Here is a 57,671-nt window from a genome sequence, read left to right on the forward strand (position 1 = left end):
AGCACGTCGCCGCGGCGCACGTGCAGGAACAGGTTGCTGCCCAGCGCGTCGTGGTAGCCCAGCGATTCGCGCGCGGTCAGTTCCCACGGACGCGCCTTGAACTGGAACACTTTATTGGTCAGCGCGCCGACCGGGCACACGTCGATGACGTTGCCCGACAGCTCGGTGGTCAGCGGCTTGCCGTCGAAGGTGCCGATCTGCAGGTTCTCGCCGCGGTACATGCCGCCGAGCTCGTAGGTGCCGGCGATCTCCGCGGTGAAGCGCACGCAGCGCGTGCACTGGATGCAGCGGGTCATCTCGGTGGCGACCAGCGGACCGATGTCCTCGTCCGGCACCACGCGCTTGCGTTCGGCGTAACGGCTGACCGAACGGCCGTAACCCATCGATACGTCCTGCAGCTCGCACTCGCCGCCCTGATCGCAGATCGGGCAATCCAGCGGGTGGTTGGCGAGCAGGAACTCCATCACGTTGCGCTGCGACTTGAGCGCGCGCTCGTTGCGGGTGAACACCTTCAGGCCGTCCATCACCGGCGTGGCGCAGGCCGGCGACGGCTTCGGCGCGGCGCGGCCGCCGACCTCGGTGTCGACCAGGCACATGCGGCAGTTGGCGGCGATCGCCAGCTTGTCGTGGTAGCAAAAACGCGGGATCGGAATGCCGGCCTTGTCGGCGGCATGGATGATCATCGAGTTCTTCGGCGCGGCCAGCTCGACGCCGTCGATGAAGACGGTGACGTGGTCGGGCGGCAGATTCGGATTCACGGGCTGCGCGCTCATGCGGCCACCTTCTTCTCAACCACGGTGCCAGCGCGCTGGTCGTCGACCAGGAAACGCTTGTTGACGATCGCGTACTCGAACTCGTCCCAGAAGTGGTGCAGGAAGCCCTGCACCGGCCACGCGGCGGCTTCGCCGAACGCGCAGATGGTGTGGCCTTCGATCTGGCCGGCGGCGGCGCGCAGCATCTGCAGGTCTTCCAGCGTCGCCTGCTGTTCGGCGATGCGGGTCAGCATGCGGTACATCCAGCCGGTGCCTTCGCGGCACGGCGTGCACTGGCCGCAGCTTTCCTTGAAATAGAACCGGGCGATGCGCTGGCAGGCGCGGACCATGCAGGTGGTCTCGTCCATCACGATGACCGCGCCCGAGCCGAGGCCGGAGCCGGCCTTCTGCAGCGAGTCGTAGTCCATCGTGCATTCCATGATCGTCGCCGCCGGCAGCACCTTCATCGAGGAACCGCCGGGGATCACGGCCTTGAGCTTGCGGCCTTCGCGCATGCCGCCGGCGAGGCGCAGCAGTTCGGAGAACGGCGTGCCCAGACGGATCTCGAAGTTGCCCGGGTTGGCGACGTGGCCGGACACCGAGAAGATCTTCGGGCCGCCGTTGTTCGGCTTGCCCAAGCCGGCGAACCATTCGGCGCCGTTGCGCAGGATCGCCGGCACCGAGGCGTAGGTCTCGGTGTTGTTGATCGTGGTCGGCTTGCCGAACAGGCCGAAGTTGGCCGGGAACGGCGGCTTGAAGCGCGGCTGGCCCTTCTTGCCTTCCAGCGATTCCATCAGCGCGGTCTCTTCGCCGCAGATGTAGGCGCCGGCGCCGAGCGCGCCGTAGATGTCGATGTCCACGCCGCTGCCGAGCACGTTCTTGCCCAGCCAGCCGTGTTCGTAGGCTTCCTTCAGCGCCTGCTCGAAATGCTCGAACGGCTCGTGATGGAACTCGCCGCGCAGGTAGTTGTAGGCCACGGTCGAACCGGTGGCGTAGCAGGCGATCGCCATGCCCTCCACCACCGAGTGCGGGTTGAAGCGCAGGATGTCGCGGTCCTTGGCCGTGCCCGGCTCGGATTCGTCCGAGTTGCACAGGATGTACTTCTGGGTGCCGCTGCCCTTGGGCATGAAGCTCCACTTCAGGCCGGTCGGGAAGCCCGCGCCGCCGCGGCCGCGCAGGCCCGAGGCCTTGACCGCGTCGATGATCTGCGCGGGGTCGGTCTTCTCGCTGAGGATCTTGCGCAACGCGCTGTAACCGCCGGTCTTGAGATAGTTCTCGTACGACCAGGGGGTTTCGTAATGCAGCGTCGTGTAGACGACCTGATGCTCCTGCGGAGCCGGGCCGACCGGGCCGTAGCCCTTGGAATAATCGTGGTGACCGTGCGCCATCTCGCCCGACCTCACTTCAGACCGTCGAGCAGCTCGTCGACTTTCGCCGTGTCGAGCTTCTCGTGGTAATGACCGTTGACGACGACCACCGGCGCGCCGCAGCACGCGGCCAGGCACTCTTCCTCGCGCTTGAGGAAGACCCGGCCGTCGGCGGTGGATTCGCCGAGCTTGCAGCCCAGCTTCTTCTCGGCGTGCGCGACCAAATCTTGCGCGCCGTTGAGCCAGCAGCTGATGTTGGTGCAGAAGGCGACGTTGTTGCGGCCGACCTTCTCGGTCTCGAACATCGAGTAGAAGCTCGCCACCTCGTACGCCCACACCGGCGGCAGGCTCAAGTACTTGGCCACCGCGGCGATCAGCTCGTCGGTCAGCCAACCGCCGTTCTGCTCCTGCGCCGCGTGCAAGCCCTGCAGCACCGCCGAACGCTTGCGCTCCGGCGGGAACTTGGTCAGCCAGTGGTCGATGTGCGCGCGCGTCGCATCCGACAACGCCACCATCGGATCCACGTGCTGTGCGGCCTCGAAATTGCCTGTCGCCTTCATTTCTTCTTTCCTCTGCGACCGCGCGCCCCCGGCGCCCGGTCTGGGACAAACCCTTAGTGCGGCAAGATCAGCGATCGATCTCGCCGAACACGATGTCGTAGGTGCCGATCATCGCCACCACGTCGGCCAGCATGTGGCCCTTGACGACCTCGTCCATCGACGAGAGGTGGGCGAAGCCCGGCGCGCGCAGCTTCACGCGGAACGGCTTGTTGGCGCCGTCGGAGACCAGATAGCAGCCGAATTCGCCCTTCGGGGCTTCCACGGCGCAGTAGGTCTCGCCGGCCGGCACGCAATAGCCTTCCGAGAACAGCTTGAAGTGGTGGATCAGCGCTTCCATGTCGTCCTTCATCTCCTCGCGCTTGGGCGGGGCGACCTTGAAGTTGTCGACGATCACGGGGCCGGGGTTGGCGCGCAGCCACTTCACGCACTGCTTGACGATGCGGGTGGATTCGCGCATTTCGGCGACGCGGACCAGGTAGCGGTCGTAGCAGTCGCCGTTGACGCCGACGGGGATGTCGAAATCGACTTCCGCGTACTTGGCGTAGGGCTGCTTCTTGCGCAGGTCCCAGGCGATGCCGGAGCCGCGGATCATCGGGCCGGTCATGCCCCAGGCCAGGGCCTGTTCGGGCGAGACCACGCCGATGCCGACGGTGCGCTGCTTCCAGATGCGGTTTTCGGTCAGCAGCGTCTCGTACTCGTCGACGCGCTTGGGGAAGTCGTCGGCGAACGCGTCGAGGTAGTCGAGCATCGAGCCTTCGCGCCACTCGTTGAAGCGCTTGAGGCCGGCGCCCTTCTTCCAGGGCGATTCCTTGTACTTCGGCATCCGGTCCGGCAGGTCGCGGTAGACGCCGCCGGGACGGTAGTAGGCCGCGTGCATGCGCGCGCCGGAGACCGCCTCGTAGCAGTCCATCAGCTCTTCGCGCTCGCGGAAGGCGTACAGGAACACCGCCATCGCGCCCAGGTCGAGCGCGTTGGAACCGACCCACATCAGGTGGTTCAGGATGCGGGTGATTTCGTCGAACATCGTGCGGATGTACTGCGCGCGCACCGGCGCCTCGATCCCCAGCAGGGTTTCGATCGCGCGCACGTACGCGTGCTCGTTGCACATCATCGACACGTAATCCAGGCGATCCATGTAGCCGATCGACTGGTTGAACGGCTTGGACTCGGCGAGCTTCTCGGTGCCGCGGTGAAGCAGGCCGATGTGCGGATCGGCGCGCTGCACGACTTCGCCGTCCATCTCCAGGATCAGGCGCAGCACGCCGTGCGCGGCCGGATGCTGGGGACCGAAGTTGAAGGTGTAGTTGCGGATCTCGGCGTTGTTGAGGCCGGAGGTGTTGAGGTTCACCAAGGGCATGTCGCTGGCGGGGTTGCTCATGTCACTTCACCTCGCGCTGCGAGAGTTCGCCCTGCGCGGTCTGGTAGCGCGCATCCTCGCGGATCACGCGCGGCACGCCGACGCGCGGCTCGATCGAGACCGGCTCGTACACCACGCGGCGCTTGTCGGCGTCGTAACGCACTTCGACGTTGCCGATCAGCGGGAAATCCTTGCGGAACGGATGGCCGACGAAACCGTAGTCGGTGAGGATGCGGCGCAGGTCCGGATGGCCCTCGAACACGATGCCGTACAGATCGAAGGCTTCGCGCTCGAACCAGTTCACGCCCGGGTGCACCGAGGTCAGCGAATCGACCACCGGCAGATCGTCGTTCGGCGCGAACGTCTTCAGCCGCACGCGCGCGTTGTGCTGGTACGACAGCAGATGCGCGACCGCGGCGAAGCGGCGCGCCGGCTTGGCGTCCTCGGCGCCGTTGGGTTCTTCGCCCCAACGGAAACGGCCGGCGCTCTTGCCTTCCACGCCGCGCGAGAAGCCTTCCGAGGAGACGTCGGTGTCCCACTCGTCGCTGCCGTAGGTGAGGTAATCGACGCCGCTGACGTCCACGCACTGCTCGAAGCCGAGTTCGTCGCGCAGGATGCGCGCTGCCTCGAGCCACTGGTCGTGGGCGACCTCCAAAGTAATTTCGCCGCGCGGTTGCGCGACGACGATGGCGGCTTGCGGGAAACGCGCGTCCAGGCGCTGGGCGAGATCGGACGGGCTCATTCGCGCACACCCTGCTTGGCGTCGCCGAAGTTGGTGCCGCGGCGGATCTTGCGCTGCAGCTGCAGGATGCCGTAGACCAGCGCTTCGGCGGTCGGCGGGCAGCCCGGGACGTAGACGTCGACCGGCACCACGCGGTCGCAACCGCGCACCACCGAGTAGGAATAGTGGTAGTAGCCGCCGCCGTTGGCGCAGCTGCCCATCGAGATGACCCACTTCGGGTCCGGCATCTGGTCGTAGACCTTGCGCAGCGCCGGGGCCATCTTGTTGACCAGGGTGCCGGCGACGATCATCACGTCGGACTGGCGCGGCGAGGGGCGGAACACCACGCCGTAGCGGTCCAGGTCCAGGCGCGCGGCGCCGGCGTGCATCATCTCGACCGCGCAGCAGGCCAGACCGAAGGTCATCGGCCACATCGAGCCGGTGCGCGCCCAGTTCCACAGCGTGTCGAGGTTGGTGGTGACGAAGCCCTGCTGCAACAGCGGGTTCTCGCCCTCGGGGCGCAGGATGTCGTCCAGGCGGCCTTCCGGCAACGGGTTGTGCATCAACCCGGACACGGTTTGGATCACTCCCATTCGAGCGCTCCCTTCTTCCAGACGTAAACGAAGCCGAGCAGGAGCATGCTGGCGAAAATGCCCATCTCGATCAGGCCGACCACGCCGAGATCTCGGAACACGGTGGCCCAGGGCACGATGAAGATGATTTCCAGATCGAAGATGATGAACTGGATGGCGATGAGGTAGTAGCGCACGTCGAATTGCATGCGCGCGTCTTCGAAGGCCTCGAAGCCGCATTCGTACGGAGACAGTTTCTCCGCGGTCGGGCGCTTGGGCCCGAGCACATTGCCTACCACCAACAGGGCGACGCCGATACCGCTGGCGACGATCAGGAACAACAGAGTCGGCAGGTATTCGGCCAGCACGCGGTGTTCTCTCGGCTACTTGTTCGGCTACATGGACGCGAAGTTCGCGTTCCTTGGCTTGGCGCCGCGGCGCCCAGTCGTTCGGACGCGCGGAGCGGCCCGCCGTGCGTGCCGCACCTGCGTACCGTGGTGCGAATTGCTGAAACAGCTTGCTATTTCGGCATCGGTTGGATGTGGTGCCCAAAGGGGGACTCGAACCCCCACGACCTAAGTCGCTACCACCTCAAGGTAGTGCGTCTACCAATTCCGCCATCTGGGCACTGCCAACCTACTGTCGCCATCCTGGCCGAGCGTTGCGGGGAACCCGCTCCGCTTAGGTCATCGCTGACCTGCCCTGCCGTCCGGGCGGGGCTGAAACTCTATTTTAACCTGTTTATTCAGCCGCCGTTAGCCGGCTGTTTTGCCGGGGCTGCCGGCTGCATCGTCGCCGGCGGCTGCGCCGGCTTTTCGGCGGCCGGAGCCGGCGCCGCGCCGGCGGGCGCGTTGCCGGCCGGAGCCGAAGCCGGGGCGGCCGGAGCCGTCGTCGCCGGAGCCTGCGGCACGCCGCTGGCCGGAGCTTGCGGAACCGCGGCCGGGGTAGCGGCCGGAGCCGGCGCCGGCTGTTCCTTGACCTGGCCCATCAGGCCCAGATCCGGCTTGCCCGCCTGCACCGGAGCGGTGCGGCTGGCCTGCCAAGCCATGAACAGGCTGATCGTGAAGAACGCGACCGCCAGCCACTTGGTCGACTTGGACAGGAAGTTCGACGAACCGCGGGCGCCGAACACGGTCGCCGAGGCGCCGCCGCCGAAGCCCGAGCCGGCCTGCGCACCCGCGCCGCGCTGCATCAGGATCAGGGCGATCATCGCGATCGCGATCAACACATAGATGACGTTGAGGAACAACAGCATCGTTCGGATTCTTCGCTCAGTGACAGCTCGTTACGACCGTCGGCGGGCGGCGGAGTTCGCCGCTCGTCGCGATCAGGGCGCCGCCGCGGCAGCGATGGCGTTGAAGTCGGCCGCGACCAGAGAGGCGCCGCCGACCAGTCCGCCATCGACGTCGGGCTGGGAAAACAGCGCGGCGGCGTTGTCGGCTTTCACGCTTCCGCCGTAAAGGATCGGAAGCGAGCCAGCGATTCTAGCATCGTGCGAAGCGATTTCGCTACGGATGAATGCGTGAACTTCCTGCGCCTGCTCCGGAGAGGCGGTCCGGCCGGTGCCGATGGCCCACACCGGCTCGTAGGCGACGATGGCGCCGTCGAGCGCCGCGACGCCCAGCAGTTCCAGCACCGGGGTGAGCTGTTCCTGCAGGCGCCACTGGGTCTTGCCGTCTTCGCGCTCTTCCAGGGTCTCGCCGACGCACAGGATCGGCACCAATCCGGCGTCGCGGGCGGCCGCGAATTTGCGCGCGACCAGCTCGCTGGTTTCGCGGTGGTACTGGCGGCGCTCGGAATGGCCGACCAGCCCGTAGACCGCGCCGACTTCCTTGAGCATCTGCGCCGAGACTTCGCCGGTGTAGGCGCCCTTGACGTTGCTGCTGACGTCCTGCGCGCCGAAGGCCAGGCCGCGTTCGCCGTAGTGTTCGACCAGCTCGCCCAGGTACGGCAGCGGCGGCAGGATCACCCGCTCCACGCCGGCCGGCGGGGTCTGCGCGGCGACTTCGTCGAGCAAAGCGAAAGCGAATTCGCGGGTGCCGTGCAGCTTCCAGTTTCCGGCGACGATTCTGCGGCGCATGGCCTCTCCCTTGGTACGTGGACGGGGCGCAGTCTAACGGCTGCAGGAGATAGCGGATAGGAGTTAGGAAATAGCCGAGTACGCCCACACCTAAGCTATCTCCTATCTCCTATCCGCTACCTCCCAGCTCCATGACCCTGCACAGCTTCCCGCCGCTCGAAGCCCCCGACGCCCGCGTGCTGGTGCTCGGCAGCATGCCCGGCGCGGCGTCGCTCGCCGCCGGGCGCTACTACGCGCATCCGCAGAACCGGTTCTGGCCGATCATGGGCGCGCTGGTCGGGGCCGGGCCGGACCTCGACTATCCGGCGCGGGTGGCGGCGCTGGGCGCGGCCGGGATCGCGCTGTGGGACGTGCTGGCGCAATGCGAGCGCGAGGGCAGCCTGGATTCGGCGATCCGCGACGACACCGCGGTGGCCAACGATCTGGCCGGCCTGCTGGCGCGCCATCCGCGCATCGGCACGCTGTTGTTCAACGGCGCCAAGGCCGAGCAGAGCTTTCGCCGCTTCGTCGCGCCGGGCTTGGCGCGGCCGGAGTTGCGGCTGGTGCGGTTGCCGTCGACCAGCCCGGCCAATGCCTCGCAGCGCGCGGAGATGAAGCTGGAGGCGTGGCGGGAGGCGTTGCGCGCGGCGGGGGCGCGGGTGCGCTAGGGCTGACAAGGGGGCGTCGCGATCTGACGCCGCGCGGTCGCGGCTCGCGCCGCTCCTACAGGCAGATCGCGCAGCGGCCGAAGCCCCTGTAGGAGCGGCGCGAGCCGCGACCACGACAAAACAACCACGACGAAACCTCAGCTCCCGCAAATCGCCCCGCCCCGGCGCCAAGCGCCCTGCGAAAACCGCCGATCCCCGGCCCTCCCGCACCCCGCGCACGTTGCACCCGCGCAACACTTTCTCTCCGCCCCGCCCCGCGCCTTCCGCCCGAAACCCTTGCCGCGCCTGCCCCGCGCCCGTCCCAGGCCACTCTGCGACGACACCGCCGCCGCACCTGTCCACCGCCCCGGCCTGTCCTGCCCGCCCCGACCCCGGCGTTTCCTGGGGTGGCCGCCCGTCCTGGGCGTCCGCCACCGACGAACGCCGCCCGGCCCCACCGCGGCGCGCAACGGGTCCGGCGCGCCTGCACGCGCCGCCCCAGCGTTCGCCGGTGCCGTCCGCGCCGCACGGATCGAGGCGCGCGGCGGCGCAACGCCGACGATCCACCCGTCGCCCATGGAGCGATATCTCAAGGAGCTTGGACATGAAGTCGCATCGCAACGCCCCGCAGCACCTCCCCCGCCGCCTCGCCGCCCTCGCCGGCCTGGCCCTGCTGTCGCTGGCCGGCGCCGCCAGCGCCGGCGAAACCGTGATCCACACCGCCCACGGCGACGTCGCCGCGCTCGACGCGCCCAAGCCCGGCAGCGTCGCCGCGGCCAAGGCCGCGCACGCCGCGCCGTTCGCCACCGCGCGCCAGCGCGCGGCGGCCCAGCCGCTGGTGTGGGAAACCCGCGGCGAGCCGTCCGCCGCCGCGCTCAAGGCGATCGACGCGCCGACCGGCCCGGCCGGCAGCGTCGCCGGCGGCGCCGCGCCGGCGTTCAACAACTACCTCGCCCGCCAGCACTTCCCGCAGGTGTGGAACAAGCTCGACGCGCTGGACGCGCGCCAGGGCGCCGCGCCGGCGTCGGCGCTGAGCGGCGAGAAGGACGGCGCGCATTACGCCTACACCCGCTTCCCCGGCAACTACTACACCACCCAGTGGAAGACAGCGCCGTGGAACAAGATCGGCAAGCTGTACTTCAACACGCCCGGCGGCGGCAGCTCGTACTGCACCGCGCAGGTCTCCAGCAACACCAACGTGCTGACCACCGCCGCGCACTGCGTCTACACCTTCGGTTCGGGCTGGAACTCGAACTTCGTGTTCGTGCCGGCCGAGCGCTACGGCGAGGCGCCGTACGGCCGCTTCGGCTGGAGCACCGCGCGGGTGCCGACCAACTGGATCAGCCAAGGCACCCGGCGCTGGGACGTGGCGGTGATCAAGCTCGCCGGCGAACAGACCACCGGCATGCCGGTGATCAACTACGTCGGCTGGCTCGGCCGCGCCTGGAACCAGCCGTATTCGCTGTACACCCAGTCGCACGGCTACGCCAGCAACCTGAGCACGCAGTACACCAACGTCTGCGCCGGCCAGACCTACGACTCGCCGAGCGAAGGCACCAACGTCCTCGTGCAAGGCTGCGACATGACCTACGGCGCCAGCGGCGGCGCGTGGCTGATCAACTCCTCGAGCGACCCCCAGGTCAACAGCGTCGTCAGCGGCCCGCACATCGGTGCGTTCGGCACGGCGTGGGTCGGCGCGCGGTTCAACGACGATAATATTGTGGCGTTGTGCACGGCGATCGGGTGTTGAGTCGAAGCGGGGTTAGGGGTTAGGGAACTGTGGGTCGGTCCCTGCTTCCTGCCATTCGCTGGAGCTCCTCGTTTCGAACGAGCAAAGAAAAAGCCGGCGCAAGCCGGCTTTTTCTTTGGCGGGGAATCGGAATCCGAGCTCAGGGTCGTCGCCATCGACCGGAAAGACACGGAACCATCGAACACCCGCGCCCCACAGTTCCCTAACCCCGCTTCTCCGTTCCCGCTTTCGCTTCATCCCGCCTTTGCCTTACTTCAACTTGATCTCGCGCAAGCGCTCTTCCAAATAGCCCTGCGCCGTGATCGGCTCGGGATAGCGCTTCGGATTCTCGGCGGTGATCGTCGAAGGCAGCACGTCGATCAGGAAATCCGGATTCGGGTGCAGGAAGAACGGAGTCGAGTAGCGCGGCTGGCGCGCCTGTTCGCCCGGCGGGTTGACCACGCGGTGGGTCGTCGACGGATACACGTGGTTGGTCAGGCGCTGCAGCATGTCGCCGATGTTGACCACGATGGTGTCGGCGTCGGCGGTGAACGGCACCCACTCGCCCTGGCGCGACTTCACTTCCAGGCCGGCGGCGCTGGCGCCGACCAGCAAGGTGATCAGGTTGATGTCCTCGTGCGCGCCGGCGCGCACGTTCGGGATGTCGTCGGCGGTGATCGGCGGGTAGTGGATCGGGCGCAGGATCGAGTTGCCGAAGTCGGTCTTGTCGGCGAAGTAGTTCTCCGGCAGGCCGATGTGCAGGGCCAGCGCGCTGAGCACGCGCGAGCCGAGGTCGTCGAGCGTGGTGTAGAGGCCGTAGGCGACTTCCTTGAACTCGGCGATTTCGCTCGGCCACAGGTTGGCCGGCATGTCCGCGGCGTACTTGGAGTCGCGCGCGATCTCGCGGCCGACGTGCCAGAACTCCTTCAGATCGAAATGCTTGGAGTCCTTGGCGGTCTCCACGCCGAACGGGGTGTAGCCGCGCGCGCCGCCGCCGCCGGGCACGTGGTACTGGCGCTTGGTGGCTTCGGGCAGGGCGAAGAAGCGCTTGAACACGTCGTAGGCGCGGTCGATCTGCGCGTCGCTGATGCCGTGGCCGCGGATGCCCGCGAAGCCCCATTCGCGGTAGGCCGCGCCGAGTTCGGCGACGAAGGCCTCGCGGTCGGTGTCGAAGCGGCGAATGTCGAGGGTGGGAATCTGACTCACTGTGCGTTCCTGTCTGGTCTGATGTCTTCCGGGTAAGCCGCTATCTTCGCTCAAAGCCGGCCCGGACGCGCGACCGGCGCCCCGCCGCGACCGCGCGGGCACGCTCGCCGGCCTCGCCCGGCACAGCCGCCGGCGGCGCCGGCTGAACGGCCGCCCGCGCCGTTCACCCGCCCTGGCGGCCGCCCGCCGTCCGGCGGTGTTGCACGGCTTTGTTACACGTTAAAGTCGCCGCCCGACCCGGCCCCGATCCCCAGGCCGCCCTCCCCGAGCGCCGTACCGAATGGACGTTCCCGCCGCAGGCTCCGCCTTCCAGACGCGTCGCGCCCTGGCCTGGCTGACCGGCTTCACCCTGACCAACGCCGCCGCCGCGATCCTCATCGCCGCGCTCAACATCCCCTTCGCCCATCTGGCCGAGCATTGGAAGGCGGCGCTGTTCCTGACCCTGGCCCTGCCCGGCCACTTCGTGTTCTTCGGCGCCCTGCTCGGCCTGCTGCCGCTGCTGCTGGGCCGGCTGACCCGGCGCTACAGCGTGCTGACCGTGTCCGCGGTGATCCTGCAGGCGGCGTGGATCTGTCTGGTCGCCACCGACGCCAAGGTGTTCGCGCTGTACCGCTTCCACCTCAACGCGATGGTCGCCAACATGGTGTTCGGCGGCGCGATGCAGGACCAAGTGGTGCTGTCGGGCTCGGTGTGGGCGCTGATCGCGCTCGCGGTGACGCTGGTGCTGGCGCTGGAAATCGCCGCGGCGTGGCTGTGGTGGCGCGCGCTGCGCCGCCGCCCCGGCCTGACCGGCATCGTGCGCGCGTGGTGGCTGGCCGCGGCGGTGATGCTGTTCGGCCAGTTGATGGTCGCCTACTACGATGCGCGCGGCGACCGGGTGATCCTGTCGCAGCTGCCGTACATCCCGTGGGCGCAGCCGATCACGCTGAAGGATTCGCTGCGCCGCTTCGGCGTGGAGAGCGACCCGAACGCGCGCATGCCCAGCGCCGGCGAAGGCCTGCTGCGCTATCCGCGCAAGCCGCTGGACTGCGAGACCGCGCCCAAGCTCAACGTGGTGGTGATCGTGCTCGAATCGCTGCGCCACGACGCGCTCGACCCGCGCATCATGCCCAACACCTGGAAGCTGGCGCAGCGCTCGCAGTGGTACGACGACCACTACAGCACCGGCAACGCCACCCGCTTCGGCCTGTTCGGCCTGCTCTACGGCCTGCCCGGCGGCTATTGGCATCCGATGCTGGCCGAGCAGCGCGGCTCGGCCTTCATCGGCCAGATGAAGAAAGACGGCTACGCCATGCATCTGTACGGCAGCGCGCCGCTGTACAACCCCGAGTTCGACCGCACCGTGTTCTCGGAAGTGCGCGACCGTTTGGTCAACGGCCCGCGCGAGCGCAAGAGCGCCGAGCGCGACATGGCGATCCTGCGCGATTTGCAGCGCGACATCGCCGCGACCGCGCCGCAGCAGCGGTTCTTCGGCTTCGTGTTCCTGGATTCGACCCACCAGCCCTACTACATGCCCAAGGGCTACCCGCCGCTGTTCACGCCGATGGCCGAATCGATCAACCCGATCGACTTCAGCCCCAGCCACGACCCGGTGCCGGACTTCAACCGCTACCGCACCGCCGCGCACTACGCCGATTCGCTGATCGGCCCGTTCGTCGACGCGCTGGAATCCGGGCCGTTCGCGCAGGACACCGTGGTGGTGATCACCGGCGATCACGGCGAGGAGTTCAACGACCTCAAGCAGAACTATTGGGGCCACAACGGCAACTTCTCCGAGTATCAGCTGCGCACCCCGTTCGTGCTGTATTGGCCGGGCAAGGCCGCGCAGAAGATCGGCCACGTCACCTCGCACGAAGATCTGGTGCCGACGCTGATGACCCACGCGCTGGGCTGCCGCAACGACAGCGCCGACTACAGCACCGGCCGCGACCTGTTCGGCCCGGGCCAGCCGAACCGGCCGCTACTGGTGGAAAGCTGGTCGCAACGCGGCATCCGCCACGGCGACAAGATCTACCTGTTCGACAACTACGGCGCGGCGACCGTGGTCGACGATCGCTACCGGCCGTTGCCGGACGCGAAGGTCGATCCGGCGGCGGTGAGCCAGTCGTGGGAGATGTTGACGCGGTTCCAGCAGCGCTGAGGCGCACGCTTCGTAAGCCATGGCCGCTCCGTGTAGGAGCGGCGCGAGCCGCGACCGCGACAACGAAACGACGGCGCAAGCCCGATGCGGTGCGCGATCTCGTTCGAAGCGGTGGCTCGCTTCGTCGGACTTCGACGACGCGCCGGCGATCGATTGGCGCGGTCGCGGCTTGCGCCGCTCCTACACACGGCAGCCGACCGACGGAAACGACGAAGGCCGCTCGCGCGGCCTTCGTCTTTCGCTCAGAGCGCGAGGCGAGGCTTACATCGCCGCCTTCACCGCCGCCGACAAAGCGTCGAGCGTGTTCTGCATCAGCGCCGCGTCGTCGGCTTCGACCGTCACCCGCACGACCGGCTCGGTGCCCGAGGGACGCAGGAACGCGCGGCCGCGGCCGGCGACCGCGGCTTCGGCCAACTTCAGCGCTTCCTTGACCGAGGCGGCTTCGGTGGGCTTGGTCTGACCCTCGAAGCGCACGTTGACGGTCTTCTGCGGCACCCGCTGCAAGCCGGCCAGCGCTTCGCGCAGCGACAGCTTGCGCCGCGCCAGCACTTCCAGCACCTGCAGCGCGCTGACGATGCCGTCGCCGGTGCTGGTGCGGTCCAGGCACAGCAAGTGGCCGGAGGCTTCGCCGCCGAGCACGCCGCCGTGGGCCATCAATTGCTGGTGCACGTAGCGGTCGCCGACCTTGGCGCGGATGAAGCCGATGCCGCGCTGTTCCAGCGCGCGCTCCAGGCCGTAGTTGGTCATCAGCGTGCCGACCACCGGGCCGTGCAGGCGGCCGGTCTCTTGCCAGTCGGTGGCGAGGATGTAGAGCAGATCGTCGCCGTCGCAGATGCGGCCTTCGTGATCGACGAACATCACCCGGTCGCCGTCGCCGTCGAAGGCGATGCCGAGGTCCGCGCCGCTGGCGCGCACTTTCTCGACCAGGGTCTGCGGGTGGGTCGAGCCGACGCCGTCGTTGATGTTCAAACCGCTCGGGTCCACGCCGATGGCGTCGACGCGCGCGCCGAGCTCGCGCAGCACCAGCGGGCCGACCTGATAGGTGGCGCCGTTGGCGCAGTCCAGCGCGATGCGCAAGCCGCTGAGGTCGAAGCCGCGCGAGACCGAGCCCTTGCACGCTTCCAGATAACGGCCGATGGCGTCGCGGGTGCGCACCGCGCGGCCCAGGCGCTCGGAGTCGACCGTGCGGAACGGCTGCTCCAGCGCGGCCTCGATCGCCAGTTCGGTGTCGTCGTCGAGCTTTTCGCCGTCGGCGGAAAAGAACTTGATGCCGTTGTCGTAATGCGGGTTGTGCGAGGCGGAGATGACGATGCCGCCGTCGGCGCGCAGCGAGCGGGTCAGGTGCGCGACCGCGGGGGTCGGCATCGGGCCCATCAGTTGCACGTCCACGCCGGCGGCGACCAGGCCGGCCTCGAGCGCGGCCTCGAACATGTAGTTCGAGATGCGGGTGTCCTTGCCGATGATGACCATCGGGTTGCGCCAGTCGCGGCGCTGCAGCGCGTGGCCGTAGGCGTTGCCCAGGCGCAGGACGAAGTCGGCCGAAATGGCGCCCTCGCCGACGCGGCCGCGGATGCCGTCGGTGCCGAAGTATTTGCGGGTCATAGGGATAAGTCGGGAACGGGGAATGAGGGGAACGGGGAATGAAAACGGGGAATGGCGAGCGCGCGGCGAACGGGCGCGATCGGCGCGTCGTCGGGGGAATGCCGCGGCACGAGTGTGCCGCAAGGCGGCCGCGGTTCGGCGGCGCGCGGCTGAACGAAGGCGCGTAGCGCTTCGCGGAGCACAGTTTGAAGCAGGGATTGGGGAATGAAGGGATCAGGGAATGGCGAGGGCGCCGGCGTGGCGGCGCATCGCAATGGGTGCGGTTTGGCCGCAGCGCGTTCGCTCAGCGAAAGCGCGAAGGCGAACGCGCGGGAAATCGAAAGAAAAGAGCGCATGAGCCCGATGCCGTATCGCACCCGCCGCCCTCGCGCTCTCTCCATTCCCTGCTCCCCTAATTCCCTGTTCCCTGCCCTAACCTCACGCCGCTTCGACGTCGTCTTCCGGCTGCGGCTGCTTGGTCAGCAGCGCCAGCAGATGCGAAATGCGCTCGCGCATTTCGCGGCGGTCGCAGATCTGGTCGACGGTGCCGTGTTCGAGCAGGAATTCGCTGCGCTGGAAACCTTCGGGCAGCTTCTCGCGCACGGTCTGCTCGATCACGCGCGGGCCGGCGAAGCCGATCAGCGCGCCGGGTTCGGCGAGGTTGAGGTCGCCGAGCATCGCGAACGAGGCGGTGGTGCCGCCGAAGGTCGGATGGGTCATGACCGAAACGAACGGCAGGCCGGCGTCGCGCATGCGGCCGAGCGCGGCGGAGGCCTTGGCCATCTGCATCAGCGAGAACAGGCTTTCCTGCATGCGCATGCCGCCGCTGGCGGCGAAGCAGACCATCGGCACGCCTTCGGCCAGGGCGCGCTCGGCGCCGCGGGCGAAGCGCTCGCCGCTGACCGAGCCCATCGAGCCGCCCATGAAGGCGAAGTCCATCGCGCAGGCCACCAGCGGGCGCTGCTTGAGCGCGCCGACCATCGCGATCAGCGAGTCGCGCTCGCCGGTGGATTTCTGCGCGGCCTTGAAGCGTTCGGAGTACTTCTTCTGATCCTTGAACTTGAGCACGTCGACCGGGCTCAGCTCGGCGGCGATCTCCTGCCCGCTGCCCGCGTCGAGGAAGGCGTTCAGGCGCGCGCGGGCGCGGATCGGCATGTGGAAACTGCACTTCGGGCAGACCTCGAGGTTTTCCTCGAGCTCGGGCCGGTAGAGCACGGCGCCGCAGCGTTCGCACTTCTCCCACAGACCCTCCGGGACGCTGCGGCGCTTGGCGGCGCCGGTCTCGGTGCGGATGCCGGACGGCATGAGTTTCTTGAGCCACGACATGCGTTGGAATCTTCCTGTTTTGACCGACGGCGTGTGTCGACCGTCGACGTTCTGGCTGACGAAGGACGGCTCGGCGGCGTCGCGGATGCGCCGCGCCGGTGCCGTCCCGATGGAGCAGTCTAGCGCAGCGGGCCGGGCGTCCCGGCCGCCGCTGTTCAGGCGCGCGCGCTCAGGCGGCGTCGAGGGCGCCGCGCAGGGGCGCGAGGAATTCGCGCGCGGTGCGCGCCGCGGCGTCGGGCGAGCCGGCCTCGGCCAGGGCCGCAACCAGGGCGCTGCCGACCACGATGCCCTCGGCCTCGCTCGCCATCGCCGCCGCGCTGGCGGCGTCCTTGATGCCGAAACCGGCCACGACCGGCACCTTGGCGCGCTGGCGGATCCGGTGCAGGCGGTCGTTGGCGGCGTCGGCGTCGAGACGGTCGGCGCCGGTCACGCCGGCGAAGCTGACGTAGTAGAGGTAACCCTGGGCGCCGTCGCACAGCAGCGCCAGGCGCGCGTCGGTGGTGGTCGGCGAGGCCAGCAGGATCAGCGCCAACCCGGTTTCGGCGAAGGCCGCGCGCAGTTCGTCGGCTTCTTCCGGCGGCAGATCGACCAGCAACACGCCGTCGACGCCGGCCGCGACCGCGTCGCGGGCGAAGCGCTGGGCGCCGCGGATTTCGATCGGATTGAGGTAGCCCATCAGCACCACCGGCGTGGTCGCGTCGCTCTGGCGGAACTGCGCCACCGCCTGCAGCACCCAGCCCAGCCCGGCGCCGCGCGCGATCGCGCGCTCGGAGCTGCGCTGGATGGTCGGGCCGTCGGCCATCGGATCGGAGAACGGCACCCCGAGCTCGAGCACGTCGGCGCCGGCCTCGACCAGCGCGTGCATCGCCGGCACGGTCGCTTCCAGCGAGGGATCGCCGGCGGTCAGGAACGGGATCAGCGCTTTGCGGCCGGCGGCTTGCAGGTGGTGGAACTTGGCGTCGATTCGGTTCATGGGGCCAGGAGGGGCTAGGAGTTAGCGGATAGGAGTTAGGAGTTAGCGAAAGCAAGAGCGCTGTACGGAGCCACGGAGCCGCGAAAGCCGTGCTTTCGCTATCTCCTAGCTCCTAAACGCCAACTTCCGGCTTCAGAAATGCAAACCCTCGCGCCCGGCGATCGTATGCACGTCCTTATCGCCGCGGCCGGAAAGATTGCACAGCACGATCTGATCCTTCGGCATCGAACGCGCCAGCTTGATCGCCTGGGCGATGGCGTGGCTGGATTCGAGCGCGGCGAGGATGCCTTCGGTGCGCGCCAGGGTGCGGAACGCGTCGAGCGCTTCCTCGTCGGTGACGCCGACGTACTCGGCGCGGCCGGTGTCCTTGAGGAAGGCGTGTTCGGGGCCGACGCCCGGATAGTCGAGGCCGGCGGAGACCGAATGCGTTTCCACGATCTGGCCGTCGTCGTCGCACAGCACGTAGGTGCGGTTGCCGTGCAGCACGCCCGGGCGGCCGGCCGCCAGCGAGGCGGCGTGGCGGCCGGTGTCGATGCCGTCGCCGGCCGCTTCGGCGCCGACGATGCGCACGCCGCGGTCGTTGAGGAAGGCGTGGAACAGGCCGATGGCGTTGCTGCCGCCGCCGACGCAGGCGGTGACCGCATCGGGCAGGCGGCCGTATTCGGCCAGCATCTGCGCGCGCGCTTCGCGCCCGACCACGGCGTTGAAGTCGCGGACCATGCGCGGATACGGATCGGGACCGGCGACGGTGCCGATGATGTAGAAGGTGTCGCGCACGTTGGTCACCCAATCGCGCATCGCTTCGTTGAGCGCGTCCTTGAGCGTCTGCGAGCCGCTGGTCACCGGCACCACGGTCGCGCCGAGCAGCTTCATGCGGTAGACGTTGATCTTCTGCCGCTCGATGTCGGTCGCGCCCATGTAGACCACGCACTCCAGGCCCAGGCGCGCGGCCACGGTGGCGCTGGCGACGCCGTGCTGGCCGGCGCCGGTCTCGGCGATGATGCGGGTCTTGCCCATGCGGCTGGCGAGCAGCGCCTGGCCGATGGTGTTGTTGATCTTGTGCGCGCCGGTGTGGTTGAGGTCTTCGCGCTTGAGCAGGATGCGCGCGCCGCCGACTTCGTCGCTGAGGCGCTCGGCGTGATAGATCGGGCTCGGGCGGCCGACGTAATGGGCGAGGTCGCGCTCGAAGGCTTCGATGAAGGCGGGATCGACCCGCGCCTCGTCGTAGGCCTTGGCCAGTTCCTCGATCGGCGCGATCAGGGTCTCGGCGACGAAGCGGCCGCCGAACCGGCCGAAGTGGCCTTGCGCGTCGGGATAGGCGTGGAAATCGATGGGCTGATCGGAAACGTTGTGAGGGATCGGTTCGGCGGACATCGGCGGCGGCCATCAACACGTGGGGGCCGCGCCATGCGCGGCGGAACCTGGGAGTTTAGGGCATCGGCGGGTCAACCGTACTGTTTCGGCAAGGTCGGAATGGCGGTCCGGTTTCGAGGTGACGCAGTGGGCAAAGGCGGGAGCGGGGAATAAGGGGAATAAAGGGAACAGGGAATGGTGGGATCGCGGGCGTGTCGGGCGGCGCAACGCCTTGCCAAGTCGCGATCGCTCAGGGCGAGTCCGATCGCCGGCGCTTCTCACTGAGGAACAAGAACAGCGGCCACTACCCGCGAACGAACGCCTTATCCGCGCACTCGCCCTTCCCTGTTCCCCTCTTTCCCCTTATTCCCCTGCTTCTCTTCTCACTCCACATAACAATCCGCCCGCCGCACTTCCTCGACGAACTGCCGCATCTTGTCGCCGTCCTTCAAGCCCGGCGCGCTCTCGATGCCGCTGGAGACGTCCACGCCCCACGGCAGGGTCGCCAGGATCGCCTCGAACACGTTTTCCGGGGTGATCCCGCCGGCCAGGACGAAGGGCTTCTGCACGCCGACCGGGATGCGCTTCCAGTCGAAGGTCTTGCCGCTGCCGCCGCTGCCGCCTTCGGCGTGGCTGTCGAACAGGAAGCCGGCGGCGCCGGGGTAGCGCATCAGCAAGGTCGAGGGATGCTGGCCGGCGAGTTCGCCGCCCATCGCGATGGCTTTGAGATACGGCACGCCGAAGCCGCGGCAGTAGGCGTCGTCTTCGTTGCCGTGGAACTGCAGCAGGCTCGGGCGCACCTGGCGCACGACCTCGCGCACTTCCTCGACCGGGTTGTCGGCGAACAGCGCGACCGCGTCGACCAGCGGCGCCAGCGCCTGACGCATGGCGCGCGCCTCCTCCGGCGCGACCCGGCGCTTGCTGCCGGCGGCGAACACGAAGCCGATCGCGTCGGCGCCGAGTTCGCAGGCCAGGCGCACGTCGCCGGGCCGGGTGAAACCACAGAACTTGATGCGGGTGCGGAACAGGGTGCGGGACGGATTCAAAGGCAGACCTCGGCAGGCAACTGGCATTCGACGGGGTAACGCGGCCCGACGAACACCAGTCCCGCCGACGGAGCGGTCGGACCGGCGACCGTGCGGTCGCGCCCGGCCAGCAGTTCGGCGATCCAGCCCTCGGGCCGGTCGCCGCGGCCGACCGGCAGCAAGCTTCCGACAATGTTGCGCACCATATGGTGAAGAAACGCGTTCGCCTGCACTTCCATCTCCACGATATCGCCTTCGCGCCTGACCGCGATGTGCTGCAGATCGCGGCGCGCGTGCGGCGCCTGACAGTGGACCGTGCGGAACGCCGAGAAATCGTTCTCGCCCAGCAGCGCCTGGGCCGCGCGGTGCATGGCGTCGGCGTCGAGCGGGCGCCGTTCCCAGCTCAGGTATTGGCGCTGCAGCGCCGGACGCACCGGGCGGTTGAGGATGCGGTAGCGGTAGCGGCGCGCGCGCGCCGAGAAGCGGGCGTGGAAGTCCGCCGCCACCGGCACGCACCAGCGCACGCAGACCGACGGCGGCAGGCGCGAAGTCGTGCCGAGCACCCAGCCGCGCGCTTCGCGCTCGACCGGGCTGTCGAAGTGCACGACCTGACACGAGGCGTGCACGCCGGCGTCGGTGCGGCCGGCGCAGACCACGTCCACGGGCGCGCCGGCGACGAAGCTCAGCGCTTGCTCCAGCGTGGTTTGGACGGTGGTTTCGCCGCGCAGAGCCCGCCCCGGACTCGATCCGGGGTCCGGCTCGCCGGGACGCACCAGACGCTGCCAGCCGGAGAATTCGCCGCCGTCGTATTCCACGCCCAAGGCGTAGCGCCGCAGCGGCGCGGCGGGTGCGGTGTCGGCGTCGTTCATGCCCTGCCCTTGCCTGCGGCGGACCGGCCTCAGCCGGCGCGGTCGCCGCCGGCGGCCTCCAGCTCGCGCAGCAGGCGCGCGGCCTGCTGGCGCGCGGCGTGGTCGCCGTTGATCAGCACTTCGCCGAGCAGCTGGCGGGCGCTGCCTTCGTCGCCGAGGTCGAGGTAGGCGCGGGCCAGTTCGATCCGTTCCAGGCCAACCGAAGACGCAGACGCCGCACCCGGATGCGCTTGCGGCGAGGACTTGGCGACCGTGGCCGGCTCAATGGCCGGCGCCTGGGTCGCGGCGACCGGCGCGGCCGGCACCGGAGCGACCGGGATCGGTGTGGTTGGGGCCGGCGCAGCGCTCGCCGGCAACGCCGGCGGTTCGCGCAGCTGCTGTTCGAGCGTCTGCTCCTGACGGCCAGCGCTGGCCGAATGCCAGGTCGGCACGCGCGACTGGCTCTTGGGCTCGCTGACCGGTGCGGTCCAATGCGGCGGCGCGGGCGGCTCGGCGCGGACCGGCTCGTCGAGCGCGTGCGCGGGCGCGGCGGGTTCGGGCGTCGCGGCGGCCTCGTCGCGCACGCCGTCGGCGACATCGTCGAAATCGAAATCGGTATCGGCCACGGCCGGCACGTCGCGATCGCGGCCCAGCAGCTGCTCGACCGGATCGACCACCGCCGCGCTCTCGGGCTTGCGCCGCAAGGTTTCGACCGGATCGGCCGCGGCGTCCGCGGGCGCGGCCGGCACGAACGGCACCGGCGCGGGCGCCGTCGCGCGGAAATTCGGCCGCTTCGGCTCGCGCCGGCTCAGCACCCAGCCGCCGGCCAGCAGCGCCAGCAAGCCGAAGCCGCCGAACACCCACGGCAGCGGCGAACCGCTGTCGGCGCGGGCCTGACTGTCGGCCAGGCGTTGTTGGGTCGCGGCCAGCTCGCTGTCCTTCATCGCGATCAGCTTCTGCTGATCGGTGCGCAGCTTCTCCAGCTCGGCGACCTTGCCCTTGAGCTCGGCCAGTTCCTGGTCGCGAGCCGCGATGGTTTCGTTGGCCTGTTGCACTTGTTCTCGCACCATTTGGCCCTCGCCTCCGGCGCTGATGCCGGACTGAGCCCCGGCCTTCGCGCGGTCGGCGCCGGGCGGGACGATTTCCAGGCGCGCATCGCTGGCGCGGCCGGCGTCGCGCGCGGCCGGCGCCACCGGCGCCTTGGCGACGCGGTCGGCGTCCACGGTCAACGGCTGCGGCACCGCCTGATGCGGCGCCTGACGCCATTGTTGGATTTGCGCGCGCACCAGTTCGTTGGCTTCGCGCGGGTCGATCGCCGCGGTCTCGCCGCCGGCCGGACGGCGCAGCACGGCGCCGGCGCGCAAGCGGTTGATGTTGCCGCCGACGAAGGCCTCTGGATTGGCCCGCAGCAGCGCGATCATGGTCTGGTTGAGGGTTTCCCCGCCGCCCATCTGCGCGGCGATGCCGGACAGGGTCTGGCCGTGGGCGACGGTGATCTCGCCTTCGCTCGGGATCGACGGCGCGGCGGCCGGCTGCGGCCGCGGTTCGCGGGCGATGCGGCCGGCCTTGGGACGTTCGGCCGGCGCGGGCGCGGGCGCCGGCGCGGCTTCGGGAATCGGTTGGGCCTGCGGCAGCGGTTCCGGCTGGGCGGCGACGACCGGCGGCGGCGACGGCGCCTGCCCCAGATTGCCCGGGTCGTAACCGCGCAGCTCGTTTTCCACCGACAGCGGATCGGCCTGCTGGGCTTGCGCGCCGAACGGCAGCGGCGCCTCCAGCGGACGTTCGATGGTGTTGGGATTGGCGCCGGTGGCGGCCTGGATCGGCGGCTGCATCGGCGCCGAGGCGGTGCGCGGCGCGTCGAGCAGGGCCGAGTATTCGCGGGTCAGGCGGCCCTGGCCCCAGTCCACTTCGATCAGGAAGGTCAGCAGCGGCTGCTGCACCGGCTGGGTGCTGGTGACCCGGATCACCGGCTTGCCGTTGCGGTCCACCGCCAAGGTGAAGCGCAGGTCGGTGACGATGCCCTGCGGCGGCTCGAGGCCGATGCGCTGGAAGGTTTCCGGCGAGGCCAGACCGGCGCGCAGCTGGGCCAGTTCTTCCGGGCCGCTGGCGATGACCGGGATTTCCGCCAGCAAGGGCTGGCCGGCACGCGATTTGACCTCGATCTGGCCCAGACCCAGCGCGCAGGCCGCTCCGCTGGCCAATGCCAGCGCCAGGCCGAGGGCGGTGCGTGCGAAACCTGATCTCACGAGCGGTCCCAATCCGAAGTCAGGCGGCGACTCTAAAGGGGTACGGGCTGAATGCGCAACGCATTCGTTAAGTTTTCATCCTAAGCCCTTGAGCGGCTGTGGGGAAGCGCGCGCGCCGCGGAGGCCGACCTGCGGGGCGGGTGTGCCGGGCGGTCGCGTTCCGGCGCGGCCGCGCGCGCGCCGGGTCCTTAAAAGACATCGGGCCCCGCGGGGCCCGATGTCCTGACGCTTGCCTCGGCCGGCGGCCTCAGCGTTCGTTCCACACCAGTTCGGCCAGCTGCACCGCGTTGGTGGCCGCGCCCTTGCGGATGTTGTCGGCCACCACCCACAGCGACAGGCCGCGCGGGTGCGAGATGTCCTCGCGGATGCGGCCGACGAACACCGGGTCCTCGCCCGAGGCGTGGGTCACCGGGGTCGGGTAGCCGCCGCCCTTGGCCTCGTCCACCACCACCAGGCCCGGCGCCTTCTCCAACAGCGCGCGCGCGTCCGCGGCCGAGAGCTTGTCGCGGGTTTCGATGTGCACCGCCTCGGAGTGGCCGTAGAACACCGGCACCCGCACGACGGTTGCGTTCACGCCGATGCTCTCGTCGCCGAGGATCTTGCGGGTCTCCCAGACCAGCTTCATCTCTTCGGTGGTGTAGCCGTTGTCGGTGAAGTCGCCGCCGTGCGGGATCACGTTGAAGGCGATCTGCACCGGGTAGATCTCCGGCTCGGCTTGCTGGAAGTTCAGCAGCGCCGCGGTCTGCCGGCCCAGCTCTTCCATCGCCCGCTTGCCGGTGCCGGACACCGACTGGTAGGTGGCGATGTTGATCCGCTCGAGCTTGGCTTTGCGGTGGATCGGCGCCAGCGCGACCATCAGCTGCATGGTCGAGCAGTTCGGATTGGCGACGATGCCGAGCGGGCGGTTCTTGAGCGCGTCGGGATTGACCTCGCTGACCACCAGCGGCACGTCGTCCTGGTAGCGGAACGCCGAGGAATTATCGATCACCACCGCGCCGGCGGCGGCGAACCGGGGCGCGTACTCCTTCGACACCGAACCGCCGGCCGAGAACAGGGCGATGTCCACGCCGGTGGGATCGAACTTGGCCAGATCCTCCACGACCAGGGTCTGCCCTTCGAACTCGATTTTCTCGCCCGCCGAACGCTCGCTCGCCAGCACGTGCAGTTTGCCGATCGGGAATTTGCGCTCGGCCAGCACCTTCAACATGGTTTCACCGACCGCGCCGGTGGCACCGACGACGGCGACATTGCAGGACGTCTTGGCGTTCATCTGTTCTGAGTTACCTGACTTGTGGGGACCGCCGGACCCATTTCCGGCGGGGTGTTGCGAAATCTGCGGAGACTGCGAAACCGGCTTGGCGTGGCGAGGCCTTCAGGGCCGATGCTTTCGCGCCGGGCCGCGCGCGGCCGAAGCGGAACCATCGGGCCGGCGGCCCCGCCGCGAATCATTTCGTTTTAGCCACGTCCGCGGCATTGAGCGGACTCGGCGGATCGCCCGCGCGCGGGCCGTGGCCCAGCGCGGCGATCAGGTTGTCGACCGCCAGCGCCACCATCGCCCGGCGCGTGGCGAGGCTGCCGCTGGCGATGTGCGGGGTCAGCACCACCCGGCGCTGCGCCAACAGGCGCGGGTTGAGCCTGGGCTCGCCCTCGTACACATCCAGACCGGCGGCGCCGAGCCGGTTGTGTTCGAGCGCGTCGCACAGCGCGTCCTCGTCGACGATGCCGCCGCGGGCGATGTTGGTCAGCGTCGCGTGCGGCTGCATCTTGGCCAGCGCGGCGGCGTTAATCAGGTGATGCGATTGCGGCGAGTACGGCAACACCAGCAGCAAGTGATCGGCGCGCGCCAGCAACTCGTCGAACCCGACGTAGGCGGCCTGGCACTGCGCTTCGACCGCCTCGGGCAAGCGGCTGCGGTTGTGGTACAGCGTGCGCATGCCGAAGCCGGTGGCGCGGCGCGCGATGGCTTGGCCGATCCGGCCCATGCCGAGGATGCCGAGCGTCGCGCCGTGCACGTCGGCGCCGAGCAGGCTGTCGAAGCTCCAGCGCTGCCAATGCCCTTCGCGCAGCCAGCGCTCGGCCTCGCCGATCCGGCGCGCGGTCGCCATCATCAGCGCGAAGCCGAAATCGGCGGTGGTTTCGGTCAGCACGTCGGGCGTGTTGCTGGCGAGGATGCCGGCGGCGCTGAGCGCGCCGACATCGAGATTGTTGTAGCCGACGCCGACGTTGGCGACCGCGCGCAAACGCGACGCGCCGGCGATCTGCGCCGCGCCGATGGGATCGTTGAGGGTCACCAGCGCGCCGTCCATGCGGCGCAGGATCGCGTTGACGGCCGCGGGCGCGTGCTGGGTGACCTCAGCGGTGGTTTCCACCTCGAAGTATTCGCCCAGCCGCGCGACGAGGTCGGCGAACAGCGGCTGCGACACCCACACGCGCGCACGCTCAGACATCGCCCGCGTCCGCCTGCGCCGGCACCCGCGGCGTCACCGTGCCGACGTCGCCGCATTGCGCGCGGTGGCGCAGCGCCTGATCCATCAGCACCAGCGCGACCATCGCCTCGCAGATCGGCGTCGCCCGCACGCCCACGCACGGGTCGTGGCGGCCGGTGGTGACCACTTCGACTTCGTGGCCGTGCACGTCCAGGCTGCGGCCCGGCAGGCGCAGGCTCGAGGTCGGCTTGAACGCGGCCGAACAGCGCAGGCGCTGACCGGTGCTGATGCCGCCGAGGATGCCGCCGGCGTGATTGCTGGCGAAGCCCTGCGGCAGCAGTTCGTCGCGATGCTCGGTGCCCTTCTGCGCGACGCTGGCGAAGCCGTCGCCGATCTCCACGCCCTTGACCGCGTTGATGCTCATCAACGCCGCGGCCAGTTCGCCGTCGAGCTTGCCGTAGATCGGCTCGCCCCAGCCCGGCGGCACGCCGTCGGCGATCACGTCCACGCGCGCGCCGACCGAATCGCCGGACTTGCGCAGCGCGTCCATGTACTGCTCCAGCTCGTCGACCTGCGCCGCGTGCGGCCAGAAGAACGGGTTGGTTTCCACCGCGTCGAGATCGAAACCGGCCGGCACGACCTCGCCGATCTGCGCCATGTAGCCGCGCACGACAACGCCGTAACGCTGCGCCAACCACTTTTTGGCGATCACGCCGGCGGCCACGCGCATCGTGGTCTCGCGCGCCGACGAGCGACCGCCGCCGCGCGGGTCGCGGTGGCCGTACTTCTGCCAATAGCTGTAATCGGCGTGGCCCGGGCGGAACTGCTCGGCGATGTTGCCGTAGTCCTTGCTGCGCGCGTCGGTGTTGCGGATCAGCAGCGCGATCGGGGTGCCGGTGGTGCGGCCTTGATAGACGCCGCTGAGGATTTCGATCTCGTCGGTCTCGCGCCGCTGCGAGGTGTGGCGGCTGCGGCCGGTGGCGCGGCGGTCGAGGTCGTGGCGGAACTCCTCCGGCGCCAGTTCCAGGCCCGGCGGGCAGCCGTCGACGACGCAGCCGATGGCCGGGCCGTGGCTTTCGCCGAACGTGGTGACGGTGAGGATAGTACCGAAGCTGTTGCTGGCCACTGCGGGGGGATCCTGGTGGGTGCCGGGTGGAGCGTTGGCGATGATCGCGGAGGTGGGTGTGGTCTGGATGAAGCGGTGGGTTCGTCGTGATTGCGGGTTCGCGGTCGCGGCTTACGCCGCTCCTACAGGCGCGGATCGATGGTAAGTCGCGGCCGTGACGGGCGGAAATGATCGATTCGCAGGCGCCGCCCCCGCTTGAGAGAACCGGGAGTGCCCGCACGAATCGCAGCGAGCGCCCCCGACGCGACGAAGCATCGGGTCCGAGGACGTTCCCGCGGGACTTGCCGCCAGGCCCGGCCCGCGGGAACGTCCTCGGACCCGATGCGCCCCGCCCAACTGACGCAACACAGCGCGAACCGCCCCGGCCACCATAGCCGACCGTCCCGGTTTCCGCTGTAACGAAGGCAGGCGCACGCCTGCGGCGACCTCGAAGAGTCCGCAGGCGTAAGCGATCAGTGAGCGCAGACGCCGCGGGGCGTTTGCGAGTTCCGGCCGGTCCGGCGCCGGCGATGCTGTGGGCAGCGTCGCTTGCGGCGCTGCGCGAGGCTTCCGCCCCGCGCTACCAGCCGCCGACGCGCGTGATCCGAAGAGGCTCGATCAGGCTCGCGCGTCGGCGAGCCGTTTGATCTCGTCGTGGTGTTCGACCAAGTCGTGGCGCTCGGCCACGAAAATGCCCATCTGGCCGACCTTGAACTCGACCCAGGCCAGCGGCAGCTGCGGCAGCAGCTCGCTCAGCGCGCGCTCGGCTTCGCCGACTTCGCAGATCAGCAAGCCGTGCTCGCTCAGATGCTCCGGCGCGTCGCGCAGGATCTTCAACGCCAGATCGAGACCGTCGTGCCCGGCGCGCAGGCCAAGTTCCGGCTCGAACGAATATTCCTGCGGCAGCGCGTCGGTCTCGTCGTCGGTGACGTAGGGCGGATTGGTGACGATCAGGTCGAACACCTCGCCCTGCAGCCCCTGGAACAGGTCGGACTTGCGCAGCTCGACGTTGTCGGCCAGCAAGCGCTGCTTGTTCTCGGCCGCCAGCGACAGCGCCTCGTCGTTGATGTCGGCGCCGATCACCTCCCACTCGGGGTGGTAATGGCCGGTGGCGATGGCGATGCAGCCCGAACCGGTGCACAGGTCCAGGGCGCGGCGCACCTCGCGGCCGCCGAGCCAGGGCTCGAAGCCGGCTTCGATCAGCTCGGCGATGGGCGAACGCGGCACCAGCGCGCGCGTGTCGCTCTTGAAGCTCAGGCCCGCGAACCAGGCCTCGCCGGTCAGGTAGGCGGCCGGGATGCGTTCGTCGATGCGGCGCTCGAACAGTTCGAGCACGGCGTCCTTTTCCTCGCGGGTGACCCGGCCCTGGCCGTAGACCGGGCTCAGGTCGTGCGGCAGATGCAGCGCGTGCAGGACCAGCTGGGTGGCCTCGTCCAGGGCGTTGTCGTAGCTGTGGCCGAAGCTCAGCCCGGCCGCGTTGAAGCGGCTGGCCCCGTAGCGGATCAGGTCGACGAGGGTCAGCTGTTCGAAGGAAACGGAAGCGGGCACGGCGGGTCCAGGCGGTCGGGGGCGGAACAAGGGGCGCAGTATAGCGGGTCGGCGCTGGGGGGATCAGGGCTCGGGGAGCGGGAAATAGGGGAATAAAGGGAAAGAAGGGAATGGCGGGTTTCACCTGAAGCAGGCCTTGCAGCCTTTGGCGCGCACGCTGGACTCTGCTTCCGCCCCGCCCCGCGCTCCAACCATTCCCCTCTTTCCCTTTATTCCCCTCTTTCCCCGCACCCTGCGCCCCACCGGTATCATCCCCAAGCACTCACGCTGGAACCGCCATGTTCAACCGCACTACCGCCATCGTCCTGGTGGCCGCGCTGGCCGCCGCGCTGGGCCTGTGGGCCGCGCAGAAATACTTCGGCAGCGCCAAGCGCTCGCACCTGCCGCAGACCGAAGCGGTGCGCCTGTTCGACCCGCCGCGCACCCTGCCCGCCTTTTCGCTGCGCCAGTCCGACGGCACCCAGCTGATCCCGGGCGAGCTCAAGGGCCACTGGACCCTGGTCTTCCTCGGCTTCACCCACTGCCCGGACGTGTGCCCGACCACGCTGGCGCAGATGTCGGTGGCGCAGAAGGCCTGGGAAGCGATCCCCGAATCGACCCGCCCGCGGGTGCTGTTCGTCTCGGTCGACCCCGAACGCGACAGCCCCGACAAGATCGGCGAGTACGCCCACGGTTTCCATAAGGACACCCTGGCCGCGACCGCCGACGTGCCGGCGCTGGAGAACTTCGCCAAATCGCTGAGCATGGTGTTCGCCAAGGTGCCCGCCCCGCCGGGCGCGCCGGCCGACCAGTACTCGATGGACCACAGCGCCAGCATGGCCGTGCTCGATCCGCAGGGCCGCATGGCCGGTCTGGTGCGCCCGCCGTTCGAGCCGAACGTGATCGCCCGCGACATGGCCGCGCTGACGGAGGCCACGCCTTGAGCCTCGTCACCACGCTGACCTACGTCCTGCCGCATCGCTTCCTGTCCACGCTGGCGCGGGTGCTGGCCTACTCCGACGACCCGCGGGTCAGCCGCTTCCTGATCGACACCGTGACCGAGAAATTCGGGGTCGATCTCAATGAAGCCGCCAACCCCGATCCGCGTTCCTACCCGACCTTCAACGCGTTCTTCACCCGCGCGCTCAAGCCCGGCGCGCGCCGCGCCGAAGGCGACGCGCGCACCCTGCTGATGCCGGCCGACGGTCGCATCAGCCAGTGCGGGCCGATCCGCGCCGGCGAGATCTTCCAGGCCAAGGGCCGCTCGTTCACCGCGCTGGAACTGCTCGGCGGCGACGAAGCCGCGGCCGCGCCGTTCCGCGACGGCGACTTCGCCACCGTGTACCTGTCGCCACGCGACTACCACCGCGTGCACATGCCCTGGACCGGCACCCTGCGCGAAACCGTGCACGTGCCCGGCCGCCTTTTCAGCGTCGGCCCCGACGCGGTGCGCAACGTGCCGCGCCTGTTCGCGCGCAACGAACGGCTGGTCTGCCACTTCGACACCGAGTTCGGGCCGATGGCGCTGGTGATGGTCGGCGCGCTGCTGGTCTCGGGCGTGGAAACGGTGTGGAGCGGCGTGGAGATTCCCGCCTACGGCGACCGCGTCACTACTAAGGATTACCGCGGCAAGAACATCACCCTCAAGCGCTTCGAGGAAATGGCGCGGTTCAATTACGGCTCGACCGTGATCGTGCTGCTGCCGCCGGGCGTGGCGACGCTGGACCCCGCCCTGCAAGCCGAAACCGCCGTGCGCCTGGGCCAGCCGCTGGCCCGCCGCAACCGCTGAAAGCCCCTGTGTAGGAACGGCGCGAGCCGCGACCGCGAAACCACGCTTGCGTCGTAGGTGCGGTTTCGCGGTCGCGGCTCACGCCGCTCCTACACAGCCGCCATCCAACCCCACGGAGGGGAACCCGCATGACCCGCACCGGACGCCGCCTCGCCCTCGCAGCGCTCGCCCTCGCCCTCACCGCCTGCGGCGCCAAGAGCGAAACCGAACAACTCGCCGACCTGCGCGACGGCCTGACCTACACCCAATACCGCCGCGTCTCCGAAAACGGCCTGCCCGCCGCGCTGGAGGCCTACCGCCTCGGCGCCCAGCTCAGCGACAAGGCCGGCATGGCGCCGCCCGACTTGCCCAAGCTCGGCCCCGCCGACCTGTGCATCGCCCACCTGCTGCTGGCCTACGGCGCGCTCGGCGCCGACAAGACCACGATCGCGGTGGCCGAAACCGACATCGTCGAAGCGCAGGACTGCGCCGCCTTCGACGACCTCGCCGCCGCTTCGCTGCGCTCGGTCGCGTTCCAGCGCCTGGAGTGGCCGCAACTGGCGCAGTCGGAAAGCGAGAAAGTCTGGAGCGCGCAAAACAAGACCGATATCGAATTCGGCAAGGGCCCGGCCGGACAGATGCTCGCCCTGCACTTGGGCCTGGGCTATCTGGCGGTCAGCGAAAAGCGCTGGGACCGCGCCCAGATCCACGCCGACGCGCTCGGCCAGATGCTGCGCGCGCCGTGGCTGGGCAAGATCGCCGAAGCCGGCGTGGCGGTGCAGGAAGGCCGCACCGGCGACGCGCTGATCGCGCTCAAGCGGCTCAGCCAAGACCCCAGCGTCCCGGGCGGTCTGCGCAAGGAACTGGCCGGCTTCATCGCCCAGGCCGAGGCCAAGGGCGGCGACGTGGATTCCTTCGCCTTCATGCCGCGGCTGATCACCACCCTGGCCTGGGACGCGGTCCAGGCGCACGGCCCCGAGGCGATGCAGGCGGCCACCCGTTTCGCCGACGAACAAGCGCTCAAGCCGGTCGGCGAATCGCTGCAGAAAGGCGTCGGCCAAGCCGGCGAGGCCGCCAGCGGCTGGTGGCGCAAGGCGCGCGAGGCGTGGTCGTCGTCGTCGGACAAGAAGGCCGCGCCGGCGGGCTGAGCGCCTCAACCGGCGCACGGTTGCGCGCCGGCGACACCTTCATTCGTCGCCGGCGCGTTCGCTCAAGCGCGCGCCAGCACCGCCGAACGTCCGATCCACCACTGCGCGGCCCAATAGCTGACCAAGACCACGGCCTGCGCCGCCGCGAACGGCGCGGCGAAACGGTCGATGGCCAAGGTCGCGTCGGAGAACACGAAACACGCGCCGCCGATCGCCGCCGCGACGGCGGCCGCGTCCGCGCGCCGCCGCCACACCGCCGCGGCTTGCGCGGCCATCGCCGCGAGCACCGCGACGTAGACGATCACCGGAATGCGCAGTTCGTTGGGCAGATGCGGCCACAACACGCTCAACACCGCACCGGCGAGCGCGGCGTAAGCGAGGAACGGCCACCCCACCGCGAACGGTTTGGCGCGCTTGCACAGGCCGATCAGATAGGCCACATGCGCGCACAGGAACGAGCCCAGGCCGAACACGAACCAATCGCCGGGCAGCATCAGGAACGCGTCGCCGGCGGTGGACAGCAACAGGCCCACGAAGATCGCGCGCCGGTAGCGCGGATCGGCGCCGGCGCCTTCGCGCAGGACCATCGCCGCGATCAGCAGGGTGGTCGCCGGCTTGAACAGATAGTGGAGCCAGATCGCCGCGCCGGGAGCATAAGCGCCGGCGATGGCGAGCGCGGCCGACGCGCATACAGCAAACAGCCAGAGCTTGTCGCGATTCATGACGTCTCCTGATGCGCCGGCGAGTCGCCTCGGGCCGCGAACGCCGCGCGCACCGCGTCGCGCGCTTGCGCTTCCGCGGCGCGGCGCGTCGGCCACGGGTCGTTGTCGGCATAACGCTGCGAGATTCGCAGCAGCGATTCCATGTTCGCGCCGTCGCCGCGCAAAGCCGCGGCCAAGGCGCGCAAGCGCGGCGCGAACTGCGGTACGTACCAAAAGCCGCTCGACGACGAAGCCAATGCGTCGATGCCCGCCGCGGCGCGCGCGGCGTCGGGTTCGCGCAGCGCCCATTGGAACGCGATATCGGCCTGGGCGATCGCCAGCAGATCGGCCAGCGCCGCCGCGTCTTCGCGTTCGCACAAACGCTCGAACGCGGCTTGCGCCTGCTCGCCGTCGTCGCGTTCCAGCGCGGCATACACGTCCAGCCACTCGCACAACAGCGGCGTCGGCTCGGGCTCGGCGGCCAATCGCTCGCGCAGCCCGGGCGGCAGATCGGCGAACGCCGTGCCGTGGACCAGATGCGAATTCATTTCCAGCAACGTCATGCCGGGCAAGTCCTGAAGGCGGTTGCGTAACAGCCGCGCCACGCTGAGCCCGTCGTTGGCGATGCCGCCGACGGTCAGGCACGGGATCAGATTGAGCGCGCCGACCAGTTGCAGCAACGCCAGCAGCAGCCAGACCACCTGCATCGACGAACGGCCAACGGCCCAGGCCGCGCACGCGAACGCCGCGGCCGCGACCAGATTCGCCGCCGCGCCGCCGAGGTAGACCCAGATCCAGTCCTCGCGCCGGTTGCGCCCGGGCGGCGGATACGCCGAGACGAAACCGCCGACTTCCTTCCAGCCGCCGCCGAAGTGCGTCCATCGGGCGCGCAGCCCGCGTCGCCGCGGCTGCAATTCGCACCACAGCACCACCGCGCTTTGCACCGCCATGCCGCGCCAGCGCGCGGCCAGCCAATGCCCGCCTTCGTGCACGGCCACTGCCAGCACGAACCCGGGAATCACCACCAGCGACAACGTCAGTGCGAAATTGAAGCGCGGATGCGAGCTGATCGCCAGGAACGCAATGGCGCCGACGACGAAGATCGCCGCGCCGGCCCACACCGCGACGAACCGGCACGCGCGCAGCCAGCCCGGCGACAGGTCGCGCCACCGCGGCGGCGCGGGCGCGGCGGCCCGCGCCGGTTCGCCGGAGCGGTCGGAATCGGCGGCGGCGCTCAAGCCCTCCATGCGCTCGGCCCGCGCGCCCTCAGTCGCCGCAACCGCTCAGCTTGATCCGCTGCCCCGGCTTGACCGCATAGCGCGGCGCCTTCAGCCCGTTGGCCTTGGCCAGCGCGCGGGTGTCGCAAGAGAACTTGCGCGCCACGTCGGTCAGGGTGTCGCCGCGCTGGATCTTGTAGTCCTTCGGCGCGGCCTTCTTCTTCGGTTCGGGCTTCGGCGCCGGCGCGGGACGGCCGGTGGCGACGGTGACCGGCACCGCCGCGGCGGTGGTGCCCGCATAAGCGACCGTGCCGTCCTCGCCCGCGCTCTGCACCGGCAGCACGGTCAGCGGGCCGGTGCGCACGATCGCGTTGTTCGCGTCGCTCGCCACCAGCGTGCGCGCCAGATCGGCGCGCTTGCCCTGCACGCACCACCGGTTGTACAGGCTGACCATGCGCGTGGTCGCGGTCAGCGTGGTGCCGACGGAGAGGTAGGCGTCGGCCTGATAGCGCGGGTTGAGGTTGCGCAGCGCGCGCATGTAGCCGTCGCGGCTGCCGCTGCCGCCCATGCAGATGGTCAGCTCGTAGATCGAGCTCGGCCGGCTCAGGCGCAGCTGCGCGAGCTTGCTGTCGACCTTGGGGAAGTTCAGGCCGTACTCGCGCGGGTGCAGGAACAGCCACGCCGCGGCGACCACCATCGGCACGTAGTCGCGGGTTTCGGCCGGGAACTGGTTGTAGACCGACTCGTCCCAGAAATTGCGCCCGCCCGAGGCGTTGTTGATCCGCAGCGCGCGGCCTTCGCCGCCGTTGTAGGCGGCCAGCGACAGCTCGATGGAGTTGTTGAGCTGGCCCAGGCGTTCGTTCAAGTACTCGGCCGCGGCCTGCGCGGACTGCTTGGGATCGTAGCGGGTGTCGAAGCCCGAACCGTCGTCGCCCAGGCCGAAACGCTTGCCGGTGGCGAACATGAACTGCAGCGGGCCGGCGGCGCCGACGCGCGAGGTCGAATGCACGCGGCCGTTGGATTCCTTGGCCATGATCCCGAACAGCAGCGCCTCGGGCAGGCCGGCGCGCTGGAATTCCGGCCACATCAGCCCGCGCATGTACTGATAGTTGTCGTAGCTCTGCATCAGCGGGCCGCGCAGATCGGTCAGCCAGCGGCGGATGCCGGCCTGCACGGCCGGGTTGTACTGCACCATCTTGACGAAACGCTGGCCGTCGTCGCTGAGCAGCGCGGCGGCGCGCGCGGCTTCGGGCACGTCGGCGGCGAGGCTGTCGCTGTCGAGCTGGCCGGCGTCGTCGGCCTCCTCGTCGGTGTTGGCGACCGAATCGGCGTTGGCCTTGAGCAGGCGCTTGTAGCCGGCCAGCATCGTGGTCGGCGCGCAGCCCTTCTGCTTGAGGCAGGCGGCGATCACGTCCTCCATGTCCTCCAGCGCGGCGTCGCTGTCTTGGCGGCCGGTCGGGTCGGCGTTGCGGATCTTGACCAGGGCCGATTGGTAGCGGGCTTCGGCCGACTGCATGCGCTGGGTCAGCGCGTCGACCGCGGCCTGATCGCGCTTGGACAGCGCCGCGGCCTGCGGCGAGAGACTGCACAGCGCGAGCGCGGCGGCGAGCGGCGCGACCGCCCTGCGGAAGCCGGCCGAGGCGCGCGCGGCGCGGGCGGGACGTGAATGAGCGGGCATGAGGCGTGCAGCGGGTCCGTTTTGCGGGGGGCCAGGGTAACGGCGCGGGTCCGGGCCCGGCAAGGACCGTGACCGCAGACTGGTTTTCCGAGGCGGGCCGAAGCGCGGCGGGGCTTGCGTTTCGGGCGAGGCGACGAGACGGGCTTGGACTGGCCGGGCCCGACTAAGTTCACCCAACCAAGCCCCCAATCTCGCCGAATAGAACCCACCACCCACCGCGCAGTATCGGCGTCCCTCTGTAGGAGCTGCGCAAGCTGCGACCGCGAAAACGCAACGACGGTGCCCCCACCTATCGACACGGCACAACAAGCACCGCTGTTGCCGTTGCCGTTGTTGTTGTTGCCCTTCGCCTTGACGGATCTCCGACCCAAGCCCACGCCCCGCAGCCCCGAAGGGCGTGCGCATGGATGCGCACGCGCGCCATGGGTCAGGATGACCCTTATGGCGCGGCCCCGCGCCCCTTTGAGCCATAGTGGCTTTTGATTCGAAAACAAGGAAAGCGCCTTTCTTTGGTTACTTTCTTTGGCAAGACAAAGAAAGTGACCCGGCCGCTTGCGGACGGAACGCACTTGATTGGAGCTTGTCCTCACTCGTGATTGCGTTGAGAGCGAACCCACAGCAAAGTCAAAATGGGTTCCGGCTTTCGCCGGAATGACGGAGTGCGAGCTGCGTTTCTCGCACGTGGCGGAACACCCCACCCACCGTCATTCCGGCGAAAGCCGGAATCCATTTTGATGTTGCTTCCGTTTTCTCTGGCAAGAGGCGTACGACGACGAGCGAAGATCAAGCGCCAAGAGCTTTCGTCCGCAAGCGGCCGAGTTACTTTCTTTGTCTTGCCAAAGAAAGTAACCAAAGAAAGGCGCTTTCCCTGTTTTCGAATCAAGAGCCACTAGGTCCAGCACCGTGCGCGGGGCTGCGCCGTAAGGGGCATCCATGCCCCTACGGCGCACGCGCGCATCCATGCGCGCGCCCTCCGGGGCTTTGGGGCGTGGGCCTCGGGTGGGGTTACGTCCAAGCGAAAGGCGAAGACAACGACAACAGCAAAATAGATTCCGGCGTTCGCCGGAATGACGGAATGACGGGGCAACGGGGTTTCGACGTAGTTGCGTTGTCGCGGTCGCCGCTCGCGCCGCTCCTGCCCGTGGTCAAGAACGGCGCGCATGCCGGCAGTCGGAAACGTAACCGGCCGGAGCCCCCGCAGGAGCGGCGCGAGCCGCCGCCGCGGCAACCGGACAACCGCAATCCCCACCGCTTCACGAACCCCACACGCCTCCCGCTAGAATCGGCCCTTCGCAAGTTCCCCCGAAGCACCTCCACCAGAACCACGGAAACGGACATGGCCCCGACCCCCGGCGACACCCAGAACGACATCCTGATCGGCAAGGCCGTGACCACGCCCGACAGCGGGCAGGTGTTCCTGCACACCAAGCTCGGCAACCGCCACGGCCTCGTCGCCGGCGCCACCGGCACCGGCAAGACCGTCACCCTGATGACCCTGGCCGAAGGCTTCTCGCGCCAAGGCGTGCCGGTGTTCCTGGCCGACGTGAAAGGCGACGTCGCCGGCCTCGCGGTCGCCGGCGCCGCCAACGACAAGCTGCAAGCGCGCCTGGGCGAGATCGGCGTCACCGACTGGACCCCGCAGGCCAACCCGGTGGTGTTCTGGGACCTGTTCGGCAAGCTCGGCCACCCGGTGCGCACCACGGTCAGCGAAATGGGCCCGACCCTGCTCGCGCGCATCCTCGAACTCAACGACACCCAGTCCGGCGTGCTCGACATCGTGTTCAAGCTCGCCGACGACCGCGGCCTGCTGCTGCTCGACCTGGAAGACCTGCGCGCCCTGCTCGGCCTGGTCGCCGACGAGCGCAAGGACATCTCCACCAGCTACGGCCTGGTCAGCGCGCAGTCGATCGGCGCGATCCAGCGCTCGCTGCTGCGCCTGGAACAGGACGGCGGCGATCATTTCTTCGGCGAGCCGGCGCTGGAACTCGCCGACCTGATGCGCACCACCCCGAACGGCCACGGCGTGGTCAACGTGCTCGCCGCCGATTCGCTGATCCTCAAGCCGCGCCTGTACTCCAGCTTCTTGTTGTGGCTGCTGTCGGAACTGTTCGAGCAACTGCCCGAAGTCGGCGACCTCGACCGGCCCAAGCTGGTGTTCGTGTTCGACGAAGCGCACCTGCTGTTCGACGACGCGCCGGCCGCGCTGCAGCAGCGGGTCGAGCAAGTGGTGCGGATCATCCGCTCCAAGGGCGTGGGCGTGTACTTCTGCTCGCAGTTCCCCGACGACATCCCCGACAACATCCTCGGCCAGCTCGGCAACCGCGTGCAGCACGCGCTGCGCGCGTTCACCCCGCGCGATCAAAAAGCGGTGCGCACCGCGGCCGAAACCTTCGTGCCGAACCCGGCCTTGAACGTCGCCGAGGCGATTTCCAAGCTCGGTACCGGCGAAGCGCTGGTGTCGACCTTGCAGGACAAGGGCGTGCCGATGCCGGTCGAACGCACCCTGGTGGCACCGCCGCGCTGCCGCATGGGCGCGATCACCGAGGCCGAACGCGCCCAGGTCCGCGCCGGCAGCCCGATCGGCGGCAAGTACGACACCGCGGTCAACCGCGAATCGGCCGCCGAAATGTTGGCCAAGCGCGCCGAAACCGCGGCCGAGCAGGCGCAGGCGCCGGCGGCCAAGACCCGCGAGCAGGACGATCAGGAAGAAGGCGGCTTCGGTCAGGCGGTCAAGGACGCGGTGTTCGGCACCAAGCGCCGCCAAGGCATGGTCGAGACCATGGCCAAGCAGACCGCGCGCACGGTCGGCACTCAGGTCGGGCGGCAGATTCTGCGCGGCTTGCTGGGCGGCATCTTCGGCGGCAAGCGCTGAGGGGCGAGCAACCACCAGGAACGAGTGAAGAGGAACGAGTGAAGAGTAGGCGCTTGGGCGCTTCCGCTTCGACGCGAATCCCCGCTTGAAACCGAAAATCGGGCGCGCAGCGCCGCGAACTGAGCAAGGGCGCGCTTTCGCTCGCGCCCCTCTCCTCTACGCTCACTGCTCGCCGCGCAACCCGCCTGCACCATCGAACACAGCCACCGCACAGGAGTCGCCCGTGAATCGCAAACTGCTCGCCCTCGCCTGCCTCGCCGCGCTCGCGCTGAGCGCTTGCAACAAGCCCGCCGAACCGGCGCCGGCTCCGGCCGATGCGCCCAAGGCCGCCGAACCGGCCGCGCCGGCGCCCGCCGAGCCCGCGCCGGCCCCCGCCGCCGAAGCCGCGCCCGCCGCGTTCGACGCCGCCGCCTTCGCCGGCACCTTCAGCGGCACCCTGCCCTGCGCCGACTGCAGCGGCATCGACACCAAGCTCGAACTCAAGGCCGACGGCAGCTACGGCCTGGACGAGAGCTACCAGGGCAAGAAGGACGGCACGTTCAAGGGCGACGGCACTTGGACCGCGGAAGAGAACGGCAAGCGCGTGCGCCTGGACCCGAACAGCAAGAGCGACGACGACCGCCTGTTCGAGATCGTGTCCAAGGACGAGATCCGCCAGCTCGACCAGGAAGGCAAGGCGATCGACTCGCAGCTCAACTACAGCCTCAAGCGCGCCGCCGCGGCCCACTAACCCGCGCCGGTTCGTATCCCCCTGTAGGAGCGGCGCGAGCCGCGACCGCGACAACGCAACGACGACGCCAGCTTCGATGCGATTGTGTTGCCGCGGTCGCGGCTCGCACCGCTCCTACAGGGGCGACCGTTTACTCGCGGCGATCCGTTACGCCGCGAACGCGGCCGCCGGGCTTGAACCCCGCCGCGCGCTCTGCGATAACGTCGGCCCTGCCGCCGCGAGGATCGTCGCCATGGGCCGTTGGCGCCCGCCCGCCGAACACAGCACCGCGCTGATCACGCGCGAGGGCCACGCGCGCCTGAAGCACGAGCTCGACGAGCTGTGGCGGGTGCGCCGCCCGGAGGTGGTCAAGGCCTTGGCCGCGGCCGCCGCCGAAGGCGACCGCTCGGAAAACGCCGAGTACACCTACCGCAAGAAGCAGTTGGGCGAGATCGACCGGCGCGTGCGCTACCTCAGCAAGCGCTTGCCGCTGCTGCGGGTGATCGAATCCACGCCCAGCGATCCGCACTCGGTGTTCTTCGGCGCCTGGGTCGAAGTCGAGGACGTGGCCAGCGGCGAACTCGCGCGCTACCGCATCGTCGGGCCGGACGAGACCGACGCCAAGCTCGGCCACATCAGCATCGATTCGCCGCTGGCGCGGGCCATGCTCAAGCGCCGCGTCGACGACGAGTTCGAGGCGGTGCTGCCGGCGGGGCCGGCGCGGTTCGCCATCGTCGAAGTGTCTTACGCGCCGCCGAAGGCGTGAGCCGGCGCGCCTCGCCGGTTCGGGCCGGCCGCTAAATCGCCACGATCCTGCGGCCCGCGCGCACGTCGCAACGGGCCGTGCGCGCAGGGGTCGCGGCCCAAGCCGGCGCCGGCACGCGGCAACCGATCACATCGGGACACCACGCGCAACGCGGCGGCAGATCGCGCGGAACGCGCTGGGCCGCCGCGACCGGCGGCGCGCAAACGCGCGCCGCCGGATCCGTTTCGATGCGGCTCACCGCCGCCTCAACCGCGCTGCTGCCGGCGCAGGCCGAAGAACTGCAGTTCGGCGAACACCGCCACCACCGCCGCCTGCGCCAGCAGATAGGCCACGCCGAGCGCGTTCGGCGCGATCGCGCCTTCCAGCCACACCAGCACCGAGGCGGCGACCCAGGCGATGTTGACGCCGATCATCGTGCGCGCCAGCGGCGCGGTGATCGCGGGGCGGCTCAGCGCCCAGCCGAGGAACGCGATCCAGCCCATCAGCACCAGCCCTGAGCCGCGCAGCAGGCCGGCGTCGATGGCGGTCAAGCGCTCCAGCGGTCCGGCCGCGAGCAGTTGCAGCGCGCCGGCGGCGCCGGACACCGCGAGGTCGGCCTGGACCACGCGGCGCAGGAAGTGGGTGGGGTTGCGGTCGGCGGCGATGGCCATGTGCGTTCTCCTGTCGTGTCTGCGTTCGTTTTGGATGGCGCCATCACAACGCGGCGCGCGCGGCGGGTCGATTACCTCGCAGGTAATGCCCGCGCCGGCGCGGCTGGGCTAAGGTGGCCGCATGAACGATTCCGCTCCCGTGGGCGAACTGTTGCGCCAATGGCGCCAGCGCCGCCGTCTGACCCAGTTCGATCTGGCCGAGATGGCCGAGATCTCCACCCGCCACGTCAGCTTCATCGAAACCGGCCGCTCGCTGCCGAGCCGGGCCATGCTGCTGCGCCTCGCCGACCGTCTCGACGTGCCGCTGCGCGAACGCAACGCGCTGATGACCGCGGCCGGACTGGCGCCGATCTACGCCGAACGCCCGCTCGACCATCCCGCGATGCGCGAAGCCTATGCCGCGGTCGAACTGGTGCTGTACGCGCACGAACCGCATCCCGCGCTGGCCGTGGACCGGCACTGGAACCTGATCCAACACAACCGCGCGCTCGCGCCGATGCTGGCGGGCGTGGCCGACCACCTGCTCGCGCGCCCGTCCAACGTGCTGCGCGCGGCGCTGCACCCCGAGGGCATGGCGCCGAACATCCTCAACCTGGGCGAATGGCGCGCGCACATCCTGCACCGCCTGCGCCATCAGATCGAAACCAGCCGCGATCCGGTGCTGGAAGCGCTCTACGCCGAACTGGAGGCCTATCCCGCCCCTGACGACTTCGACCCGAACGAACTCACCGGCGCCGCGCACGTCGCGGTGCCGTGCCGGATGCGCACCGCGTTCGGCGACTTGTCCTTCATCAGCACCACGACCGTGTTCGGCACGCCGATGGATGTGACCTTGGCGGAATTGGCGATCGAATCGTTTTTTCCGGCGGACGCGGCGACGGCGCGGGCGATGCGCGAGTTCGGGGCGAGTTTGGCGCCGTCGGCTGGGGCTGGGTAAGGGGCGGGTTATTGGCTGGTCGCGAAGACGCGTTGAAGCTTGCGTCGTAACCGCGTTTCGCAGTCGCAGCTCGCGCAGCTCCTACAAGGTCTCCGGCCGGTTTCGTTTCCGACTGTAGGAGCTGCGCGAGCTGCGACCGCGACGCTGCGATAACGACGAACGCCGCCAACCTGCACGACACAACAAACGCCGCTGTTCGCTGTTCGCTTTGACGTATCTCCGAGCAAAGCCCACGCCCCGCAGCCCCGGAGGGCGTGCGCATGGATGCGCACGCGCGCCATGGGTCAGGATGACCCTTATGGCGCGGCCCCGCGTCGCTGTGAGCCCTAGTGGCTCTTGATTCGAAAACAAGGAAAGCGCCTTTCTTTGGTTACTTTCTTTGGCAAGACAAAGAAAGTGACCCGGCCGCTTGCGGACGGAACGCTTTGGATTGGAGCTTGTCGTCACTCGTTGCTGCGTTGAAGGCAAAACTAACGGCAAAGTCAAAATGGGTTCCGGCTTTCGCCGGAATGACGGTGGGTGGGGTGTTCCGCCACGTGCGAGAAACGCAGCTCGCACTCCGTCATTCCGGCGAAAGCCGGAATCCATTTTGATGTTGCTTACGCTTTCTCTGGCAAGAGACGCACGACGACAAGCGAAGATCAAACGCTTAAAGCTTTCGTCCGCAAGCGGCCGAGTTACTTTCTTTGTCTTGCCAAAGAAAGTAACCAAAGAAAGGCGCTTTCCCTGTTTTCGAATCAAGAGCCACTAGGTCCAGCACCGGGCGCGGGGCTGCGCCGTAAGGGGCATCCATGCCCCTACGGCGCACGCGCGCATCCATGCGCGCGCCCTCCGGGGCTTTGGGGCGTGGGCCTCCGGCGCAGATACGTCCAAGCGAATAGCAACGGCAACGGCAACGGCAACGGCATAGCCGAAGCGACAACCACGACAACCCCACCCCACCGACCGTCCGTCGGCCACTCGGCAAATATTTTACCAACTGGTTGACAGTCCCCACCCGCAAGCGGATATTCAACCCCATGGTTGACTATTCCTCCCAACGGCTAGACGCCGTCTTCCAAGCCCTCGCCGACCCCACCCGCCGCGCGATGCTGCGCCAACTCGCCGGCGGCGAACGCAACGTCGGCGAGCTCGCCAGCCCGCACGACATGACCCTGGCCGCCGCCTCCAAACACATCAAGGCGCTCGAACGCGCCGGTCTGGTGCGGCGCGAGGTGCGCGGGCGCATCCACGTCTGCCGGCTCGACGCCGAACCGCTGCACGGCGGCTTCGAGTGGCTGCGCCATTACGAACGCTTCTGGAACCACCGCCTCGACGACCTCGAAGCGCTGCTGCGCGCCGAGGACGACGCCAAGCGCGAGGCCGAACCACCCGCCAAGCCGGCGAAAAAGAAACCCGCCTCCCCCCGCCCCCCGCGGCGCAAGCCGCGCAGTTGAACCCACTCCCCTCCCTGGAGACCGCCATGAATCTGCCCGTCAACGACGCCTTCGGCGTCCTCACCGCTCCCGACTCCGTGCGCATCGAGCGCCTGTTGCCCGGCCCGATCGAACGCGTCTGGGCCTATCTCACCGAATCCGACAAGCGCGGGCGCTGGCTGGCCGCAGGCGAGATGGATCTGCGCGTCGGCGGCGCGGTCGAACTCAATTTCGACAACAACCGCCTCACCCGCAACGACATTCCGCCGCCGGCCAAGTACGCCAGCGACTGCGTCAACACCATGCGCGGCCGCATCACCGCGATCGAACCGCCGCATCGGCTGAGCTACACCTGGAACGAAGACTCCGGCAGCAAGTCGGTGGTGAGCTTCGAGCTGAGCGAACAAGGCGAGCAGGTGCGGCTGATCGTCGAGCATCGCCACCTGTCCAACCGCAACGGGCTGGTCAGCGTCTCCGGCGGCTGGCACGCGCATCTGGGCTTGCTGATCGACGTGCTGTCGCAGCGCGAATCCGAAGGCTTCTGGCGCACCCACGGCCGCCTGGAAGCCGAGTACGAGCGGCTCATCCCGCAAGCCTGAGCGGCGCAGGCTAAGCTGTGCGTCCCATCGCACAGCGTTCCGAGGTCGTCCGTGGCAGCAGCGTCGCGTTCCATCGTTTCCACCGCTCTGCGCGCGCCGGCGCTGGCCTTGCTGCTCGCCGGCGCCGCGCTGACGCTGGCCGGCTGCCAACGCCCGGCCGAACAGGAAAAGGCGGCGGCCGCGCCGAAGGTCATGCACGGCCGCATCGCCCAGTTCCAGACCATCGACGAGCGGGTCGGCACCGGCGCGGTCGCGCAGTCGGGCCAGGAAGTGATCGTGCAGTACACCGGCTGGTTCTACGACGAAACCGCGGCCAACAAGCGCGGCAGCAAGTTCGACAGCTCCTACGACCGCAACGGCCGGCCTTTCAGCTTCCTGCTCGGCGCCGGCCGGGTGATCCGCGGCTGGGACGATGGCGTGGCCGGCATGCGCGTGGGCGGCAAGCGGGTGCTGATGATTCCTTCCGACCTGGCCTACGGCCGCGACGGCGCCGGCGGCGGCGCGATTCCGCCGGACGCGTCGCTGGTGTTCGAAGTGGAGCTGATCGGGGTCGAGGCGCGCTGAACGGCGCGGCGGATGCCGCGAGCCTGATCTCGCAAGCCCGATTCGCAAGCCGCCGCGAGCAGCCACTGGCGTATGCCAGCTCAGCCCGCCGATTCGGCGCGGGCGACGCCGCGCCCGCGTCCGCCCGATGCTTCAACACGCCCGGCGCGGTCGCGCCGGGCGTTCGCGTTCAAGCGCCCAGCGACTGCAACGCCCGCGCCGCCAGCTCGAACGAGCGCAGCCGCGCGGCGTGGTCGAAGATGTTCGCGGTCACCATCAATTCGTCCGGCCGATGCCGGGCCACGAACGCAGCGATGCCGTCGGCGACTTCGCCCGGATCGCCGACCACCGCGCAAGCCAGCGCCTGGGCGACACCGGCTTTTTCCAGCGGCGTCCAGAACGCTTCGATGTCGTCGATCGGCGGCGGGATCAGCCCCGGCCGGCCGCGGCGCAGATTGACGAAGGCCTGCTGCTGGGTGGTGAACAAGCGCTTGGCTTCGGCGCCGCTCGGCGCGGCCACCACGTTCAAGGCCAGCATCGCGTGCGGCGCCCGCAGGCGCGCGGAGGGCTGGAAATCGCGGCGATAGAGCGTCAGCGCCTCGTCCATCGCATCGGGCGCGAAGTGCGAGGCGAACGCGAACGGCAAGCCCAGCTGCGCCGACAGCCGCGCGCTGAACAAGCTCGAACCCAACAGCCACACCGGCACGTCCAATCCGGCGCCGGGCACCGCGCGCACCGCTTGCTGCGGCTGCGCCGGCTCGAAGTAATGCAGCAGTTCGGCCACGTCCTGCGGGAAGCTGTCGGCGCCGTCGTAGTAGCGGCGCAGCGCGCGCGCGGTGGCGTGGTCGGTGCCGGGCGCGCGGCCCAGGCCCAGGTCGATGCGGCCGGGATACAGCGAAGCCAGGGTGCCGAACTGCTCGGCCACCTGCAGCGGCGCGTGGTTGGGCAGCATGATGCCGCCGGCGCCGACGCGGAGGGTCGAGGTGCCGCCGGCGAGATGGCCGATCAGCACCGCGGTCGCGGCGCTGGCGATGCCGGGCATGTTGTGGTGTTCGGCCAGCCAGTAACGGGTGTAGCCGAGCGCTTCGGCGTGGCGGGCGAGATCCAGGCTGTTGGCGAAGGCCTGGCGGGTGTCGCTGCCCTGGGTGACGGGGGCGAGGTCGAGGACGGAGTACGGCAGCATGCGCGGGATCGACGTGGCGGAAAGGATGCTGTCGATCTGGGGCCGGCGGCGGGCGAATCCAGCGCGGGATTGGGGAGGAATCGGCGCTTATGTGTTGCCGGATGCGCTTGGTTGGCGCGCCCTCATCCGGCCCTCATCCGCCCCTTCTCCCGCAAGCGGGAGAAGGAACGGCTTGCGGCCGCGGCGCTCGAGCCCCTCTCCCGCTTGCGGGAAAGGGGTTGGGTGAGGGGCCGCGCTTGCGCGCCACCGGCTCGCGCGGCCGCGAACGCCCCGCGCTCGGGCCGGCGAGCGTCGACGCGGATACCGCGCCGCCCTCAGAACAACTCGAACTTCAGCCCTTCGCGCTCGTTGTCCCACACCGTGCAGAACACCCACCACCGCCCCTGCTCGTGGCAGACCTGGATGCTGTTGGCGCCGCGCTTGATCAACACCGGCGAGTCCGGCGCCGGCCGCGCGTCGTACTTGCTCCACACGTGCGCGATCTGGCCGAAGCGCTCGATCCGCTGATCCGTCTCCACTTCGAAGAAATCGTGCTGGGCGAACAGCGGCTCGACGTCGGCGATGTACTGGTCGGTGTCGAACACCATCGAGCGGGTCGACCCGTCGGCCTCGACCACGGTGCGCAGGCTCAGCGAGCGCGGGTGCATCAGATAACGGAACCGCGCCCAGTCGCGCGGCGCGCCGGCCGGGCCGGAAATGCATTCGTACACCGCCCGCACCAGGCGGCCGATGTCCTGGGTGTCGGCGACCCAGTGGGCGGGAACGGCGGGCGGGGACTGCGAATCGGGCATGGCGGCGAACTCCTGTCGGGAACGGGGTGGGCGAAGCCTGATCGAACCAACGAAGCCGGCCGGGCGAACGCCGGCCGGACCGGAACCGCGCAGCGCGAACGCTAGAACGGCATCGGCCAACCCGCCAACGGCGCGATCAGCCAGTACAAGCCGCCCAGGACCAAGGCCCACATCGCCGCGCGCAACACGAAACCGACCAGCTTGAACGCCAGCCACAAGGCCGCGACGACCACCAACAAGGCAACGATGTCCATGCACGCTCCGCTACGAAACGCCGCCGAGCTTACCTGCCGTGGACCGCGCCCGCCCCTGCCATCTTTCCTGCGCCGACGCGGCGCGACGCCGCGCGCTCGCCGCCGTCGATAAAAAAATCTCGACAAGCCGACGAACGGCAGGAACAATTTCCTAACATTTGGGTCTACTGCGTCCGACACCGCCCCGCAGCGTCACCGCTGCCCCGGCGACGCCGCGACGCACAGGCAACACCGCACCACCGCGCACACCAAATCGGGGACCGGCCGGGCCAAGGAACGCGCCCGGCCCGGCACTGGCCACCGCACCACGGATCGGAACATCGCAATGCAAACCACGCCCTCGCCGTCGCAACCGGCTCCCACCGCGGAGGCCGGCGCGACCGGCCGCGCCAACGCCTGGACCCGCGCCACCCAGGCCGTCTTCGGCCAGATGGCGTGGACGCCGCCGCCCTGGTTCGGCGCGCTGCTCGCGCGCATCCGCCAACGCCCCGGCCTTTATCTCGGCAGCCTGCTCGGCGTGTTGCTCGCCGCGTGGCTCGCGCACTGGCTGATCACCCGGCCCAAACCGGTGATCCCCGGCGCGCTCAGCGTCGAGCTGCACGCGCCCGAGCTCACCGATTACGACCGCAAGCCGCCGAGCGTGCACCGGCTGAGCCTGACCTTCTCCGACTCGGCCGCGCCGCTCAAGCAGGTCGGCGCCGCGCCGGTCGGCGTCACCTTGACGCCCGAACTCAAGGGCGCGTGGACCTGGGAAGACGACAAAACGCTGGTGTTCGTGCCCGCCACCGACTGGCCGGTGAAGACCAAGTACAAGGTCGAGATCGATCCCGACACCAGCGTCGCGCCCAAGGTCGTGCTGCAGGAACACGAATTCGAGTTCGAGACCGCGCCGTTCAAGGCCGAGCTGTCCAACAGCGAGTTCTACCAAGACCCGCAAGACCCCGCGCTCAAGAAGGGCGTGTTCGAACTGAAGTTCTCGCACCCGGTCGACGAGGCGCAGCTGCAGCGCCGGATCGCGCTGTCGCTGGTCGACGGCGGCGGCACCGCCCAGGCCGCGCCCAAGTACACCCTCACCTACGACGACAACCGGCTCAAGGCCTGGGTCCATTCCGAACCGCTGAAGCTGCCGGAGAACGGCGGCACCCTGAGCCTGGAGGTCGCCGCCGGCGTGGTCAGCGCGCTCGGCGGCGAAGGCAGCGCGGAGAAACTGTCTTCGCAGGTCAAGTTGCCTTCGCTTTATAGCGTCAGCGTGGACGAGGTCACCGCCACCCTGGTCGAGAACGAGCGCTTCGAGCCCGAACAGGCGCTGGTGCTGAGCTTCAACAACGCGATGCGCGACACCGACGTGGCCGGCGCCGCGCGCGCCTGGCTGCTGCCGACCAAGGACCCGCGCCGCCCGGCCAAGGAGCAAAGCGGCAACGCGTCGTGGTCCGCCGGCAGCGTCGACGAAGCCGTGCTCAAGGCCGCCACCGCGCTGCCGCTGAGCCCGATCCCGGCCGAGCGCGAATACACCCCGGTGCACAGCTTCAAGTTCCAGGCGCCGCCGGGCCGCTACGTCTATGTGCGGGTCAACAAGGGCCTGAAGGCGTTCGGCGGCTTCCTGCTCGGCCGCGACCACACCGCGGTGCTGACCGTCCCCGAATACCCGAAGCTGCTGCGCTTCGTCGGCGAAGGCGCGCTGCTGTCGCTGCGCGGCGAGCGCCGGGTCAGCGTGGTCTCGCGCAACGTGCCGCTGGCGCGGCTGGAGATCGCGCGGGTGCTGCCCGAGCAGATCCAGCATCTGGTGTTCAACAACGAAGGCAGCTACGCCAAGCCGCAGATGTACAACCTCGCCGCCGACAGCCTGGTCGAGCGCGAGGAGCGCCGCCTGACCCTGCCGGCCGAGGACCCGTCCAAGGCCCATTACGAAGGCGTGGACCTGGGCGCCTACCTCAAGCCCAACCGCCGCGGCGTGTTCCTGCTGAGCCTGCGCACGATGAGCGAGGACGACGCCAAGCGTCCTAGCGAGGAAACCATCGCCGACGACGCCGGCAACGAAGAGGACAGCCGCCTGGTCGTGCTCACCGACCTCGGCATCGCGGTCAAGCAAGGCCTGGACGGCCGCCGCGACGTGTTCGTGCAGTCGCTGTCCAACGGCGCGCCGGTCGCCGGCGCGCGGGTGCGCGCGGTGGCGCGCAACGGCGAGACCCTGGTGGAAGCCGACACCGACGCCAGCGGCCGCGCCCAGTTGCCCTCGCTCAAGGGCTTCAAGCGCGAGAAGCAACCGACCATGCTGACCGTCAGCCAGGGCGAGGACTACTCGTTCCTGCCGATCGACGACTACCGGCGCAAGCTCGACTACTCGCGCTTCGACATCGGCGGCGAGCCCAACGACATCGAATCCGGCGCGCTCAACGCCTTCTTGTTCTCCGACCGCGGCCTGTACCGGCCGGGCGACACCATCAACATCGGCATGATCGTGCGCGCCGCCGACTGGAAGCGCCCGCTCGCCGGCCTGCCGCTGGAATGGGAGTTCACCGACCCGCGCGGCAACGTCGCCCAGCGGCAGAAGCTCAAGCTCAGCGAACAAGGCTTCGAAAGCGCCAGCTTCGCGCCGAGCGAGAGCGCGCCCAGCGGTACCTGGCAGATCCAGCTGTTCCTGCTCGGCCGCGACAACGAACGCACCAGCATCGGCTCGACTTCGGTGCAGGTGCGCGAGTTCGCGCCCGATACGATGAAGGTCGCGGTCAAGCTGTCGGCCGATAACCCCAAGGGCTGGATCAAGCCGGATCAGCTCGCCGCCGTGGTCAGCGCCGAGAACCTGTTCGGCACCCCGGCGCAGCAGCGCAAGGTCGAGGGCACGATGGTGCTGCGGCCGTATTTCCCCAGCTTCGCCCAATACCCGGGTTATCAGTTCTTCGATCCGCAGCGGGCCAAGGAAGGCTACGACGAGTCGCTCAGCGATCAGACCACCGACGCCCAGGGCCAGGCCACCTTCAAGCTCGACCTGACCAAGTACGAACGCGCGACCTATCAGCTCAGCTTCCTGGCGCGCGCGTTCGAACCCGGCAGCGGCCGCAACGTCGCCGCGCAGACCAGCGCGCTGGTGTCGAACAACGACTTCCTGGTCGGCATCAAGGCGGTGGACGCGCTCGATTACGTCCAGCGCGGCGCCAAGCGTTCGCTGCAACTGGTCAGCATCGGCCAGGACGGCGCGCCCAAGCAGGTCGCGGGCCTGCGCGCGGTGGTGGTGGAGAAGCGCTACGTCTCGGTGCTCACCAAGCAGGATTCGGGCCTGTACCGCTACGTCTCGCACGAACGCCGCTACGACCTGCGCGAGCAGCCGCTGGCCCTGGCCGGCGGCCGCCAGAGCGTCGGCCTGCAGACCGATCAGCCCGGCGACTTCGTGATCGAAGTGCGCGCGGCCGACGGCAAGGTGCTCAACCAGATCGGCTACCGCGTCGCCGGCGCGGCCAACCTGTCGCGCTCGCTGGAGCGCAACGCCGAACTCGGCCTGACCTTGTCCAAGCCCAGCTACAAGCCGGGCGAGACCATCGAAGTCAGCATCCGCGCGCCCTACCCCGGCGCCGGCCTGATCACCATCGAACGCGACAAGGTCTACGCCCACGCGTGGTTCCGCGCCGACAGCACCGCCAGCGTGCAGAAGATCGTGCTGCCGGCGGATTTCGAGGGCAGCGGCTACGTCAACGTGCAGTTCCTGCGCGATCCGAACTCTGACGAGATCTACATGAGCCCGTTGTCGTTCGGCGTGGCGCCGTTCGCGGTCGACCGCGGCGCGCGTACCCAGCCGCTGAGCGTGAGCCTGCCGAAGGTGACCAAGCCGGGGCAGACGCTGAACGCCTCGATCACCACCGAGGGCAAGGCGCGCGTGGTGCTGTTCGCGGTCGACGAAGGCATCCTGCAGGTCGCGCGCTATCGCGTCGGCGAGCCGCTGGATCACTTCTTCCGCAAGAAGATGCTGCAGGTGGACACCGCGCAGATCCTCGATCTGCTGCTGCCGGAGTTCAGCCGTCTCGCCGCCGCGGCCGCGCCCGGCGGCGACGGCGAAGGCGGCATGGCCAAGCACCTCAATCCGTTCAAGCGCAAGTCGGAGAAGCCGGCGGTGTGGTGGTCGGGCATCGTCGATGTCGACGGCCATCGCGACTTCCCGTTCGTGCTGCCCGATCACTTCAACGGCAAGGTGCGCGTGGTCGCGGTGGCGGTGACGCCGCAGCGCGTGGGCATCGTCCAGGACGAAGCGATCGTCCGCGGCGACTTCGTGCTCACCCCCACCCTGCCCACCCACGTGGCGCCGGGCGACGAGTTCGACCTGCCGGTCGGCGTGGCCAACACCATCGAAGGCGCCAAGCAGGCGGCGAAGGTGACGGTGAACCTGCAACTGCCGGCGGGCCTGAGCCTGGTCGGCGCCGCGCCGGCGCCGGTGTCGATCGCCCCGCGCAGCGAAACCACGGTGCGCTTCCGCGTGCGCGCCGGCAACGCGCTGGGCGCGCTGCCGGTCGGCATCCAGGCGGTGTCGGGCACCTACAACGCCAAGCGCCGGATCGAACTGTCGCTGCGTCCGGCCATCGTCGCCCGTCAGGACCTGATCGCCGGCCGCGCCGACAAACGCACGGCGATCCAGCCGCTGCGTTCGATGTTCGACCAGTACGCCACCCGCCGCGTGTCGGCCTCGGTGTCGCCGCTGGTGGCGGTGGACGGGCTCAGCGCGTATCTGGCCGATTACCCGTACCAGTGCAGCGAGCAAGTGCTCAGCGGCGCGTTCCCGGCGCTGGTGCTGGGCGCGCATCCGGAACTGGGCAAGGTGGTCGCCGCCGGCAAGGGCGATCCGCGCCAGAACGTGATCGACCTGCTGCGCGCGCGCCAGAACAGCGAAGGCGGCATCGGCCTGTGGACCGCCACGCCCGAGGCCGACGACTTCGTCACCGGCTACGCCGCGCTGTACCTGATCGAAGCGCGCGAGCGCGGCCTGGCCGTGCCCGACGATCTGCTCAAGTCGCTCAACGGCTATCTGGAGCAGCGCGCGTCCGACCGCTCCGGCAACGATCTGCCGGCGCTGCGCAACCGCGCGCTCGCCGTGTATCTGCTGGTCCGCCAGGGCCGCACCGCGAGCAATCTGCTCAGCGCGGTGCACGAGCAGATCAAGCGCGATCAGCCCAAGACCTGGGAGAACGACGTCGCCGGCCTGCTGATCGCTTCGAGCTATCAGCTGCTGCAGCAGGACAAGCCGGCGCGCGCGCTGGCCACGGTGGCGTTGCGCCGGGCCAACGGCGCCGCGAACACGGTCGCCTCGCCGTACGCGTTCTACTACGACGGCGGCATCGATCAGGCCTGGATCGTGTACCTGCTCAACCGCCACTTCGGCGCGGTCAGCCGCGAACAGCTCAAGCGCACCGCGCTCGACCGCCTGCTCGATCCGCTGCGCCACAACAGCTACAACACCCTGTCCTCGGCATTGACCGTGCTGGCGCTGGACTCGTACGCCTCGGCCCAGCCGCAGCAGCCGCTGCCGGTGCTGGAAGCGGCCGGCAAGGACGGCAAGGCGCGCCGGGTCGGCGCGGCCGCGGGCGTGATCAGCCGCGGCGATTTCGCCGGCGGCGATCTGCGCCTGTGGGTGGCGCCGGGCGGCGACGCGCCGGCGTGGTATCTGGTCAACCAGAGCGGCTTCGACCGCGCGCTGCCGAAGGCGGTGCAGGACAAGGGCCTGGAAGTCGTGCGCGACTACCTCGACGACGCCGGCAAGCCGGTGACGTCGATCAAGCAGGGCCAGGAAGTGACGGTGCGGCTGCGGCTGCGCGCGCTCGGCGCGTCGATGCGCGACAACATCGCGGTGGTCGATCTGCTGCCCGGCGGGTTCGAGACGGTGATGCAGTACGCCGCGCCGCCCGCCAGCGACAGCAGCGAATCGGAGAACGAGTGCGGCGACGAATGCGGCGAAGGCGACGGCGAGAGCGACGGCGAAGGCCAGCCCTCGCGCGACGGTCCCGATCCGAACGCCGCGCCGGCGCAGACCCTGGCGCTGCCGGGTTCGAGCTTCCAGCCGCAGCACGTGGAGCAGCGCGAAGACCGGGTGATCCTGTACGGCAGCGTCGGCGGCGAGCTCAGCGAGTTCCGCTACAAGGTGCGCGCCAACAACAGCGGCAGCTTCGTGGTGCCGCCGGCCTATGCCGAGTCGATGTACGAGCGCTCGGTGTATGCGCAGGGCGGCCCGGCCGGGACGCTGCAGGTGACCGCGCCGACGCCCTGAGCCCGCCGACATGACGCTGTTGTCGTCCCTGCGCCGCGGGTTGCGGCGCTGGCGGTGGGCGCTGATCGCGCTCGCCGCCCTCGCCGCGGCGCTGGCCGCGGTGCGTTATTACCCCCGCCCGGGCCTCGCCGAGGCGGTGCCGTTGTCGACCGTGGTGCGCGATCGCGAGGGCCGGCTGTTGCGGCTGGCCCTCGCCAGCGATCAGCGTTACCGCCTGTGGGTGCCGCTGGAAAAGATCTCGCCGCGTCTGGTCGAGTCGGTGATGCTGCAAGAGGACGCCTGGTTCTACTGGCATCCCGGCTTCAACCCGATCAGTCTGGTGCGCGGCGCGTGGTCGACCTACGGCAGCGGCGAAGCGCGCGTGGGCGGTTCGACCCTGACCATGCAGCTGGCGCGGCTGCGCTGGCGCCTGCAAACCCGCGACATCCGCGGCAAGCTGGTGCAGATCGCGCGCGCGGCGCAGCTGGAGCTGTGCTATTCCAAGCGCGAGATCCTGGAGGCTTATCTCAACCTCGCGCCCTACGGCGGCAACATCGAAGGCGTCGGCGCGGCCAGCCTGATCTATTACCGCAAGCCCGCGAGCGATCTGACCTTGCCCGAATCGCTGGCGCTGGCGGTGCTGCCGCAGGCGCCGTCGCGGCGCGGCCGGCTGGCCGCGCGCGAGGACGACGCGTACTACATCGGCAGCGGCCTGGAAGCGGCCCGCGCGCGCCTGTACGCGCGCTGGCGCGAGCGCCACCCGGACGACGACGCGCAGGACGCACTGCTGCGCCTGCCGCTGCGCCTGCACAGCGCGCGCGAGCTGCCGTACCGCGCGCCGCATCTGGTCGACCGAGTGCTGTCGGAGCGCGCGTGGCATCCGCAATCCGGCCCCGAACTCACCACCACCCTCGACCTGCGCCTGCAGCGCCTGCTCGAAGAACGCGTGCGCAACTACCTGCAACGCGGCCGCGAGCGCGGCCTGCGCAACGCCAGCGCGATGCTGATCGACACCCGCGACATGGGCGTGCGCGCGCTGGTCGGCTCGGCCGATTACTTCGACGCGTCGATCCAGGGCCAGGTCAACGGCGCGGCCGCCAAGCGCTCGCCCGGCTCCACGCTCAAGCCCTTCATCTACGCCTTGGCGCTCGACCAGGGCGTGCTGCACCCGCAGACCGTGCTGCGCGACGTGCCCAGCGCGTTCGGCCCGTACACGCCGGAGAACTTCGACGGCCGCTTCATGGGCCCGGTCACCGCCACCGACGCGCTGGTGCGCAGCCGCAACATTCCCGCGGTCTACGTCGCCTCGCAGCTCAAGCAGCCGAGCTTCTACGATTTCCTGCGCCAGGCCGGGGTGAGCCGCATGGCCAGCCGCGACCACTACGGCCTCGCCCTGGTGCTCGGCGGCGGCGAGGTAACGATGGAAGAACTCGCGCGCATGTACGCGATGCTCGGCAACGACGGCCGTCTGCGCGCGCTGCGCTGGCGCGACAGCGATCCGCTCGAGGACGGCGCGCGCCTGATCAGCGCCGAAGCCGCGTTCGTCACCCGCGACATGCTGCGGCAGAACCCGCGCCCGGACGCGGGTTCGCAATCCTCCTCGCGGCCGCTGCCGGTGGCGTGGAAGACCGGCACCTCCTGGGCGTTCCGCGACGCCTGGAGCGCCGGCCTCGTCGGCCCGTATGTGCTGGTGGTGTGGCTGGGCAACTTCGACGGCTCCAGCAATCCCGCGCTGATCGGCGTGGAAGCCGCCGCGCCGCTGTTCTTCGACATCGTCGACGGCTTGCAGGCCGCGCGCGCGGACCTGTCCGAACCGGTGCGGCAATGGCCGCTCAACCTCAAGCGCGTGGAAGTCTGCCGCGCCAGCGGCGACCTGCCCAACGCGTGGTGCCCGCAGCGCGGCACGACCTGGTTCATCCCCGGCAAATCGCCGATCCGGATCAGCACCGTGCACCGCGCGGTGATCGTCGACCAAGCGACCGGCAAGCCGGTATGCGGCCGCTTCGATCCGGCGACGATGCGCCAGGAGGTCTACGAATTCTGGCCGTCGGATCTGGCGCAAGTGTTCGTCCAGGCCGGCATCCCGCGCCGGCGCCCGCCGGCCGGGCACGATTGCGGCGGCGCGCAGGACTGGCTCGGCAGCGCGCCGAGCATCACCTCGCCCTACCGCGCGACCCGCTACACGATGCGCCTGTCGCACCCGGAGCAACTGTCGCTGAGCCTCGCCGCGACCGTGGACGCCGACGTGTCGCGGCTGTACTGGTTCGTCGGCAACACCTTCATCGGCAGCGCCGAAGCGGGCAAGGCGCTGGCCTGGGCGCCGGACCGCACCGGCCAGTTCCGCTTGTCGGTGGTCGACGATCACGGGCGCAGCGACGAGCGCGAGATCGAGGTGGCGGTGGTGCAGTAGCGGCGCGCGATCATCGGTCGCGCGCGCGACGGCAGCGGCGCCGCGCGCGGCCCGAGTCATGTCCCTGGCTCGGGCTTGAATCGACAACGCGTCGGCCGAGTCGCGGCCGGCGTTCACCTCATCCGACGCGCGACGGCTTAGGGTGGCGGCATCCCCCGCGAGAGCCCGCCATGTCCCGCACGCTCACCGCCTGCCTCGCCGCCGCCGCGCTCGCTGCGAGCGCCGCCGCGTCGGCCGCCGCGCCGCAGCCGCCGCAGGCCACGCCGGCCGCCGACTACACCGCCGGTTTCGACCACGCCCGCGGCTGCTGGATCCGCCGCGAAGAACCCGACGGCCACGCCACCGCGCTGCTGCGCCTGCTGCCGTCGCCCGAGCACCCCGATTGGCTCAACGGCCAGCTCACGCGCCTGCCGAGCGACGACCCGGACCGCCGCCTGCACGTGTGGCTCTCGCGCGACGGCCGCCGCGCCGTGCTCGCCAGTCAGCCGCTCGCCGATCCGATGAAGGCGCCGGCGGCCGCCGAACCCGCGCCGCAAATCCGCCCGCTGGCCAAGCGCTATCCGCCCGGACGCACGCCGGGTTCGTCGCAATCGCTGGTGCTGTTCCCGCAACCGCGAGTCGAGTTCGCGCGCCTGCCCGCCGCGACGCCGGCGACGGGCGATTGGCCCGCGGACGCGCTCAACGCCGACTATGTCGCCGGCGCGCCGGCCACCGGCACGCGCAAGCTGCGCGTGCAGGCTTCGGAAGACCGCTTGACCCTCACCCTGCCCGGCATCGGCCCAGGACGCGACGCGGTGTTGTTCGACGGCCGCCGCGACGGTTGCGATTGAGCCTCAGCCGCCGGCGGCCGCGACCCGCCACACCGCGTTGCCGACATCGTCGCTGACCAGCAGCGCGCCGCGCGCATCGATGCGCACGTCCACCGGCCGGCCTTGCGCCTGCTCGCGCGCGTCGAGGAAACCGGTCAGCACATCGCGCGGCGCGCCGGCCGGCTTGCCGCCGGCGAAGGGCACGAAGATCACTTTGTAGCCGCTCTTGGGCTTGCGGTTCCACGAGCCGTGCTGGCCGACGAACAAGCCTTGCGCATACGCCGCCGGCAGCTTCGCGCCTTGGGCGAAGGCGATGCCGAGCGAGGCCGTATGCGGCCCCAGCGCGTAGTCCGGCGCTTTCGCCTTGGCCACCAGATCCGGGCGCTGCGGCTGCACGCGCTCGTCGACGTGCTGGCCGTAGTAGCTGTAAGGCCAGCCGTAGAACGCGCCGTCCTCGACCGAGGTGATGTAGTCGGGCACCAAGTCGCTGCCGATCTCGTCGCGCTCGTTGACCGCGGTCCATAAGCGGCCGGTCTGCGGCTCCCAGGCCAAGCCGTCCGGATTGCGCAAGCCGGTGGCGAACAGGCGCTTGTCGCCGGTCGCCGGGTCCAGCGCCCAGATCGCCGCGCGGCCTTCTTCCGCGGCGAGGCCGTTCTCGCCGACGTTGCTGTTGGAGCCGACGGTGACGTACAGCGTACGGCCGGCGGCGTCGGCGATGAGATTCTTGGTCCAGTGATGATTGATGCCCGCGGGCAAGTCGGTCACCTTCTCGCCCGCCCCGACGATCGCGGTCTCGCCTTCGCGATAAGGGAAACGCCACACCGCATCGGCGTTGGCGACGTACAAGCGGTCGCCGATCAAGGCCATGCCGAACGGCGAATGCAGGCCTTGCAGGAACACGCGGCGGGTTTCGGCGACGCCGTCGCCGTCGGCATCGCGCAACAGGCTGATGCGGTCGGCGCTGGGCACCGCGGCGCCGGCTTTCTTCATGAAGCGCGCGGCGAACCAGGCCTTGATCCCTGACGGCTTGTGCTCGCTGCGCGGCGCGTTGCTCTCGGCGACCAAGACATCGCCGTTGGGCAGCACGTACAGCCAGCGCGGATGATCCAACCCTTGGGCGAAAGCGTTCACGGTCAAACCCGGCGCGGGCGTCGGTTTGGCGCCGGCGGCCCAACCGACCGCGGGCGCGACGTCGACGGTCGGAATCCAGGTCTTGTTCGGTGCCGGCAAGCGCGGCGCGGGGCCGGTGCCGTCGGCGACTTGCAGCGCGGCGCGTTCGCCGCAGCCGGCGCAGGCCAAGGCCAGCGCCGCCGCGATCCAGATACCGCTTCGGTGCGGCGCAGCCGTCATGTTCCTGCCTCGTCGATGCGGGCCGACGAGCATGCGGGCGCGGCGATTAAACTGGCGAGAAGGCCGTCGCGGATCGGCGTTGCCGCGCGCGTAACGACGAGGTCGCAATTCCGGCGCAACCCCGCGGCAAGATTCCGCGCGTTCGCATCCTGCGCCTTTCCCTTATCCGCCGAGGTTTTCATGCCGCGCCCGTTCGCCTTAGCTTCGATCGCCGTGCCGTGCCTGTTCGCCGCCGCGTTCGCTTGCGCCGCCAGCGGCGTCACCGCGGCGATGCCGGCCGCGCGCGCCACCGTCGATGCCGACGCGGTCGATCTCGCCCGCGGCTGCTGGATCCGCCACGTTGCCGGGCAAGCCGACGGCCGCGGCACCGCGCTGCTGCGCCTGCTGCCCGATCCCGAGCGTCCAGGCTGGCTGCGCGGCGAGATCGCACGGGTCGGCGACGATCCCGACCAGCGCCTGCAACTGTGGCTCGCGCGCGACGGCCGCCGCGCGCTGCTCGCCCGAGCCTCGGTGCGCGATCCCGATGCGGCCGCCGTCCCGGCCGTGGCCGCGCCGGACCCGATCCCCATGCAAACGCCGCCCGGAGCGATCCACCCGACGCCCCTGCTCGATCAGGCCGGCTGGACCCGGCTGATGCTCGGCGGCAGCGACCGGGTCGCGTTCGTGCGCAGCGCGCGCAAGATCACCGCAGTCGGCGGCGCCGTCGGCCGTTCGGCCGAGATCGACTACCGCGCCGAAGCCGGACCGCCGATCCGTCTGCGCGTGACCGCCGGCGAAGAACGGCTGAGCGTGACCGTGAGCGGCGTCGCCCCCGCCAGCGGCGCGCCGGTCCCGGTGTTCGCAGGCCAGCGCGACGGCTGCGACTGAGCGCGGCGGCGGCGCGCGCGCCTAGAATGGCCCCGTCATGAAACTCACCCTCGACGAACTGCTCGCCTTCGTCAGCGTGGTCGACAGCGGCTCGATCACCGCCGCGGCCGAGGCGCTCGACCAGACCGTTTCCGGCGTCAGCCGGGCGCTGAGCCGGCTGGAGGAGAAGCTCGACACCACCCTGCTGCGCCGGACCACGCGCCGGCTCGAACTCACCGAGGAAGGCGAAGCGATGCTGGCGCGGGCGCGGGCGATCCTGGCCAGCGTCGAGGACGCCGAGGAATCGCTGGCGCTGCGCCGCCAGCAACCGGCCGGACGGCTGCGGGTCAACGCCGCCTCGCCCTTCATGCTGCACGCGATCGTGCCCTTGGTCGGCGATTTCCGCCGCGCCTATCCGCAGATCGAACTCGAGCTCAACACCAACGACCAGATCATCGATCTGCTCGAACAGCGCACCGACGTGGCGATCCGCATCGGCCAACTCACCGATTCGACCCTGCACGCGCGTCCGCTGCCGGGCAGCCGCCTGCGCGTGCTCGCCAGCCCCGCGTATCTGGCCGCGCGCGGCACCCCGCGCGAGGTCGCCGAGCTCGCCGGTCATACCCTGCTCGGCTTCGCCCCGACCCAGACCCTCAACCGCTGGCCGCTGCGCGACGCGCACGGCCACGAACTCGACATCGCCGCCGACCTGCACGCCTCCAGCGGCGAAACCCTGCGCCAGCTGGCGCTGGCGGGCGAAGGCATCGTCTGCCTGTCCGACTTCATGACCCGCCAGGACCGCCATCGCGGCGACTTGGTGCAGCTGTTCGCCGACCGCACCCTGGACGTGCGCCAGCCGATCAACGCGGTCTACTACCGCAACACCCAGCTGGCCTCGCGCATCGCCTGCTTTCTGGATTTCCTCGCCGCCCGGCTGGCGCCGCAAGGCGGCGAAGCGGCTTGGGAATGAAGGCGTTCGGCGAGGCGAGCGCAGGGCGCGGGTGCGACGACGCGGGCTCGATGGAACGAGCTCGCCAGAACAAGCTCGATAGAACGAGTTCGATAGAACGAACTCGATAGAGCGGGCCCGCCAGAACGGACTCGCCGGAACCCGCCCGCCAAGGCGCGCTCGATACAACGAACTCGATGCCGTGCGCTCGCTGGAGCCGCCGCGACGGCGCGGCCCCGCCCCAACCGCTTCGATATCGCCGCGCAGCGACGCAGCGCGGCCCCGGGAAGGTGGCCCCGCACCGCGTAGCGCCGCGGTACGGGGCCGGAAGTG

At 69.6% G+C, this 57,671-nt stretch carries 48 protein-coding genes and 1 tRNA gene (1 of these 49 cut by a window edge); 18 read left to right on the forward strand and 31 right to left on the reverse strand.

Going from position 1 to position 57,671, the window contains the following annotated elements:
* The 10 genes from nuoG to tpiA all read right to left on the reverse strand — a co-directional run.
* Positions 1-773, reverse strand: the beginning of a protein-coding gene (nuoG, locus tag J5226_RS18760) for an NADH-quinone oxidoreductase subunit NuoG (protein WP_215836016.1). The gene continues 1,471 nt to the left of window position 1, outside the view; the window shows 773 of its 2,244 coding nt (coding positions 1-773); its start codon is at positions 771-773; the stop codon falls past the left edge of the window.
* On the reverse strand, positions 770-2,140 hold the full coding sequence (gene nuoF, locus J5226_RS18765) for an NADH-quinone oxidoreductase subunit NuoF (protein WP_215836017.1): 1,371 nt from the start codon (positions 2,138-2,140) through the stop codon (positions 770-772). The genes nuoG and nuoF overlap by 4 nt, the downstream gene beginning before the upstream one ends.
* A gap of 11 nt (positions 2,141-2,151) precedes the next feature.
* Positions 2,152-2,679 (reverse strand): NADH-quinone oxidoreductase subunit NuoE, encoded by a 528-nt coding sequence (nuoE, locus tag J5226_RS18770; protein ID WP_215836018.1) that lies wholly within the window; start codon positions 2,677-2,679, stop codon positions 2,152-2,154.
* A 67-nt stretch (positions 2,680-2,746) separates the two neighbouring features.
* Positions 2,747-4,036: an NADH-quinone oxidoreductase subunit D gene (locus J5226_RS18775; RefSeq protein WP_215840497.1), complete on the reverse strand. Its 1,290-nt coding sequence runs from the start codon at positions 4,034-4,036 to the stop codon at positions 2,747-2,749.
* A gap of 22 nt (positions 4,037-4,058) precedes the next feature.
* Positions 4,059-4,778, reverse strand: a complete 720-nt coding sequence (locus J5226_RS18780; RefSeq protein ID WP_215836019.1) for an NADH-quinone oxidoreductase subunit C — start codon at positions 4,776-4,778, stop codon at positions 4,059-4,061.
* Positions 4,775-5,350 (reverse strand): NADH-quinone oxidoreductase subunit B, encoded by a 576-nt coding sequence (locus J5226_RS18785; protein WP_096378843.1) that lies wholly within the window; start codon positions 5,348-5,350, stop codon positions 4,775-4,777. The genes J5226_RS18780 and J5226_RS18785 overlap by 4 nt, the downstream gene beginning before the upstream one ends.
* Positions 5,341-5,697 (reverse strand): NADH-quinone oxidoreductase subunit A, encoded by a 357-nt coding sequence (locus J5226_RS18790; RefSeq protein ID WP_057947326.1) that lies wholly within the window; start codon positions 5,695-5,697, stop codon positions 5,341-5,343. The genes J5226_RS18785 and J5226_RS18790 overlap by 10 nt, the downstream gene beginning before the upstream one ends.
* Positions 5,698-5,871: 174 nt before the next feature.
* Positions 5,872-5,956, reverse strand: a tRNA-Leu gene (locus J5226_RS18795).
* A gap of 118 nt (positions 5,957-6,074) precedes the next feature.
* Positions 6,075-6,584, reverse strand: a complete 510-nt coding sequence (secG, locus tag J5226_RS18800; RefSeq protein WP_215836020.1) for a preprotein translocase subunit SecG — start codon at positions 6,582-6,584, stop codon at positions 6,075-6,077.
* A gap of 72 nt (positions 6,585-6,656) precedes the next feature.
* The gene (gene tpiA / locus J5226_RS18805; protein ID WP_215836021.1) at positions 6,657-7,409 is read right to left on the reverse strand and encodes a triose-phosphate isomerase; all 753 of its coding nucleotides are present in this window, start codon (positions 7,407-7,409) and stop codon (positions 6,657-6,659) included.
* A 131-nt stretch (positions 7,410-7,540) separates the two neighbouring features.
* Between tpiA and J5226_RS18810 the strand changes: the two genes are divergently transcribed.
* Together J5226_RS18810 and J5226_RS18815 are read left to right on the forward strand one after the other, a co-directional pair.
* Positions 7,541-8,056 (forward strand): DNA-deoxyinosine glycosylase, encoded by a 516-nt coding sequence (locus J5226_RS18810; protein ID WP_215836022.1) that lies wholly within the window; start codon positions 7,541-7,543, stop codon positions 8,054-8,056.
* Between the two features lie 583 nt (positions 8,057-8,639).
* Complete coding sequence (locus tag J5226_RS18815; protein ID WP_215836023.1) at positions 8,640-9,785, forward strand: hypothetical protein; 1,146 nt, start codon at positions 8,640-8,642, stop codon at positions 9,783-9,785.
* 249 nt (positions 9,786-10,034) lie between these two features.
* Here J5226_RS18815 and J5226_RS18820 read toward each other — a convergent pair whose 3' ends face one another.
* Complete coding sequence (locus tag J5226_RS18820; protein ID WP_215836024.1) at positions 10,035-10,970, reverse strand: 2-oxoglutarate and iron-dependent oxygenase domain-containing protein; 936 nt, start codon at positions 10,968-10,970, stop codon at positions 10,035-10,037.
* 280 nt (positions 10,971-11,250) lie between these two features.
* Here J5226_RS18820 and J5226_RS18825 point away from each other — a divergent pair, with 280 nt between their 5' ends.
* A complete protein-coding gene (locus J5226_RS18825) occupies positions 11,251-13,110 on the forward strand; it encodes a sulfatase-like hydrolase/transferase (RefSeq protein WP_215836025.1) in 1,860 nt (619 codons plus the stop codon).
* 261 nt (positions 13,111-13,371) lie between these two features.
* Here J5226_RS18825 and glmM read toward each other — a convergent pair whose 3' ends face one another.
* The 11 genes from glmM to prmB form a co-directional block, all read right to left on the reverse strand.
* A complete protein-coding gene (gene glmM, locus J5226_RS18830) occupies positions 13,372-14,712 on the reverse strand; it encodes a phosphoglucosamine mutase (protein WP_215836026.1) in 1,341 nt (446 codons plus the stop codon).
* A gap of 417 nt (positions 14,713-15,129) precedes the next feature.
* Positions 15,130-16,017, reverse strand: a complete 888-nt coding sequence (accD, locus tag J5226_RS18835; RefSeq protein WP_215836027.1) for an acetyl-CoA carboxylase, carboxyltransferase subunit beta — start codon at positions 16,015-16,017, stop codon at positions 15,130-15,132.
* Positions 16,018-16,186: 169 nt separating this feature from the next.
* Complete coding sequence (trpA, locus tag J5226_RS18840) at positions 16,187-16,990, reverse strand: tryptophan synthase subunit alpha (protein WP_215836028.1); 804 nt, start codon at positions 16,988-16,990, stop codon at positions 16,187-16,189.
* Between the two features lie 132 nt (positions 16,991-17,122).
* Complete coding sequence (trpB, locus tag J5226_RS18845) at positions 17,123-18,364, reverse strand: tryptophan synthase subunit beta (RefSeq protein ID WP_215836029.1); 1,242 nt, start codon at positions 18,362-18,364, stop codon at positions 17,123-17,125.
* A gap of 362 nt (positions 18,365-18,726) precedes the next feature.
* Positions 18,727-19,389, reverse strand: coding sequence for a phosphoribosylanthranilate isomerase (locus J5226_RS18850; protein WP_255322853.1), 663 nt, complete (start codon positions 19,387-19,389; stop codon positions 18,727-18,729).
* On the reverse strand, positions 19,386-20,237 hold the full coding sequence (gene truA / locus J5226_RS18855) for a tRNA pseudouridine(38-40) synthase TruA (RefSeq protein ID WP_215836031.1): 852 nt from the start codon (positions 20,235-20,237) through the stop codon (positions 19,386-19,388). The genes J5226_RS18850 and truA overlap by 4 nt, the downstream gene beginning before the upstream one ends.
* 29 nt (positions 20,238-20,266) lie before the next feature.
* A complete protein-coding gene (locus J5226_RS18860; RefSeq protein ID WP_215836032.1) occupies positions 20,267-22,462 on the reverse strand; it encodes a FimV/HubP family polar landmark protein in 2,196 nt (731 codons plus the stop codon).
* 247 nt (positions 22,463-22,709) lie between these two features.
* The gene (locus J5226_RS18865; protein WP_215836033.1) at positions 22,710-23,732 is read right to left on the reverse strand and encodes an aspartate-semialdehyde dehydrogenase; all 1,023 of its coding nucleotides are present in this window, start codon (positions 23,730-23,732) and stop codon (positions 22,710-22,712) included.
* A 175-nt stretch (positions 23,733-23,907) separates the two neighbouring features.
* Positions 23,908-24,909: a D-glycerate dehydrogenase gene (locus J5226_RS18870; protein ID WP_215836034.1), complete on the reverse strand. Its 1,002-nt coding sequence runs from the start codon at positions 24,907-24,909 to the stop codon at positions 23,908-23,910.
* Entirely contained in the window at positions 24,902-26,014 is a 1,113-nt protein-coding gene (aroC, locus tag J5226_RS18875; RefSeq protein ID WP_215836035.1) for a chorismate synthase, read from the reverse strand. Before aroC ends, J5226_RS18870 begins: the two co-directional genes overlap by 8 nt.
* Positions 26,015-26,611: 597 nt before the next feature.
* The gene (gene prmB / locus J5226_RS18880) at positions 26,612-27,541 is read right to left on the reverse strand and encodes a 50S ribosomal protein L3 N(5)-glutamine methyltransferase (RefSeq protein ID WP_215836036.1); all 930 of its coding nucleotides are present in this window, start codon (positions 27,539-27,541) and stop codon (positions 26,612-26,614) included.
* Positions 27,542-27,819: 278 nt separating this feature from the next.
* Here prmB and J5226_RS18885 point away from each other — a divergent pair, with 278 nt between their 5' ends.
* From J5226_RS18885 to J5226_RS18895, 3 genes are all read left to right on the forward strand, one after another.
* The gene (locus J5226_RS18885; RefSeq protein ID WP_215836037.1) at positions 27,820-28,464 is read left to right on the forward strand and encodes an SCO family protein; all 645 of its coding nucleotides are present in this window, start codon (positions 27,820-27,822) and stop codon (positions 28,462-28,464) included.
* Complete coding sequence (gene asd / locus J5226_RS18890) at positions 28,461-29,309, forward strand: archaetidylserine decarboxylase (protein ID WP_215836038.1); 849 nt, start codon at positions 28,461-28,463, stop codon at positions 29,307-29,309. The genes J5226_RS18885 and asd overlap by 4 nt, the downstream gene beginning before the upstream one ends.
* Before the next feature lie 128 nt (positions 29,310-29,437).
* Positions 29,438-30,436, forward strand: coding sequence for a hypothetical protein (locus J5226_RS18895; protein ID WP_215836039.1), 999 nt, complete (start codon positions 29,438-29,440; stop codon positions 30,434-30,436).
* Positions 30,437-30,498: 62 nt separating this feature from the next.
* Here the strand turns inward: J5226_RS18895 and J5226_RS18900 are convergent, their stop codons facing one another.
* From J5226_RS18900 to J5226_RS18910, 3 genes are read right to left on the reverse strand one after another with little or no spacing between them, the layout of a single operon-like run.
* The gene (locus J5226_RS18900) at positions 30,499-31,158 is read right to left on the reverse strand and encodes a lysoplasmalogenase (RefSeq protein WP_215836040.1); all 660 of its coding nucleotides are present in this window, start codon (positions 31,156-31,158) and stop codon (positions 30,499-30,501) included.
* Positions 31,155-32,375 (reverse strand): site-2 protease family protein, encoded by a 1,221-nt coding sequence (locus tag J5226_RS18905; RefSeq protein WP_215836041.1) that lies wholly within the window; start codon positions 32,373-32,375, stop codon positions 31,155-31,157. Before J5226_RS18905 ends, J5226_RS18900 begins: the two co-directional genes overlap by 4 nt.
* Positions 32,376-32,403: 28 nt before the next feature.
* On the reverse strand, positions 32,404-34,032 hold the full coding sequence (locus J5226_RS18910; protein ID WP_215836042.1) for a transglycosylase SLT domain-containing protein: 1,629 nt from the start codon (positions 34,030-34,032) through the stop codon (positions 32,404-32,406).
* Between the two features lie 1,336 nt (positions 34,033-35,368).
* Here J5226_RS18910 and J5226_RS18915 point away from each other — a divergent pair.
* The 3 genes from J5226_RS18915 to greB all read left to right on the forward strand — a co-directional run bounded on the left by J5226_RS18915 (position 35,369) and on the right by greB (position 38,379).
* Positions 35,369-36,904 carry a helicase HerA-like domain-containing protein gene (locus J5226_RS18915; RefSeq protein ID WP_215836043.1) on the forward strand — a complete coding sequence of 512 codons (1,536 nt, stop codon included), beginning with the start codon at positions 35,369-35,371 and terminating at the stop codon, positions 36,902-36,904.
* 223 nt (positions 36,905-37,127) lie between these two features.
* Positions 37,128-37,634: a copper resistance protein NlpE gene (locus J5226_RS18920; RefSeq protein WP_215836044.1), complete on the forward strand. Its 507-nt coding sequence runs from the start codon at positions 37,128-37,130 to the stop codon at positions 37,632-37,634.
* A 232-nt stretch (positions 37,635-37,866) separates the two neighbouring features.
* Complete coding sequence (gene greB / locus J5226_RS18925; protein ID WP_215836045.1) at positions 37,867-38,379, forward strand: transcription elongation factor GreB; 513 nt, start codon at positions 37,867-37,869, stop codon at positions 38,377-38,379.
* Positions 38,380-38,624: 245 nt separating this feature from the next.
* On the opposite strand, the gene J5226_RS18930 is transcribed toward greB, so the two are convergent.
* Positions 38,625-39,029, reverse strand: coding sequence for a hypothetical protein (locus J5226_RS18930; protein ID WP_215836046.1), 405 nt, complete (start codon positions 39,027-39,029; stop codon positions 38,625-38,627).
* Positions 39,030-39,150: 121 nt separating this feature from the next.
* Between J5226_RS18930 and J5226_RS18935 the strand changes: the two genes are divergently transcribed.
* From J5226_RS18935 to J5226_RS18950, 4 genes are all read left to right on the forward strand, one after another.
* A complete protein-coding gene (locus J5226_RS18935; protein ID WP_215836047.1) occupies positions 39,151-39,966 on the forward strand; it encodes a helix-turn-helix domain-containing protein in 816 nt (271 codons plus the stop codon).
* 1,019 nt (positions 39,967-40,985) lie between these two features.
* The gene (locus J5226_RS18940) at positions 40,986-41,402 is read left to right on the forward strand and encodes a metalloregulator ArsR/SmtB family transcription factor (protein ID WP_215836048.1); all 417 of its coding nucleotides are present in this window, start codon (positions 40,986-40,988) and stop codon (positions 41,400-41,402) included.
* Between the two features lie 26 nt (positions 41,403-41,428).
* On the forward strand, positions 41,429-41,980 hold the full coding sequence (locus J5226_RS18945) for an SRPBCC family protein (protein WP_215836049.1): 552 nt from the start codon (positions 41,429-41,431) through the stop codon (positions 41,978-41,980).
* 192 nt (positions 41,981-42,172) lie between these two features.
* Positions 42,173-42,544, forward strand: a complete 372-nt coding sequence (locus J5226_RS18950) for an FKBP-type peptidyl-prolyl cis-trans isomerase (RefSeq protein WP_215840498.1) — start codon at positions 42,173-42,175, stop codon at positions 42,542-42,544.
* Between the two features lie 169 nt (positions 42,545-42,713).
* On the opposite strand, the gene J5226_RS18955 is transcribed toward J5226_RS18950, so the two are convergent.
* The 3 genes from J5226_RS18955 to J5226_RS18965 form a co-directional block, all read right to left on the reverse strand.
* Complete coding sequence (locus J5226_RS18955; protein ID WP_215836050.1) at positions 42,714-43,706, reverse strand: LLM class flavin-dependent oxidoreductase; 993 nt, start codon at positions 43,704-43,706, stop codon at positions 42,714-42,716.
* A 314-nt stretch (positions 43,707-44,020) separates the two neighbouring features.
* Entirely contained in the window at positions 44,021-44,497 is a 477-nt protein-coding gene (locus J5226_RS18960) for a hypothetical protein (RefSeq protein ID WP_215836051.1), read from the reverse strand.
* Positions 44,498-44,598: 101 nt separating this feature from the next.
* The gene (locus J5226_RS18965; RefSeq protein ID WP_215836052.1) at positions 44,599-44,751 is read right to left on the reverse strand and encodes a hypothetical protein; all 153 of its coding nucleotides are present in this window, start codon (positions 44,749-44,751) and stop codon (positions 44,599-44,601) included.
* 325 nt (positions 44,752-45,076) lie between these two features.
* Here J5226_RS18965 and J5226_RS18970 point away from each other — a divergent pair, with 325 nt between their 5' ends.
* The 3 genes from J5226_RS18970 to J5226_RS18980 all read left to right on the forward strand — a co-directional run bounded on the left by J5226_RS18970 (position 45,077) and on the right by J5226_RS18980 (position 54,214).
* The gene (locus J5226_RS18970; protein WP_215836053.1) at positions 45,077-50,995 is read left to right on the forward strand and encodes an alpha-2-macroglobulin; all 5,919 of its coding nucleotides are present in this window, start codon (positions 45,077-45,079) and stop codon (positions 50,993-50,995) included.
* Between the two features lie 10 nt (positions 50,996-51,005).
* Positions 51,006-53,384, forward strand: coding sequence for a penicillin-binding protein 1C (gene pbpC / locus J5226_RS18975; RefSeq protein WP_215836054.1), 2,379 nt, complete (start codon positions 51,006-51,008; stop codon positions 53,382-53,384).
* Between the two features lie 170 nt (positions 53,385-53,554).
* A complete protein-coding gene (locus J5226_RS18980; protein ID WP_215836059.1) occupies positions 53,555-54,214 on the forward strand; it encodes a hypothetical protein in 660 nt (219 codons plus the stop codon).
* Positions 54,215-54,217: 3 nt separating this feature from the next.
* Here the strand turns inward: J5226_RS18980 and J5226_RS18985 are convergent, their stop codons facing one another.
* On the reverse strand, positions 54,218-55,543 hold the full coding sequence (locus J5226_RS18985) for a sorbosone dehydrogenase family protein (protein WP_215836066.1): 1,326 nt from the start codon (positions 55,541-55,543) through the stop codon (positions 54,218-54,220).
* A complete protein-coding gene (locus tag J5226_RS18990; protein WP_215836068.1) occupies positions 55,540-55,725 on the reverse strand; it encodes a hypothetical protein in 186 nt (61 codons plus the stop codon). Before J5226_RS18990 ends, J5226_RS18985 begins: the two co-directional genes overlap by 4 nt.
* Here J5226_RS18990 and J5226_RS18995 point away from each other — a divergent pair.
* Together J5226_RS18995 and J5226_RS19000 are read left to right on the forward strand one after the other, a co-directional pair.
* On the forward strand, positions 55,724-56,410 hold the full coding sequence (locus J5226_RS18995) for a hypothetical protein (RefSeq protein ID WP_215836070.1): 687 nt from the start codon (positions 55,724-55,726) through the stop codon (positions 56,408-56,410). The two genes, J5226_RS18990 and J5226_RS18995, sit on opposite strands and share 2 nt — an antisense overlap.
* A gap of 37 nt (positions 56,411-56,447) precedes the next feature.
* Positions 56,448-57,359, forward strand: coding sequence for a LysR substrate-binding domain-containing protein (locus J5226_RS19000; RefSeq protein WP_215836072.1), 912 nt, complete (start codon positions 56,448-56,450; stop codon positions 57,357-57,359).
* Positions 57,360-57,671 lie beyond the last annotated feature (312 nt).

Origin of the sequence: Lysobacter sp. K5869, from assembly GCF_018847975.1 — a bacterium.
Lineage (GTDB): Bacteria > Pseudomonadota > Gammaproteobacteria > Xanthomonadales > Xanthomonadaceae > Lysobacter.

Bases quoted from the DNA above. Each gene is read 5' to 3' on its own strand.
- nuoF (WP_215836017.1), bottom strand. From the start codon at position 2,140: ATGGCGCACGGTCACCACGATTATTCCAAGGGCTACGGCCCGGTCGGC.
- nuoE (WP_215836018.1), bottom strand. From the start codon at position 2,679: ATGAAGGCGACAGGCAATTTCGAGGCCGCACAGCACGTGGATCCGATG.
- J5226_RS18775 (WP_215840497.1), bottom strand. From the start codon at position 4,036: ATGCCCTTGGTGAACCTCAACACCTCCGGCCTCAACAACGCCGAGATC.
- J5226_RS18780 (WP_215836019.1), bottom strand. From the start codon at position 4,778: ATGAGCCCGTCCGATCTCGCCCAGCGCCTGGACGCGCGTTTCCCGCAA.
- J5226_RS18785 (WP_096378843.1), bottom strand. From the start codon at position 5,350: ATGGGAGTGATCCAAACCGTGTCCGGGTTGATGCACAACCCGTTGCCG.
- secG (WP_215836020.1), bottom strand. From the start codon at position 6,584: ATGCTGTTGTTCCTCAACGTCATCTATGTGTTGATCGCGATCGCGATG.
- tpiA (WP_215836021.1), bottom strand. From the start codon at position 7,409: ATGCGCCGCAGAATCGTCGCCGGAAACTGGAAGCTGCACGGCACCCGC.
- J5226_RS18810 (WP_215836022.1), top strand. From the start codon at position 7,541: ATGACCCTGCACAGCTTCCCGCCGCTCGAAGCCCCCGACGCCCGCGTG.
- J5226_RS18815 (WP_215836023.1), top strand. From the start codon at position 8,640: ATGAAGTCGCATCGCAACGCCCCGCAGCACCTCCCCCGCCGCCTCGCC.
- J5226_RS18825 (WP_215836025.1), top strand. From the start codon at position 11,251: ATGGACGTTCCCGCCGCAGGCTCCGCCTTCCAGACGCGTCGCGCCCTG.
- glmM (WP_215836026.1), bottom strand. From the start codon at position 14,712: ATGACCCGCAAATACTTCGGCACCGACGGCATCCGCGGCCGCGTCGGC.
- accD (WP_215836027.1), bottom strand. From the start codon at position 16,017: ATGTCGTGGCTCAAGAAACTCATGCCGTCCGGCATCCGCACCGAGACC.
- trpA (WP_215836028.1), bottom strand. From the start codon at position 16,990: ATGAACCGAATCGACGCCAAGTTCCACCACCTGCAAGCCGCCGGCCGC.
- trpB (WP_215836029.1), bottom strand. From the start codon at position 18,364: ATGTCCGCCGAACCGATCCCTCACAACGTTTCCGATCAGCCCATCGAT.
- truA (WP_215836031.1), bottom strand. From the start codon at position 20,237: ATGAACGACGCCGACACCGCACCCGCCGCGCCGCTGCGGCGCTACGCC.
- J5226_RS18865 (WP_215836033.1), bottom strand. From the start codon at position 23,732: ATGAACGCCAAGACGTCCTGCAATGTCGCCGTCGTCGGTGCCACCGGC.
- J5226_RS18870 (WP_215836034.1), bottom strand. From the start codon at position 24,909: ATGTCTGAGCGTGCGCGCGTGTGGGTGTCGCAGCCGCTGTTCGCCGAC.
- J5226_RS18885 (WP_215836037.1), top strand. From the start codon at position 27,820: ATGTTCAACCGCACTACCGCCATCGTCCTGGTGGCCGCGCTGGCCGCC.
- J5226_RS18895 (WP_215836039.1), top strand. From the start codon at position 29,438: ATGACCCGCACCGGACGCCGCCTCGCCCTCGCAGCGCTCGCCCTCGCC.
- J5226_RS18900 (WP_215836040.1), bottom strand. From the start codon at position 31,158: ATGAATCGCGACAAGCTCTGGCTGTTTGCTGTATGCGCGTCGGCCGCG.
- J5226_RS18910 (WP_215836042.1), bottom strand. From the start codon at position 34,032: ATGCCCGCTCATTCACGTCCCGCCCGCGCCGCGCGCGCCTCGGCCGGC.
- J5226_RS18915 (WP_215836043.1), top strand. From the start codon at position 35,369: ATGGCCCCGACCCCCGGCGACACCCAGAACGACATCCTGATCGGCAAG.
- greB (WP_215836045.1), top strand. From the start codon at position 37,867: ATGGGCCGTTGGCGCCCGCCCGCCGAACACAGCACCGCGCTGATCACG.
- J5226_RS18930 (WP_215836046.1), bottom strand. From the start codon at position 39,029: ATGGCCATCGCCGCCGACCGCAACCCCACCCACTTCCTGCGCCGCGTG.
- J5226_RS18935 (WP_215836047.1), top strand. From the start codon at position 39,151: ATGAACGATTCCGCTCCCGTGGGCGAACTGTTGCGCCAATGGCGCCAG.
- J5226_RS18940 (WP_215836048.1), top strand. From the start codon at position 40,986: ATGGTTGACTATTCCTCCCAACGGCTAGACGCCGTCTTCCAAGCCCTC.
- J5226_RS18945 (WP_215836049.1), top strand. From the start codon at position 41,429: ATGAATCTGCCCGTCAACGACGCCTTCGGCGTCCTCACCGCTCCCGAC.
- J5226_RS18950 (WP_215840498.1), top strand. From the start codon at position 42,173: ATGCACGGCCGCATCGCCCAGTTCCAGACCATCGACGAGCGGGTCGGC.
- J5226_RS18955 (WP_215836050.1), bottom strand. From the start codon at position 43,706: ATGCTGCCGTACTCCGTCCTCGACCTCGCCCCCGTCACCCAGGGCAGC.
- J5226_RS18960 (WP_215836051.1), bottom strand. From the start codon at position 44,497: ATGCCCGATTCGCAGTCCCCGCCCGCCGTTCCCGCCCACTGGGTCGCC.
- J5226_RS18965 (WP_215836052.1), bottom strand. From the start codon at position 44,751: ATGGACATCGTTGCCTTGTTGGTGGTCGTCGCGGCCTTGTGGCTGGCG.
- J5226_RS18970 (WP_215836053.1), top strand. From the start codon at position 45,077: ATGCAAACCACGCCCTCGCCGTCGCAACCGGCTCCCACCGCGGAGGCC.
- pbpC (WP_215836054.1), top strand. From the start codon at position 51,006: ATGACGCTGTTGTCGTCCCTGCGCCGCGGGTTGCGGCGCTGGCGGTGG.
- J5226_RS18980 (WP_215836059.1), top strand. From the start codon at position 53,555: ATGTCCCGCACGCTCACCGCCTGCCTCGCCGCCGCCGCGCTCGCTGCG.
- J5226_RS18985 (WP_215836066.1), bottom strand. From the start codon at position 55,543: ATGACGGCTGCGCCGCACCGAAGCGGTATCTGGATCGCGGCGGCGCTG.
- J5226_RS18995 (WP_215836070.1), top strand. From the start codon at position 55,724: ATGCCGCGCCCGTTCGCCTTAGCTTCGATCGCCGTGCCGTGCCTGTTC.
- J5226_RS18990 (WP_215836068.1), bottom strand. From the start codon at position 55,725: ATGAAAACCTCGGCGGATAAGGGAAAGGCGCAGGATGCGAACGCGCGG.
- J5226_RS19000 (WP_215836072.1), top strand. From the start codon at position 56,448: ATGAAACTCACCCTCGACGAACTGCTCGCCTTCGTCAGCGTGGTCGAC.